Raw genomic sequence first — 56816 nt, 5'->3', positions numbered from 1 at the left:
GACGTATCGGTGGTGAGTTGGAATGACGACGATGAGGCTCCACGAGAGGTCGTCATGGCCGGGCTTGTCCCGGCCATCCACGATCTTTCACGCGGCACTAAGAACGTGGATGCCCGGGACAAGCCCGGGCATGACGTTGCGGAAGATTCGGCACTCACACACTTTGCTCGTGTACTTGGCGAGATCTGAACGATGAGAGCGATATTCGGCAAGCTGCATCGCTGGGCGGGACTGCTGACGGCCGGATTCCTGTTCTTCTCCGGCATCACCGGGGCGATCATCTCCTGGGACCATGAGATCGATGAGGTCCTGAACAGCCATCTGTTCGACGTCAGCAGCAAAGGCCCGGCGATTCCCTCGATCGATCTCGCCAAGACGATCGAGCAGCGCGATCCCCGCGCGCGCGTGGTCTACCTGTTCATGACGCCGGAGGAGGGCCACTCGCTGTGGTTCTTCGTCATGCCCAGGATCGATCCCGCGACCGGCAAGCGCTACGCGCTCGACTACAATCAGATCTTCCTCGATCCCAACACCGGAGCGGAGCTCGGCCGGCGCTATTGGGGCGCGGTGTGGCCGGTGACGCGAGAAAACTTCGTCTCGTTCCTCTACAAGCTGCACTACACCATGCACATCCCGGAATTTTGGGGCAGCGATCGCTGGGGCATGCGCCTGCTCGGCGTGATCGCCATCATCTGGACCATCGACTGCTTCGTCGGCTTCTACCTGACGCTGCCCTCGCGGCGGCGCGCCAAAACCGCCCGCGCGCCCCAAGTCACGCGCCAGCTCGAACGCGGCTTCTGGGCGCGCTGGGCGCCGGCGTGGACCATCAAGACGTCAGGCAGCGCCTACCGGATCAATTTCGACATCCATCGCGCTTTCAGCCTGTGGACCTGGGGCGTGCTGTTCATCATCGCCTTCACGGCGTTCTCGCTGAACCTCTATTTCGAGGTGTTCTCGCCGCTGATGAAGATGGTGTCGAATTACACGCCGACGCCTTATGAGCAGCGGCCATATCGCGATCTTGACGACCCCATCGAGCCCAAGGTCAGCTTCGCCGACATCGCCGCGCGCGCGGCGGCCGACGGCAAGGGGCGAGGGTGGACCGTCCCGGTCGGCTCGGTCAATTACGGCCCGGCCCATGGTGTCTATGCCGCGGCTTTCTTCCATCCGGGCGACGATCACGGCGCCGGCGGTGTCGGCCCGGCGCAGCTCTATTACGACAGCGAGGACGGCCGTCCGATCGGCGAACGGCTGCCCTGGGTCGGCACCACCGCCGACATCTTCGTGCAGGCGCAATTCCCATTGCATTCGGGCCGCATCGTGGGGCTGTTCGGCCGCATCCTGATCTCAATCATGGGGCTGGTCGTGGCGGCACTCTCGGTCACCGGAATCGTGATCTGGTGGCGCAAGCGCCGCGCCCGTGTCCGCGTCCGCGAGACGGCGGCGATGCGCCCGAGCCGGCAGCAACTGACGCCGGCGGAGTAGGGCTCCTGGCCGCTCGCGGATGAACCTTCCCGCACGGCACCGGCACAAAGACTGGAGATCAGACCCAGCCCTGTCGGAAACCACATGAGATCGCTCGCCTTGCTCTGCCTGCTCGTTTTCGCCGCGCCCGCACATGCGGCTGGCCCGGAGCAGCATTATCTCGACCTGCGCGACCGCTACATCGCAAAGTTCTCGAAAGCCACGGAGAACGACGAGACCGATAAGCAGCACGATGCGGCGCTCAAGGAGTTGACGGGGGTGTTGCGCGGTTTGGTGGGACCGGTCGCGATCAAGGGACTGCCGGCCGACGGCATGACCAATGCGGACACGCTCTTCAAGGGCGACTCCGGTTTCGGCCATCTCGACGGCCTCGGCTTCGCGTCCGAAGGCGACAAGATGCAAGCGGTGGCGACCACGACCGGCTTGCTCAAGCACTGGCTTCGCGAGCACCGCGAGGACGGCATGCCGCAGGAGATTGGCGCCGCGTTCAAGTCGGACCGCTTCTACTATCAGGCGATCCAGGACTCCGCCTTCGCCAAATATGCCGAGCTGCCGATCACGAAGCCCGCGGGAGCGAGCGCTGCGGTCGCTGTACTGGGCGTGCGCGGCAATGGCGATTTGAAGGGACCGCCGCATGAAATCGATGTCGTCGCAATCCAGGGCGACAAGGTCTTCTTTCTCGCCGCAAGCGACGCGGTCAAGACGGCTGAGATTCCGGCCTGCGAAAAGGTCTGGAAGCAAATGATGGCCAAACCCATCGACAAGAAAGACCCCCGCGGCGACATCACCCGCGAAGACAACGCGATGACCGCGTACACGGCCTGCTTCGCCAAGGAGGCACCAAGCCAGAGCTGGTATGCGACGGCGGTCAAGAAAGCGCAGAGCCAGCTGGAGTTGCTGCCGCTGCGCTAGAACGATCATCCAATTACCTTCGAGAGCTACAGCGTTGCGCGCGGCGCCATCGCTCGAAAATGCGCAATCGGAAATTGCAGCTCGTCCCGCAGATTCAACCGAGGCCCGAGCAGCGCGAAACGCTCCAAGCCGCATCGACGAGGTCATCGGCAACACCGTTCGCGGATTCGGCGACGACCGTGGAACTCGGTCCCGCCGAGGGGGTTGCATTGCGGTTGGAACCGAACGGGTAGAACACTTGAATCGCCGACAATTCCTGGAAGCCTCGGCATTGACGCCATTGGCAACGCTACTACCTGGCGCAGTGTCTGCGGCATCGGCGGCGGAGTTGCCGTTTGGCCCCTCTTATGTCCGCGAGCTTGCCCGCAATTTGGCGAGTAAGCCCTTTGCGCCACCAGAGGAAAAGGTCCCGGACGCGCTCAAGGATCTCACCTACGATCAGTACCGATCAATTCGCTTTCTGCCGGGGCGCGCGGCTTGGCGCAGCGAGAAGCTGCCCTTCGAAGTCCAGTTTTTTCACCGCGGGTTCTTTTATAAGAACAAGGTCGACATTTACGAGGTCTCCGGCGGACGAGCCGTACCGATCAGGTACCGGCGCGAGGATTTCGCATTCGGCGACAATATCGGCCAGGTACCGGACGTCGATCTCGGATTTGCCGGCTTTCGCATCCACGCCCCGATCAATCGGGCCGACTATTACGACGAGGTTTGCGCCTTTCTCGGCGCCAGCTACTTCCGTGCGGTTGCCAAAGGCGAGACCTACGGCCTGTCCGCGCGCGGTCTGTCGATCGATACCGGCGAGAGCAAGGGAGAGGAATTTCCCGTCTTCAAGGCCTTCTGGCTCGAGAAGCCCGCGCCGGGTGCCACATCCGTCGTGGTACATGCGCTGCTTGACAGCAAGAGCGCTACGGCAAGCTATCGCTTCACGATCAGGCCAGGCGCTCCGACGGTCTTCGACGTGGAAATGTCGCTCTATCCGCGGATCGAGCTGCAACATGCCGGCCTGGCGCCCATGACGAGCATGTTCTTTTTCGGTCCGAACGACCGGCACGATGTCGACGATTTCCGCCCTGCCGTGCACGATTCCGATGGGCTTGCCGTGTTCAACGGAAAGGGCGAGCAACTCTGGCGTCCGCTCAACAACCCACGCGATCTGCAGGCCAGCACATTCAATGACCTAAATCCGCGCGGCTTCGGTCTGATGCAGCGGGAGAGAAATTTCTTTGCCTACGAGGACATCGAATCGCGCTTTGAGCGTCGCCCGAGCCTCTGGGTCGAACCGATTGGAGATTGGGGAGAGGGCAGTGTGGTCCTGTTTGAGATCCCGACCAAGGAGGAAGTTCACGACAACATCGCCGCCTTCTGGCGCCCGAAAACGCCTCTCCAGGCCAAGAGCGAAAACAACTACACCTACCGCCTGCACTGGGGTCCGGACGCGCCGAAGCCCAATTCCCTGGCCCGATTCACCCGCACAGGCGTTGGCGCGCGGGGCGACGACAGCAAATTGTTCGTGCTCGAGCTCGTCGGCGACGGACTGAAGGCGGTCGATCCCAACAAGGTGAGGGGAGCCGTCAGCGCTGACAAATCCGAGATCAAGAACGTCGTCACGCAGCCAAACCCGGAAACCGGGGGCTGGCGCCTGAGTTTTCAATGCGCCGTGAAGGACGCGCCTATCGAGTTGAGGGCGGTCTTGATGCAAGGCGATCAAGCCATCTCTGAAGTCTGGGTTTACCGATGGGCGCCCTGACGCCGTCACCCGCGCTTTCGCCTGAGCTCGGCATTCGGTATCTTCCCGATGAAACGCCTCTCCCGATGCTGCCCTGCCGATTGGAAGCGACCAATCGTGCCTATCCGGCGCGACTACGGACCACCCCTGCCATTGCAGCGCGGCGCCTGTTCATTCTCGGCGGAACGGTCGCGATCACCGCTGCGGGCGCCTTTGAGATGTACGATGTTCTCAAGGTTGGGGGTGTCACGGTCCTCGAAGGCATGGTGTTTGGGCTGTTTCTCGTGCTGCTCGCCTGGATCGCGTTTTCGTTCGTCTCTTCAGTAGCCGGTTTTTTTGTGCTCCTGCGGGGCCGCCCGGATGTGCTGTCAATTAACACCCACGGTTCGCTGCCCGCGATCAACGGCCGAACGGCAATGCTGTTGCCGACCTACAACGAGGATCAGCACCATCTCATGGCGCGACTCCGCGCCATGTACGAGTCGGTCGGCGAAACCGGACAGGCCCCGTTGTTCGATTGGTTTCTGCTCAGTGACACCACAGATCCGGACATCTGGATTGCCGAGGAGCTTGCGTTTCTAGACCTGCAGCGCAACTGCGGTTCAGGCCATCTCTATTATCGTCACCGCTCCGACAACACCGCCCGAAAGTCCGCGCAACATCTCCGAATGGGTGAGGCGGTTCGGTGGCGCCTACGACTACATGATCATTCTCGACGCGGACAGTCTGATGAGCGGAGAGACCATCGTTCGGCTGGCGGGCGCGATGGAAGCGAACCCGCAAGCCGCGCTGATTCAAACGCTTCCGATCGTGGTCAATGCGCGAACCCTGATCAGTAGGCTCCAGCAGTTCTCGGGTCGATTGTACGGTCCGCTGATCGCGGCCGGGAACGCCTGGTGGCACGCCTCAGAGGGCAACTACTGGGGACACAATGCCATCATCAGGGTGCAAGCTTTTGCGCAAGAGGCCGGCTTGCCCGAATTGCGCGGGAGGAAGCCTTTCGGCGGGCACATCCTCAGCCATGATTTTGTGGAAGCCGCACTGATGCGGCGGGCGGGGTGGGGGATTTTCATGGCCCCCGATCTCGGTGGAAGTTTCGAGGAGGTGCCACCGTCGCTACTGGATTTCGCCGCGCGTGACCGCCGCTGGTGTCAGGGCAATCTCCAGCACCTTGCCGTTCTGCCGGCGCGAGGCCTGCACTGGGTCTCCAGGCTTCACCTGCTGACCGGGATCGGCTCCTATCTCACCGCGCCCCTGTGGCTGCTGTTTCTATTGCTCGGAATCCTGATCTCCTTGCAGGCCTATTTCGTCAAGCCGGAGTACTTTCCCAAGGGCTTCTCGTTGTTTCCAACGTGGCCCGCACAGGATCCCGTGCTCGCCGCCTGGGTCTTTGCCGCGACAATGGGGCTCCTCATCGTCCCCAAATTGCTGGCCTACCTCGTTTTGCTCACCAGGCGTGCGGAACGGCAGGCATTCGGCGGCGGATTTCGCGTGCTGCTGGCGGTGGTCGCCGAGAGCCTGCTTGCCGCCTTGATCGCCCCATCCATGATGATCTTTCAATCCACCGCCGTTGCGGAGATCCTGCTGGGGCGTGATGCGGGCTGGCAAGTGCAACGGCGAAGCGATGGCAGGATCACGCGCGATGAAGTCTATCGTAAATTCACGGTGCCGACCCTATGCGGTCTGGCTATGGCGGCAAGCGCCTATGCCGTGTCGCTTCCGCTGCTGCTCTGGATGTCTCCGGTGATCATCGGCCTGGTTTGCGCCATTCCGATCGGTCTCGTCACGTCGACGGCACCGCGAATGGCGCACCTGTTTGCGACCCCCGAGGACAATCGCGCGCCGGCGCTGCTGCAGAGGGCGAGAGGACTTGCCGGCCTGGATCGGATCCAGGCACGCGCGGCTCTGATCGAACTTAGACAGAACCCCGCGTTGCTGGGACCGCACATGCAGTCACTCGAAACGCCGGCTCGCAAATCGGGCCAGATCGACATAGATCTCGCGATCGGCCGGGCCAAGATCGAGCAGAGCGACGATTTCGAGGAAGTCGTCAGCAGCCTCAGCGCACGCGAGACCCTTGCCGTGCTGAAGCACCGACACGCCCTCGAGCAAGTCATGCGAATGCCGCGAGCTACCGCTTCCGCGGAAGTCTAGAGCAGAGCGTCGTAGGTCAGGGCGTTGACGACCCGGGTGGGCTCGGACGGAGGGCGAAATGTCTCCTGTAAGCGCGGTGGGTGGTGCCAGCCTACAGCGAACTGCCACCCAGATTCCAACCCCGGCCACCTTCGCCAAATATTTCATAACCCGTCGCCGTCACCGCGACCGTGTCCTCGAGCTTGATGAACCCGCGCTTCGGATGCTTCATCGTGGTCTCGATCGACACCACCATCCCTGTTTCGAGCGGCAGGCGGGCGTCGGTGTCGTCATAGGGGATTGGGCCTTTGGCGGTCAGGCGAGGGGCCTCGTGGCTGACGAGGCCCATACCGTGGGCCAAAAACTCCGTGCAGTCGTGCTGGCTGATCTTCGCGAGCTGCCGCTCGGCCGCGACGTAGATGTCACCGCCCATGGCGCCGGGCCGCACCGCAGCGAAGGCGGCGCGCTGGACCGCTTCGATCTCGGCCAGACAGTCCTTCAACTCGGCGTCGGGGTTGCCGAGCACGGCCATGCGCGCGAGGTCGCCGATATAGCCGTGATAATTGCCCCCGGAATCCAGCGACAGCACGTCCCCTTGCTCCCAGCGCTGCGCCGACGGCGCCCGGTTGTGGCTGTTGCCGCAGGCGAGCAGGCAGTATTCGAAGGTCAGCCCTCGATTGGCTTCGGCGATGCGCAAGGCGTCCGACAATTGCTGCTTGGTCGTGCCCGGGCCGTGTCCGGCGATCACCGCCAGCATCGAGGCGATCACCAGTTCGGACGCCGTCTTGAGTTTTGCCAGCTCCTCCGCCGACTTGACCGCACGCAGCCGCTCCAGCACCAGCAGCGCGTCCTTGAGCTCGGCGCCGGGCAGGGCGTCACTGAGCGCCCGGCCCGCATCCATCGGCAGGAACGCCATCTCGACCCCGACCCGCTTCAGGGGCACGCCGGCGTCGCGGATCAGGCTGACGGCCCGCGTGATCGCATCGACCGAGCCGTTGGACTCGGTCCGGACCTGCGCAATCCATGGCGGCGCGACGGCGCGCTGATGGGTCTCCAGCCGGTGCCCGACATAGACCGCGTGCTCCGGTGCGCCCTTGGGATAGACCAGGACCGGCAGATAACGGCTGACGCCCAGCGCATCCATGTAGTCGAAGAAGATCGCGCGCTCGGCACCGAGCATGTACTGCACATTGTGCTTGGAGGTCGCGACCAGGACGTCGAGGCCGGCGGCCTCCATCAGACGGTCGAGCTTGGCCGCATCGAATGGAATGGCGCGCGAGCGATCTGCGCGGGCGACGTTCTCCTGCATGACGAACCTCCAATGCTGCCGTGGGCATCAACCGCTGCGTCGGTTTGCCCGGGGCTTGTTTGGCGCCCAGTGTGAGCCGAAAGAGGGGTTCTGGGTAGCCACGGAGTTATCTGGCCTGATCTGCACGGCCATATCCACGATTCGCATAAGGTATATTATGGAATATCTTTATATACAATCAGATCAAATATTTAGCCAGAATTCCTCTCATGGGACCTTCGTTCCTCGCCCTTTTCCAGGCCGGCCGTCGCACGTCGTCCCGACTTTCGACGGCTACTGTGCATGGGGTTGTTTTTCGGTTTTTGAATCCAGCCCATGCCTCCGAAAGCCGATATTGCCGTGACGATGTCCGGCTGCAATAAGCGAGGCTTCGCGAGATCGCAGATGACCTTCTGACCGTCCGTCCGTATAGGTTTGCATCTCAGAACAACAACAAACTTTCCGAGGAAGCAGACCCATGAGCTTTTCCCGCCGCACGCTTCTCAAGGCCTCAGCCGCCACCGCGGTCCTGGGCGGCCTCAGTGCGCCCCATGTGGCCCGCGCCCAGAGCGCCGAGTTCACCTACAAATACGCCAACAACCTGCCGGACACCCATCCGCTGAACGTGCGCGCCAAGGAGATGGCGGCGGCGATCAAGGCCGAGACCAACGGCAAGTTCGACCTCCAGATCTTCCCGAACAACCAGCTCGGGTCCGACACCGACATGCTGAGCCAGATCCGGTCCGGCGGCGTCGAGTTCTTCACGCTGTCGGGACTGATCCTGTCGACCCTGGTACCGGCGGCGTCCATTAACGGCATCGGCTTCGCGTTCCCGGACTACGGCACGGTCTGGAAGGCCATGGACGGCGATCTCGGCGCCTTTGTCCGCGGCGAGATCAAGAAGGCCGGGCTCGAGGTCATGGACAAGATCTGGGACAACGGCTTCCGCCAGACCACGTCGTCGAGCAAGCCGATCACCGGTCCGGATGACCTCAAGGGCTTCAAGATCCGCGTGCCGGTGTCGCCGTTGTGGACCTCGATGTTCAAGGCGTTCGATGCGGCGCCCGCCTCGATCAATTTCGCCGAGGTCTATTCCGCGCTGCAGACCAGGATCGTCGAGGGCCAGGAGAACCCGCTGGCGATCATCTCGACCGCCAAGCTCTACGAAGTCCAGAAATACTGCTCGCTGACCAACCACATGTGGGACGGCTTCTGGTTCCTGGCCAATCGCAAGGCGTGGAGCGCGCTGCCGGAGGATATTCGCACGGTCGTCGCCAAGAACATCAATGCTGCAGCGCTCAAAGAACGTGAGGACACCGCCAAGCTCAATGCCAATCTGCAGCAGGAGCTCGCGGGCAAGGGTCTGACCTTCAACCAGCCCGCGGTCGCGCCATTCCGCGACAAGCTGCGGTCCGCCGGCTTCTATGCCGAGTGGAAAGGCAAATATGGCGACCAGGCCTGGGACCTGTTGGAAAAGGCCGTCGGCAAGCTGTCGTAACGCGTTGGAGCCGTCATGGCTCATATCGAGGTCGAAGTGAACGGAGTGGCGGGCGAGGCGACTGTTCAGTCCCCTCGCCGACCTTCGTTGCTGGCCTCGACGGAGCGCGCACTCGGCCTCCTCGTCGAAATCCCGGCGGCGATTTTGGTCGTCGCCGAGATCGCGATCCTGTTTGCCGGCGTGGTCGCGCGCTACGGCCTGCACCGGCCGCTGATCTGGTCGGACGAGCTCGCCTCGATCCTGTTCCTGTGGCTCGCCATGCTGGGCGCGGCGGTTGCATTCCGTCGCTCCGAGCACATGCGCATGACCGCGATCGTCGCCAGCACCAAGCCGGCCACGCGGGCCTGGCTCGATCTCGTCGCGACCTGCGCGGCGCTGGCCTTCCTGGCGCTGATCGTCTGGCCGTCCTGGGACTACGCCTACGAGGAAAGCTTCATCACCACGCCGGCGTTGCAGATCTCCAATATGTGGCGCGCCGCGGCGCTGCCGGCCGGCATCTGCCTGATGGCGGTGTTCGCACTGTTGCGGCTGCTGCGCGCAGCCGATTACCGCATGGTGCTGCTGGCCGTTGTGTCCGTTGCCGTCGTCGTCGGCTTGTTCTGGCTGGCGCAGCCTTATCTGCGGCCGCTCGGCAATCTCAACCTCGTCATCTTCTTCGTCGGCGTCGCCGGCTTCTGCGTCTTTGCCGGTGTTCCCATCGCGTTCGGCTTCGGGCTCGCGATCTTCGGCTATCTGGCACTGACCACGCGCACGCCGGTCATGGTGCTGGTCGGGCGGATGGACGAGGGCATGAGCCACCTCATCTTGCTCTCGGTGCCGCTGTTCGTATTTTTGGGGCTCCTGATCGAAATGACCGGCATGGCACGAGCCATGGTGGCGTTCCTGGCGAGCCTGCTCGGCCATGTCCGCGGCGGGCTGCATTACGTCCTGGTCGGCGCGATGTATTTGGTCTCCGGCATCTCCGGCGCCAAGGCGGCCGACATGGCGGCGGTCGCGCCCGTGCTGTTCCCGGAGATGAAGCAGCGCGGCGCCAAGCCCGGCGATCTCGTCGCGCTTCTTGCCGCCACCGGCGCGCAGACCGAAACCATTCCGCCAAGCCTCGTGCTGATCACGATCGGATCGGTCACGGGCGTCTCGATCGCCGCTTTGTTCACCGGCGGCCTGCTGCCCGGGGTCGTGCTCGCGATCACGCTGTGCATGCTGGTGTGGTGGCGCTACCGCCACGAGGACATGAGCCATGTCCGCCGCGCCACAGGCGGCGAGATCGGCAAGACCTTCGTCATCGCCCTGCCCGCGCTCGCGCTGCCCTTCGTGATCCGCTACGCCGTGGTCGAAGGCATCGCGACCGCCACCGAAGTCTCCACCATCGGCATCGTCTATGGCGCCCTGGTCGGCCTCCTCGTCTACCGCCGCTTCGACTGGCGGCGGCTGTTTCCGATGCTGGTCGAGACCGCGGCGCTGTCGGGCGCAATCCTGCTGATCATCGGCACGGCCACCGGCATGGCCTGGGGCCTGACGCAATCAGGGTTCTCGCGCTCGCTGGCGTCCGCCATGACCGGACTGCCGGGCGGCGCGGCGACCTTCATCGCCGTCTCGATCCTGGCCTTCACCATCCTCGGCAGCGTGCTGGAGGGCATCCCGGCGATCGTGCTGTTCGGGCCGCTGTTGTTTCCGATTGCGCGTGCGGTCGGCGTGCACGAGGTGCACTATGCCATGGTGATCATTCTCGCCATGGGTATCGGGCTATTCGCCCCGCCCTTCGGGGTCGGCTATTATGCCGCCTGCGCCATCGGACGCGTCGATCCGGCCGAAGGCATCAGGCCGATCTGGGGTTATCTGCTGGCGCTGCTGGTAGGATTGATCGTCGTCGCCGTGTTTCCGTGGATCTCCATCGGATTCCTGTAAGCCGGCGCGTGAGGGAGGTGTCGATGAGCGAGCGGCAGAACCAGTACAATATCGGTCTCGACAAGACGCCTGCCAACTACGTGCCGCTGAGCCCGTTGAGCTTCCTTGCGCGCAGCGCCGCAGTCTATCCCGATCACGCTAGCACGGTCTACGAGGGGCGCAGCTTCACCTGGCGCGAGACCCATGAGCGCTGCAAGCGCTTTGCTTCGTATCTTGCCGGCAAGGGCATCGGCGTCGGCGACACCGTCGCGGCGATGCTGCCGAACATTCCGGCGATGAACGAGGTGCATTTCGCCGTACCCATGACGGGTGCCGTGCTCAACGCGCTGAACATCCGGCTTGATGCGCCTTCGATCGCATTTCAGCTCGACCATGGCGGCGCAAGGATCATTCTGGTCGACCCGGAGTTTTCCGGCGTGATCACCGATGCGCTCGCGCAGATGAGTGGTCCAAAACCGTTCGTGATCGACGTCGACGACGCCGCATTCAAGGGCGGCAGGCGCATCGGCGAGATCGAGTACGAGGCCGCGCTCGCGCAAGGCGATCCCGATTTCACCACCATCCCGCCGAAGGACGAATGGGACGCGATCGCGCTGAGCTACACCTCGGGCACGACGGGAAATCCCAAGGGCGTCGTCACCCATCATCGCGGCGCCTATCTGAATGCCGTCAGCAACATCCTCGCGGGCCAGCTCGGCCAGCATCCGGTCTATCTCTGGACGCTGCCGATGTTCCACTGCAACGGCTGGTGCTTCCCTTGGACCATTGCGGCGGCCGCCGGCATCAATGTCTGCCTGCGCAAGGTCGAGCCGACCAAGATCTTCGAGCTGATCAAGCAGCACGGCGTCACCCACATGTGCGGCGCGCCGATCGTCTACAACACGCTGATCAACGCACCCGATGCGCCGAAGGGCGGTACCGCGCGCCGGGTCGTCGGGCTGATCGCCGGTGCCGCGCCGCCGGTCGCGGTGCTCGAGGGCGCCGAGAGCATCGGGATCAAGCTGACGCACGTCTACGGCCTGACCGAGGTCTACGGCCCCGCCTCCGTCTGCGCCGAGCAGCCCGGCTGGGATGATCTGCCCGCAGCCGAGCGCGCCAGCCTGAAGCGGCGGCAGGGCGTGCCCTACCCGCTCGAGGAAGGCGTCACCGTCATCGATCCCCAGACCATGAGGCAGGTGCCGCGCGACGGCGAGACCATCGGCGAGGTCATGTTCCGCGGCAACATCGTGATGAAGGGCTACCTCAAGAACGACAAGGCGACGAAGGAAGCCTTCGAAGGCGGCTGGTTTCACACCGGAGACCTCGGCGTGCTCGACGCGCACGGCTACGTCATCATCAAGGATCGCTCCAAGGACATCATCATCTCCGGCGGCGAGAACATTTCCTCTGTCGAGGTCGAGGACATCCTTTACAAGCACCCCGCCGTGCTGTTCGCCGCCGTGGTCGCAAAGCCCGATCCGAAATGGGGCGAAGTGCCCTGCGCCTTCGTCGAGCTGAAGGACGGCGCGAGCGCGAGCGAAGCCGACATCATCGCGTTCTGCCGCTCGCATATGAGCGGCTTCAAGACGCCGAAGGCCGTGGTGTTCGGGCCGATCCCGAAAACGTCGACGGGAAAGATCCAGAAATTCCTGCTGCGCAACGAAGCGGGATCGGCGAAGGCGATCTCGGCTTGAGCCGATTCCATGGGTCTGCCAGCGCATTGAGAGGCCCCTGCCGTCCTAATTGCTTGATAAAGCTGGACGGGCAAGGCAACGTCCAGCCGGAATCGCCGACATCAATCCGGCGACCCATCCCGCTCAGCCTTCGCTGGTGAAGGCAAAGCTCCCCATTTGAGGCTCTATGGCAGCCACGCCCGCCGACAAGTTGAAGAACTTTCGCATCCGCCGCGCGCCAAAAGGCGGTCGCAAGGCAGCGCCGGGCCCGGACATCGAAGGAAAAATCCTCGATGCGGCAGAGTTCGTCTTTGGGCATTTCGGCTTTCGCGGAGCGACGACGGCACTGATCGCTAAAAAAGCATCGATCGCGAAACCCCACATTTACTATTATTTCGAAGACAAGGAGGATCTGTATCGCGCGGTGCTGGAACGTGCGATGAACATGTGGGCCCGAGACATGGACAGTCTCGACATGACGTCCAACGCCGAGACCATCCTCGTGCGCTACATCAGCAGGAAGATCGATTTCTCGCGAGATCACCCGCATCTGTCGCGCATCTATGCCAACGAAATCATCAGCGGCGCTCAATTCATCGGCAGCTTCATCGAAAAAGTCTCGACCCCGTTGCTGCTCGACAAGGTCAAGACGCTCGACCAATGGACCGCGAACGGGGCGATTCGGCCAATCAGCGCTGTCGATCTTTTCTTCTGCATCTGGGCGATGACCCAGGCCTATGCCGATTATTCCAGCCAGATGGTCATCATGAAGGGCAAGAGACAGCTCGAAGAGGCCGACTACACCGCGGCCAAGGCGACGATCGTCCAGCTCGTTCTCGGCGGACTTGGTCTTTCGGGCTCTGCCGAAGCTGGCGCCTAGCCCCTTGTTCGGCCGCTCGTTTTTAGCCAGCGGCCCTGTTTCCCCCCTCTCCGCCATTACGCTCACGCGCGGGACATCCTAACCAGAACCGCACTGGATTTCCGGTTGCAGCGAGGCGTTTTGCGATGGTAGCCGGCGCCAGATCGAAAATTCGCGTTTGTAAAACTATTTTATCGATCGTAAAATGATTTTATCGATCGTTATAAAATGGCATGTCGCTTGCTTCGACCCGACCTACCGCAAAGTGCGAGCACCACCGCAGGGACGACGGCTTCCAACGCGCCGTTGCCCTGCGCCAGCAAATCCGAGGTAGAGGACATGTCATCCAACAGCGGCGGCGTTCCCACGCTGATCATCACCGGCGCCCATCCAAAGCTTTACAATCACGACCTTGCTCCAACCGCGCCTGAGGGCCGAACCTGGGGTGTCTTCAGCCTGTTTGCGATGTGGATGTCGGACGTCCATTCGGTGGGCGGCTACACGTTCGCGGCGAGCCTGTTCTTTCTCGGCCTGACCGGCTGGCAGGTGCTGATCTCCATGCTGGTGGGTATCACGGCGGTCTACTTCCTGATGAACCTGATCGGACGGCCCTCGCTACGCTACGGCATTCCGTTCCCGGTCGTGGCCCGCATCTCGTTCGGGGTGATGGGCGCCAATCTCGCCGCCATGGTGCGGGGCGTCGTCGGTATTGTCTGGTACGGCGTGCAGACCTACTTCGCCTCGAAGGCGGTGCAAGTCCTGATCGTCACTCTGATGCCGTCGGCCGCCGATCTCACGCACAACAGCATCGCCGGCCTGTCGACGCTCGCATGGTTCAGCTTCCTTTTCATGTGGCTGTTCCAGCTTCTCATCTTCCTGAGCGGGATGGAGCGCATCCGCCGCTTCATCGATTTCTGCGGACCCGTGGTCTACGTCGTCATGTTCGCGTTGGCGATCTGGATGTTATGGCAGGCCGGTTTCTCGAGCCTGGCTCTTCAACTCATCCCGCCGGCCGCCACGACCGCGGCAACGATTGGCGTGATGGCGAATGCCGCGATGCTGATCGTGGCCTACTTCTCGGCGCTCCTGCTCAATTTCGGCGACTTCGCCCGGTTCGGCAAGGATGAGCAAGCCATGAAAACGGGCAATCTGCTCGGGCTTCCCGTCAACTTCCTGGTCTTCTCGATCATCACAGTGATCGTGACGGCCGGTACGCTGAAGGTGTTCGGGGAGGCGATCATGGATCCAGTGCTGATCGTGGAGAAGATCGGCAATCCGTTCGTCGTCGTTATCGGATCGATCACGTTCATCGTCGCGACGATGGGCATCAACATCGTCGCGAACTTCGTTTCGCCGGCTTACGACATCTCCAACCTGAATCCTCAGCGCATCAATTTCAGGCTGGGAGGCCTTATCACGTCGATCCTGTCGGTCCTCGTCTGCCCCTGGCTGTTCGTGGCCAGCCCATCGGCTATCACGCTGTTCGTCAGCATCTTCGGCTCTGCGCTCGGGCCCATGTTCGGCATCATGATCGCCGACTACTATCTCGTGAAGAAGCAGATCGTCGTGCTGGAGGACCTCTATACGATGTCGCCAGCCGGTGAATTCCATTACGACGGCGGCTGGAACTACAAGGCACTGATTGCACTTGCGGTATCCGGCACTCTGTCGATCGGGCTCTCGCTGGCAGGCGCCTATGGACTGATCTTCAACGTCGGCGACTGGGGATGGCTGATCGGGGCCATCGCCGGCGGATTGATCTACCGAGCCCTCTCGAAGGAGCAGAGGCCGGTTTCCGTCATTGTCGGGGCGGGCGAATGACGTTCAAAGTTGCGGGTCCACCGCCATGTCGGCGGCGCCCCCGCAATACTCTTGGCATGCGCGTTCGGTCGAACGCGCATGCTATCCAGATACGACGTTGCGATGATCGGTGGCGATATCGTTACCTGCGGCGAGCCCCTTCGCTGGTCTGGACTGGATGCAGGTCTGCAACCGCTTCCTCCAGGATGGTAGCAACCTCCAACAGCGAGATCACCAAGCGCGGCGTCCGCCTCAGCCTGTCGTCGATCGCGGCGGCGAACAGGTCGTTCCGCTTCCGGCTACTGAGCAACCGCCATCGTCCAAAGGCGATCTTGTGGACGTTCCCGGAAACATATCCGACCGAGGCCCATAATTGCTCGGATTCCAGCAGGAGCTCGCCGGCCATCCGATCCATCACGGTGACGATCGCGAGCAGATCATCGGTCACGGTCGCCAGACCCACCGCGCGGCTGCCCGGATTATCGGCATGTGAACTCCACTCGCTTGCGGTCTTCGATAATGGCCTGGCCTGCAATCCGGCGAGCTTGTCCACCAGCGCAGCGAACCGCGAACGGGCCGCGCGGACGATATCTTCCAGGAAAGACAGATTGGTCTGCGCCGACCCCGACATGGCGTGCGGTTTGATCGTCTTAAAGTACATCAATGCTCCCGGAGGCAACCAACGTGAATTTGAACCGTCGCCTAGATCTAAGGTCATCCGATCCGAGGTGCTTGAACGTCCTGAGCCACGATTGATCGAAACCGGCCTGGAAGGAAATCAGGCAAGGGCATCAAAACCGAACGCAGAGTGGTTTGGTCGTGTTCGGCCGCGCATTGGAGACACATCATGACCGATGATGGCCTCTACGGCGACCGGCTTGCGAAGCTATTTCCAATGATCAGCGAGCCGAGCTCGAGCCTCGTCAAGTCGCTACAAAAGGGAACGTTCGCCGCGGTGCGGATGGCATATTCCGGACCGGTCGGCGATCCGACGCTGCCGTCGCCTCCGGACGAGGCTTTTCGCACTTTGCCTTCGGCTGCAGTATCAGAGAGCCGAGTCGTGGCTGGATGGTCGATCCGCACCTAAGGGCGCCTTGAAGGACGAGACGAGCATCTACGATCTGCGATGTGAAACGGTCGTTCACTTCCGCGATCCCTTTGACTTTCTCTACCTGTATCTGCCGCACGGCACGCTCAATGAATTGGCGAACCAGCTTGATCTTGGTCGCGTCGAATATGACGTTGGCGCGGGCGCGAATTTCCTGGATCCAGTCATGGCTCATCTGGGTGCTTGCCTTCTGCCGGCCCTCGAAAGACCGCATGAGGCCAACGAGCTTTTCGTGGGCCACGTCGCGATGGCGCTCAACACGCATTTTCTCAAGACGTATGCCGTCGGCCAACCTCGCAATCGCTCTCACCGCAGCGGATTGGCGCCATGGCAACTTCGGACGGCGAAGGCACTCCTTCGCGCAAATCTCGATGGCGAGATCGCGTTGGCCCGAATTGCCGCTGAGTGTGGCGTGTCAGCCGCCCACTTCGCCCGAGCTTTCAGAGTCAGCACAGGAACGCCGCCGCATCGATGGTTGATCAATCAGCGGATCGAGCAAAGCAAGAGCCTGCTGGCAAGCTCGCCGCTGTCGCTCACGGAAATCGCCGTCAAATGCGGCTTCGCGGATCAAAGCCATTTTACCAGAGTGTTCTCGGCAGCAACGGGTGCCACGCCAGGACGCTGGCGACTGATCCGCAAAGCTTAGTCCCCAATGACCACGTCCTGGAACGGAGCGGCCGTGTCGCCAGCGCGAGGTTTCGGCTCGGCTTCCGGTGAGCTCCCACCGGCAAGGCCGTGCCGCGTTACGCCTCGTGATCTTGCCTGGTGGCCAATGCCGCTGATACGGGAGAACCTTCCGCTCGCGTCGCGAGAGCGAGCGGAAGATATTCCAGCCCTCACATCTTCTTGTAGGCGTCAACCAGGGCCTGGCCGTCGGCTCCCGCCTTCTTGAGCCAGTCGGCAGTGAGCTGTTCGCCGATCTTCTGGAAGCCGGCCTTCAGGGCCGCGCTCGGCGGCTCGACCGTCATGCCCTTGGCCTTGAGCTGATCGATGTACCAGGTGCTCTTGTCCTGCCAGGCCTTCCAGCCGCGGGTTTCCGCGGTCGCGGCGGCCTTGAGGATGGCCTCCTGGGTCGGCTTGTCGAGCGCCTCGAACGCGGCCTTGTTGACGAAGGTGTAGTCCTTCGGGATCCAGGCTTGCACGTCATAGAAGTACTTCAGCGACTCCCATGCCTTCGCATCGTAGCCCGTGCCGCCTGACGACATGAAAGAGTTCACGACGCCGGTCGCAAGTGCCTGCGGCAGCTCGGCGGCCTGGATGGTGACCGACTGCGCGCCGACCAGCTCGCCGATGCGCGCGGTCCCAACGTTGTAAGCCCGCCATTTCAGGCCCTTCATGTCTTCGATCGTCGCAAGCGGCTTGTTGACATAGACGCCCTGCGGTGCCCACGGCACGACGAACAACAGCTTGAGCCCCTGCGCATCGAGCTTCTTCGTAATCAGGGGCTTCGACGCCTGGTACAGCTTCATGGCGTCCGGAAAGCTGGTCGCCAGAAACGGCACGACATCGACCCCGTACACCGGATCCTCGTTCTCGTGGATCGACAGCAAGACTTCGCCCATCTGCGCCTGCCCGGTCATCACCGCGCGCTTGATGTCGGGCGCCTTGAACAGCGAGGCGCCGGGATGGACCGTGATCTGGAGCTTGCCGGAGGTGGCAGCTTCGACGTCCTTGGCGAACGCGACGAGATTCTCGGAGTGCGGATTGTCGGCCGGATACGCTGCCGGCAGATTCCATTTGGTTTGAGCCAAAGCGGGTGTCGCAGCCAGCACGGCGCCGGCGATCAGGGATGCGCGGAATAAACGAGACATCATCGGGCTTCTCCTCACAGTCAATTTCAAAACGGTACGCTCAGTCTGGGAAAGCGAGCTTGGGCAAGAACATCACGATCTGCGGATATTCCGTGATGATGAACACGGCCGCGAGCAGCAGGACGAAGAATGGGAACGCCGCCCGCGCGACGGTCAAGGTATCACGCCCGCTCATATTCTGGAGCACGAACAGATTGAATCCGACCGGCGGCGTGATCTGCGCCATCTCTACGTGGATGATGAGATAGACACCGAACCAGACCAGGTCGAGACCGGCCTGCTTGACCATCGGTAGCACGATCACGGCGGTCAGGACGATCATCGAGATGCCGTCGATCAGGCATCCCAGGATGATGTACATGATGCTCAGATACAGCGCGAGCATACCCGGGGTGAGCTGCTGGCCCTGGACCCAGGTGGCGAGCGCCGCCGGAATGCCCGTATAAGCCATCGCTGCGGTCGTGTAGGCAGCGCCTGCCAGGATCAGCATGATCATGCAGGTCAGACGCGTCGCGCTCATGATGCTCTCGAGGAAGTTCTTGCGTGTGAGCGTGCGGCTCCACCACGCCAGCAGCAGCGCGCCCGAAACGCCCCAGGCGGCGCATTCCGTCGCGGTCGCAAACCCCAATACGAGCGACAGGAAGACGGCCAGGATCAGAAGCAGGCATGGGGCGAGCTTGGCGGATTCTTGCAGCTTCCGGCGAAACGACATCGGCGGGTCGCGCGGCGGAACCTTTTTTGGATTGAGCAGCGACCAGATGATGATGTAGCCGGAATAGAGCACCATCACGAGCACGCCCGGCAGGAAGCCGCCGAGGAACACCTGAAGCACGGAGACATTCGCCGTGACCGCATAGACCACCATTGGGATCGACGGCGGGATCAGCAGTCCGAGCGTGCCGGAGCCCGCGAGCGAGCCTAGACTCAAGCCCTTGTCGTAACCACGCTTGTCCAGTTCGGGCAGCGCGATCTTGCCGATGGTCGCACAGGTCGCCGCCGACGAACCCGACACCGCCGCGAAGATGCCACAGCCGATCACGTTGACATGAGTGAGGCGCCCCGGCAGCCACTGCACCCAGGGCGACAGGCCTCGAAACATTTCCTCGGATAATTTGGTGCGGAAGAGGATTTCGCCCATCCAGATGAACAGCGGTAGCGCAGCCAGCGTCCATGACGAACTTGCGCTCCACGTGGTCGTCGCAAGCACCGAGCCGAGCGGCAGGCTCGTGGTCAGCGCCATCGCTACGAAACCGACGAGGCCCAGCGAAACGGCAATCCAGATGCCGCTTCCCAGCAGCACGATCATGACACCGAGCAGAATGAACGACAGTTCGATCATGCCGAGATTGGCCATCGTCAACCTCCGCCGCCCTGTGAGATCCGCTCGATGAATTCGTCCGGGGTCTCATCCGGCGAGCCCTTCTCGTAGCTCGGCCGGTTGCCCCCGACGACACTGATCATTTCATCAATGAGCGCGATCGAGAGGATCACGAGTCCGCCGGAAAACCCGAGTTGCGGAATCCAGAGCGGAAGCGCGACGACGCCCTGCGCCACGTCGTTGAAGCGCCAGGAATCGTAGGTCATCTGCACGGCATGCCGGGTGAAATAGAGGATGAAAGCGGCGGCAATGCCGAGGGCGACGACCTCCGCAACCTGTTTGGAGCGCCCATGCAGACGCTCCAGCAGCAGGCCGACGCGGATCATCTCGCCGCGCTTGAAGGTGTGAGCGAGGCCGAGGAATGCCATCGCGGCCATGCACCAGGAGGCGAAATCATCGCCGGCGGGAATGTTGACCGCAAACTGGCGCCCGATCGACATGATCATCATGATTGCAAAGATCGCAACCATGAAGGCGCCGGCGGCGTATCCCGCACCGAGATAAAGGAGATCCAGCGCGCGTCGCACCGGTCTCCGGCTCGTGACATCGTCCCCTGCCAACGCGATCCCCATCCTCACACGAGGCGATTCAGACAGTCCCGGCGATCGTACGTCGCACGCCGGTCCTGCATGAATATCGCCTCTGCCCAGCGCCCTGTCTTTCAGACGTTAGATCAACATGATGGGGCTAGCGCAAGCAAGGAGTATGCCGGCTCTCGCCGGAATTTCCACCGCAGGTTCAGCGCGTCTCCAGCCGCAGCCCGTCATACGCGGGCACCACGCCCGCCGGCAGCGACTGCCGGATCACCTCATAATCGACGTCGGCCGTCATGTTGGTGATGACGGCGCGCTTCGGCTTGAAGCGCTCGATCCAAGACAACGCGTCGTTGATGCTGAAATGGCTGACATGGCTGGTGTAGCGCAGGCCATCGACGATCCAGAGATCCAGATTTTCCAGTGCGCCCCAGCTCTCGCGCGGGATGTCGTTGAGGTCGGGTGTGTAGGCGGCATCGCCGATGCGATAGCCCAGCGCGGGAATATTGCCGTGCTGAACCAGAAAGGCGGTCATCGTCACCGCGCCGCCCTTCCCCTGGATGGTCTGGCTTTCACCGGCTTCGATCGACTGCGCCGTCAGGATCGGCGGATAGTCGCTGCCAGCCGGCGAGACAAAGCAATAAGAGAACCGCGACATGATGTCGTTCGCGGTCGTCTGATTGAGATAGGTCGGAATCCGCCGGCGCATGTGCATCACGACCGAACGCAGATCGTCCATGCCGTGGGTCTGATCGGCGTGCTCGTGGGTCAGGAACACTGCATCGATGTGGTCGACATTGGTCGAGAGCAATTGCTCGCGCAGGTCCGGCGAAGTGTCGATCACGATACGCGTGGTGCCCTCGCCCGATGTCTGCTCGACCAGCAGCGAACAGCGGCGACGGCGGTTCTTGGGATTGTTGGGATCGCAGGCACCCCAGCCGAGTGCCGGGCGCGGCACGCCGGCGGAGGAGCCGCAGCCCAGGATCGTCAGCGTCAGCGTCAGCGTCATGCGGCTCCCAGTTCTAAGCTTTCACCCTGGAGAACAGGCGAAAGAAGTTTTCGCTTGTCTGGCGCGAGATCTCGTCAAACGACACGCCGCGTGTTTCGGCGAGCACTTTTGCGACCTCGACCACATAGGCCGGTTCGTTGCGCTTGCCCCGGAACTTGCCCGGCGCAAGGTAGGGCGAGTCTGTTTCAACCAAAATACGGTCGGACGGCAGTTCGGCCGCAAGCGCGCGCAGGGCCTCGGACTTCTTGAAGGTCAGGATGCCCGTGAAGCCGATATAGAGCCCGAGCGACACCGCCTTCAGCGCCAGCTCGCGCCCGCCGGTGTAACAATGCAACACCGCGCGAAACGATCCCTTTGCCGTCTCCTCTTCAAGGATGCGGCCGCAATCCTCGTCCGCCTCGCGGGTGTGGATCACCAGCGGCAGGCCGGTGGCGCGGGCGGCGGCGATGTGGGCACGAAAGCCCCTCGCCTGCGCCTCCGGCGAGCCGTTGTCGTAGAAATAGTCGAGCCCGGCTTCGCCGAGCGCAACGACCTTGGGGTGCTGCGTCAGCGCAATCAGCTCGTCCGGCGCGATGCCGTCTTCCTCATCGGCGTTGTGCGGATGGGTGCCTACGGAGCAATAGACGTCGTCATAGCGCTCAGCGATGGCCAAAAGCTGGTTCAGCTTTTTCACCCGAGTCGAAATGGTGACCATGCGGCCGATGCCGGCCGCTCGCGCCCGCGACACGATCCCGTCGAGATCCTCCGCAAAATCCGGAAAATCCAAATGGCAGTGGCTGTCGACCAGCATCGCGCGAACGCCTTACGCCGCCGGCTCGATGTAGCGCGGGAAGGCCGGCGTCGGCGCGGGCAGCGTCGTACCGGGCGCGATGCGCGTCGCGCCGCCGAGCGCGGCGAAGTTGCGCTCGCCTTCGGGGATACCGAGGCTGTCCAGCAGCATTCCCGAGGCCGTGGGCATCGCCGGCTGGGTCAGGATCGCGATCTGGCGCACGACTTCGGCAGTGACATAGAGCACCGTCCTCTGCCTGACAGGATCGGTCTTTGCGAGCGCCCACGGCGCTTCGCCCGCGAAATAGCGGTTGGCTTCCGCGACTACCGCCCAAACGGCATTGAGCCAGTGATGGATTTGCTGCGTCGCCATCGCTTCGCGGGACGCCGCGAGCATGCCATCAGCTTGTGACAGGATCGCCTTGTCGTTGTCGCTGAATTCGCCGGGCTCCGGGAGCACGCCGCCGAGCTGCTTGGCGATCATCGATAGCGAGCGCTGCGCGAGGTTGCCGAGATCGTTGGCGAGATCGGCATTGATGCGCGCGACGATGGCCTCGTGATTATAGTTGCCGTCCTGGCCGAACGGCACCTCACGCAGAAAGAAGTAGCGCATCTGGTCGACGCCGTACTGGTCGGCGAGGTTGAAGGGATCGACCACGTTGCCGACCGACTTCGACATCTTCTCGCCCCTGCTGAACAGGAAGCCGTGGGCATAGACCCGCTTCGGTAGCGGGATCCCGGCCGACAGCAGGAAAGCCGGCCAGTACACCGCATGGAAGCGGATGATGTCCTTGCCGATGATGTGCACGTCGGCAGGCCAATAACGCCAGTTCTTGTCGCTCTCGTCGGGGAAGCCGACGCCGGTGATGTAGTTGGTGAGAGCGTCGACCCAGACATACATCACGTGCTCTTCGTCACCGGGCACCTTGACGCCCCAATCGAACGTCGTGCGCGAGATCGAGAGATCGCGCAGGCCACCCCGTACGAAGCTCACCACCTCGTTCTTGCGCGAGTCGGGACCGATGAAATTGGGCTGCGTCTCATAGAGCTTGAGCAGCCTGTCCTGATAGGCCGACAGGCGGAAGAAGTAGCTCTTCTCCTCGACCCATTCGACCGGCGTGCCCTGCGGCCCGAGCCGCACGCCGTCGTCGTTCAGGCGCGTCTCGTCCTCGGCGTAATAGGCTTCGTCGCGCACGGAGTACCAGCCGGCATAAATGTCGGCATAGATATCCCCGTTCGCTTCCATGCGCCGCCAGATCTCCTGGCTGGAGCGATGATGCTGCTCCTCGGTGGTGCGGATGAAACGGTCGAACGACACGTTCAGGCGCTCGTCCATTTGCTTGAAACGGCCGGCATTGCGGGCCGCGAGCTCCGAGACGGGCATTTTTTCGCTGGCCGCGGTCTGAACCATCTTCTGGCCGTGCTCGTCGGTGCCGGTCAGGAAGAACACGTCCTTGCCGTCGAGTCGTGCGAACCGCGCCAACGTATCGGTCGCGATTGCCTCATAGGCGTGGCCGATGTGAGGACTGCCATTGGGATAGGCGATCGCGGTCGTGATGTAGAAGACGTTGTCGCGCGCGGGCACGGCCACTGGCGTGGTGGCCTGCGGCGCTGCGACGGACTTCGGTACGCGCGAGGCCTTGGGCTTCGATACATTGGGCTTCACAGCCTTCGGCGGCGTGGCGACAGGAGCTAGTGTGGTGGCCACGGCGGGCGCAGCCACCCTCGCCGTCTTGGCTATCTTCTTCGCCGAGGCCTTGTTTTTCGCAGAAGCCTTGTTTTTCGCCGAAGCCTTGGCTGGCTTTTTGGTCGCTTCCTTCACCGTCTTCTTGGCAACGACCTGCTTCTTCGCTGCCTTCTTTGCCGTCTTCGCGGCGCTCTTCTTCGCGATTTTTTTGGCAGCCGTCTTTTTAGTTTTCGTGGCTCTCTTGACCTCTTTGGCAGCTTTGCGCGCGAGCGCCTTCACGGCCTTCTTCGCGGCTTTCTTGACGGCTTTTGTGGCAGCCTTCTTCTTGCTGCTCTTGCCCTTGGCGGTTTTCTTAGCTCGCGCTGCCACGACGAATTCCTTTACCGGCTTCTCGAAATTTGGAAACGAACCTGCGTTAGTTTATTGTCTTGAGCATGATCCCATCGGAAAACCGCTGCACAGTTTTCCGGATCATGCTCTAGCGCGTTGCGTCCGCCAGCCAGCCGAACACCGAGAAAACCAAGGGCTTTCGCTCCAGATTGTAGGTTTCGGTGTCGCGCGCGGCGCGGACGATCTTTTCCCATACCTCAGCTAGGCGCGCAAGGCGCGGCAGATTCTGGTTGGCATTGGCCTCGTCGGCGTGCAGGCGTTCCGCGATCCAGCGATCGATGCCGTCGATGAAGGCAGCAAGCGCAACGCGGTCGCTGGTGCCGAGCGATTCGCCGAGCGTGTGCAATTCGCGCGGATCGACCTGCGGCAATCGCGCCAGCAGCGCGGCTGTGCGCTGCTGGAGCTTCAGGGCGTCACCGCCGAGCAGCGTCAGCGCCCGCGCGACGCTGCCCTCTGAGGCCTCCGCCGCCTCGCGCAACGCCGGATCGTTCGGGTCGAGATCGGCAGCGGTTGCGGCTGCAGCAATCACGTCGTCGGTTGCGAGCGCGCGCAGGCGCAGCTTGCGGCAGCGCGACTGAATTGTGGCGAGCACGCGCGCCGGCGCGTGGCTCACCAGCAGGAACAGCGATTGCTGCGGCGGCTCCTCGAGAATTTTCAGCAGCGCGTTGGCGGCATTTGGGTTGAGCTCGTCGACGGTGTCGACGATGCAGACGCGCCAGCCTTCGGCCGCCGCGGTCGAGCCGAAGAAACCGATCGTCTCGCGCGTCTCGTCCACGGTGATTACCGTGCGCATCACGCCGCGATCGTTGGCGGTGCGCTCCAGCGTCAGCAGGCCACCATGCGAGCTTGCCGCAACCTGCCGCGCCACGGCGTGATCAGGATTGATAGCTAGATCTTCGGCGCGCTGCACCGAAAGCGCCAGCGGCTGGCCGTGAGCGAGCACGAAGCGCGCCATCCGATACGCCAGCGTCGCCTTGCCGATGCCTTGCGGCCCGCCAATCAGCCATGCATGCGGGATGCGCCCGCTGCGATAGGCGGCGAGCAGCGCGGTCTCGGCCTCGCGATGGCCGAACAGAACGCTCGTCTCGCGCGGATGAGACATGGCAGTTTCGCGCTCGGTCTGACGCGGGCTCATATGGACACCACCGATGCCGGCGTTGGAAGCAGGCGATCGCGCAGCGCGGTCCAGATGCGTCCGGCAACCGTATCAGGATCGGAATTGGCATCGATCAGCACGCAGCGCGCGGGATCGTCCGCCGCGATCTTGCGATAGGCTTCGCGCAGGCCCTGATGGAAACCGAGCTTCTCGGCCTCGAACCGGTCTGGCGTGCCGCTTCCGCGGCGTGCGGCCGCGCGCTGCAAGCCGATCTCAACCGGCAGGTCGAGGATGATGGTGAGGTCCGGCTTGAGATCGCCGATCGTGACCCGCTCCATCGCGTTGATCAGCGCCGCCGGTACCCGGCCGAGGCTGCCCTGATAGGCCCGCGTCGAATCGGCGAAGCGGTCGCACAGCACCCAGGTGCCCTGGTTGAGCGCGGGCTGGATCACGGTGTGGACATGGTCGTCGCGCGCAGCCGCGAACAGCAGCGTCTCGGCCTCGGGTCCGAGCAGCTTGCCCATGCCTGACAGCACCAGATGGCGCATGATCTCGGCGCCCGGCGAGCCGCCCGGTTCGCGCGTGACGAGGATGCGCATCCTGGCTGCCTTGAGACGGTCGGCGAGCTTCTTGATCTGGGTCGACTTGCCCGTGCCCTCGCCGCCTTCAAAGGTGACGAAACGCCCGCGTCCGGACGGCCACTTTACCGCGCTTTCACTCATGATCAGAGCTTCTCGGCGCCCGCACGGAACATGCCGATCACAAGCTCGCTGGCGCCGTCGATCGCACGGCGCACGGTCGAGCCGGTGCCGATCGCGTCAGCAGCATAGACCGGCGTCTCCACCGCGATGTTGCCGCTGCGCCAGACCCTGACCAGCCCGACCTTCTGGCCGGCCTCGACCGGCGCGCGCACCGGGCCGCTATAGACGACGCGCGCGATCAGCTTGTCGCTGCCGTTCTTGTGCACCATCACTTTCACGGGCGTCTTGGCGACCAGTTTCACCGAACGGCTCTCGCCGCCGAACACCTTGGCGTAGCCGACGGACTGATCGGCCGCGATCAGGGTGCGAGTCTCGAAATTGCGGAAACCCCATTCCAGCATCTTCTTGGCTTCGGTCGCGCGATCGTCGGGATCTTCCAGCCCGTTGACGACGACGATCAGCCGCGTGCCGTTCTGCACGGCCGAGCCGACCATGCCGTAGCCGCCCTCCTTGGTGTAGCCGGTCTTGAGACCGTCGGCGCCTTCCATGGAGTTGAGCAGCGGATTGCGGTTGGGCTGGCGGATCTTGTTCCAGGTGTATTCCTTCTCGCCGAACAGTTTATAGAATTCGGGGAAATCGAGAATGATGTGCCGGGCGAGAATGCCAAGCTCGCGCACCGTCATCTTGTTGGCGGGGTCGGGCAAGCCGTTGGAATTGCCGAAGGTCGACTTCGTCAGGCCAAGCTCGCGGGCGCGCTTGGTCATGAAGTCGGCGGCGAAAATCCGCTCGTTGCCCGCCATGGCTTCGGCGAGCGCAATGCAGGCGTCGTTGCCGCTCTGGATGATTGCCCCGTGCAGGAGATCGTCGACCGTGACCTTGCTGTTGATCGCGGCGAACATGGTCGAGCCGCCGGAGGGTGCTCCGCCCCGGCGCCAGGCGTTCTCACTGATCCGGTATTCGTCGGTCAGCTTGATGTCGCCCTTCTTGATGGCGTTGAAGACGACCTCCGCGGTCATCAGCTTCATCATGCTGGAGGGCGCGCGCAGTTCGTCGGCGTTCTTCTCGAACAGCACGCTGCCGCTGGAGGCCTCGATCAGGATCGCGGTCGGGGCGTCGCCATCGAAGCCGGCATCATCTGTTTTCTTGGCGCCTTGGACGCTCTGGTTGGCGGCGTAGAGCGCCCCGCCCCAGCCAATGGCCGCCACCACAGCCGTGGCGATCAGCCCACGCGCCAGCGCTCCGGCGGTGAACCGGCTGCGCCCCAACGAGGAAAGATGAAATTCCATGGCCAAGCCCTGAGAGCGGCGTTCTAACAGTTGGAGCCAGTGCGAACAACACGCGGTGGCCGCTTGTCCCGAGATTGCACGATTCTCGTCCCGCCCCTATCGTGGCACCTCAGATTTTCTGACCAAACCCCTGAAACAAGGCGGAAAAGCGATGTCCTCCACCCGCGTGATCAAGGCCAATGGCATCGACCTGTTCATCCGCGAAGCCGGTCAGGGGCCGCTGGTGGTGCTGTGCCACGGCTGGCCGGAACTCTCCTACTCCTGGCGCCACCAGATCCCGGCGCTGGCGCAGGCCGGGTTTCGCGTCGTCGCCCCCGACATGCGCGGCTATGGCCAGAGCTCAGCGCCGCCCGAGCCGACGGCCTATTCGATCTTCGACACGGTCGGCGACATCGTCGGCCTCGTGCAGGCGCTTGGCGAGACCAAGGCGATGGTGGTCGGCCACGATTGGGGTGCTCCGGTGGCCTGGCACGCGGCGCTGTTCCGGCCCGACATCTTCACGGCGGTCGCCGGCCTGAGCGTGCCGCCGCCGTTCCGCGGCCGCGGCAAGCCGCTCGACCTCCTGCGCCAGGGCGGCATCAGCAATTTCTATTGGCAGTATTTCCAAGCACCCGGCGTTGCCGAAGCCGAGTTCGAGCATGACGTCGCGCGCACCATGCGCATCGTGCTCGGCGGGCGGGGCCTTGCCGATCCCTCCGCGGCGATGTTCGTGCAGGAGGGCAAGGGCTTTCTCGGCCACGGCAATCCGGAGGAGCCTCTGCCGGCCTGGCTCAGCGAGACTGACCTTGCCTATTTCACTGAAGCCTTCCGGAAGTCCGGCTTCCGCGGCGGGCTGAACTGGTATCGCAACCTCGACCGCAATTGGGAGCTGACGGCGCCCTGGCAGGATGCGCAGATCCACCAGCCCTCGCTCTTCATTGCCGGCTCGAAAGACGCCGTCATCACCGGCCTGATCGGAGCCAAGCGCGTCAACGAGCTCGAGCGCGTGCTGCCCAATCTGAAGCGAAAGCTGATCATCGAGGGCGCCGGCCATTGGGTCCAGCAGGAGCGGCCCGAGGAGGTGAATGCGGCGCTGGTGAAGTTCTTGAAGGAAAGCGCGGCCTAGTAGAGGCCTCGGCCGCTCAGGATGCCGCGGGCTTCGGCAGCGCCATCCGAGGCGTAGGCGCCGGACGGTGTGCTCTCGGTCGCATAGCGGCCGTCCCCGTCATAGGACACGGCGCGGGCGTTCTGGACCGCCCGGCCCCGGTTACGGCTCGAGGCCGACATTTCCGAGGTCGCACTGAGTGAAGCCATGTCGGCGGAGGTGTTGCCGAGATTGTAGGGCCGTCCCTCCGGCGTCGGAACTTCGCCGCGCATGGCACCGCGGTTCGACGACGGCAGCTCCGGCACGAACGGTCGCGCCGAGGCGACCCGGACCATCGAGGGCGAAGGCGCCGGGGTCCCGGTGCGCAAGGTGGCCATCAGCTGGCGGTCGTCGGAGCCTTCCAGCGGCGCCCGGCCGACATATTCGACACGGACCTTGGCGATGCCATTGCCTTTGAATTCAAGCAGTTCGGCGGCCTTGTTCGAGACGTCGATGAGCCGGTTGCCGTGATAGGGCCCGCGGTCATTGACGCGGACGATCAGCGACTTGCCGTTCGAGACGTTGGTCACCCGCGCATAGGACGGCATCGGCAGGGTCGGATGCGCCGCGGTCAGCGAGCCCATGTCGAACACTTCGCCATTGGCGGTCAGGCGGCCGTGGAAATCGTCGCCGTACCAGGACGCCATGCCCTCGGCACGGTAGTTGACGTCCTCTTCGGGCACATAGGTCCGGCCACCCACCACATAGGGCTTGCCGACGCGGTAGGCGCCGCCGCCCTTCGGGACCGGATCGCCCAAAGCCACGACCCGGGGGCTCGAGGACACGCCGTATTTCGGATCGACCCGGCTGGCGAATTTGTTGGAGGACGCGCAATTGGCAAGCGCAAGGCAGGTCGCGGCCGCCGCAGCAGCGCGCGCGGCCCGCAAAACCGAATCTGAACGTCGGATCCCCATTCGCCCCAAATACCATTCCGCCGGAGCCGTACCTAACCCGCTTTGGCTACGGGGCAGCGCTGTCCGGTCCTTTGCTCCGAGGCGGCCCACCACCGCGTCGGAAGTGGTAACGATAACGCAACCCGAACACGGCGGAAATGGGGAGCCCACAGCGTTCACGCCGGGATGGTAAACGGGGCGTATGCGTTCGCCCCGTTGAACTACGGGCCCGGGCGCCCTGCTCCGTGCCACGGCCGGACATTCTGTTGCGCCAAATCCTCACTCCACCCCCATTGTCGCGCGGCTCACTGGAATTCTTTTGACTGTGCAAGGCCGCCCGCGTTTTCTCGCGTGCAGGGCGGAATGGAATGAGACGATGATCGAGACGGTTTCGGCACTGATGGGTTTGGTAAGCGCGGGGATCTTCCTGGCCCATGCGTTTGAAGGTTACCGCACGAGGGCCTGAGGCACTCGCGCGGACGGCAAGCATCACCCTTTCAAGACGGCGCGTTCGGACATTTTTAAGCGATCCGATCGAGCATCGAAGACGAGAGCGGCAGGTGTCCCATGCGCAACCATGACCTCGTATCCCATGACCTCGTATCCGGCGGCTTCCTGGCATTGACCGCCGGTGGTTTGGTCCTGCTGTGCTCCAGCCTCATGGCATTGGCCTTCGCCTGAGCACCCGGCACTTCCCGAAAAATACGCTTAGCGCAGTCCAAGCAGCGAACGCCGATAGAGGCTGTCACGGGCTTCGCTCAGGCAGACGAAGCTGCCGTCAAAACCCTGGGCGTACCGCTTCTGGCCTTTGCCGTAGTAGACGCCTTTGCTGAAATCGAGCCAGACGACCCGGTCGTGCGGGCAATGACGCTGCGCCTGCGCCTCGTAGCGAAATGGCGTCAGCGGCGTGGCCGATACCTCAGCGCCGCTGCAACCGACCAGGATCGCAACAGCGAGCGCGATCGCGCCGGGCCATGTGCCGAAGCTGCTCCAATATACTCCGCCAGATACTCCGCAAGACACCACCCGCCTCCCGATCCCAGCCGTCGACGGCCGGCTTGCTTTCACTTGTCCGCTTCGAGTTGCTGCAACGCCTGGTGCAAGCATTCCTGAAGCTTGGCTGCCACCTGGTCCCGCGCGACGCCTTTGGCGGCGAGATCGCCTGACACCTTGTCGAGGATCTCGTCCATCGTCTGCTTCTCCAGATGGTCCGTCACCAACGCCGTCGCGTAGCTTGCCGCGGCATCGCCGCTGAGGCCGAGCTGGGTTGCGGCCCAGAGCCCGAGCAGCTTGTTGGACCGGGCCGTCGCCTTGAACATGAGCTCCTCGTCGTGGACGAATTTGGCCTCAAAGCCCTGCTCGCGCTTGTCGAACGTGGTCATGGTCAGCTCCATTGTCGTTTCGCTGATCGGGATCGGACTGGCTGGAAGCGAACGTCTCCGTGGTTCACGTCAGGGTCATGAAGCTTCCGGCGGAAGCCAAACGCCGTCAAGCCCGCTGGGCTGCGCCCACCGGGCGCGCGCAGGGCACCGATCAGCTCCACGCCAGCCAACCCCGCTAGGCAGAGATGTTTACTGTTCGTTAAGCAGACTCAGCGCCGCATGGTCCGGGGGACATCCAGAGCTGACGCATGAACAAAGAACTGCGGGAGTTTCGACGGCTTGAACGGGTCTGCCTGGAGCAGGCAGCCCTCTCCACCATGGACCTCGCGCGAGGCGGGTTGCTCAAGGTCGCTGACGATTGTCGCGTCGCAGCCGAAGCGATCGAGGCACAATCGCCTCGCAGACCTTTCGCAAGTGCCGTCCAGGCGCTGAAGCAAGCGTTGAGCGTGACGCGCGTCCCTCACCGGCACTGAGGCCAGCGCTCGCGGGCAAGGACAAGGACAAGGACATCTTTGACGGGGCGACCGCGTGCGGTCAGCCCTTCGCGTCCGTCTGCTCACGTGCCAACCGTTCGGCCCTCAGCCGCTCCTTGTTGGCATAGAACGCCTTCTGCGCCGCTTCGTGATCGCGCATGGCTTTTTCGGCTTCGATACGGCGTGTCGCATCGCGCGCCTGCCGCTGTTCGGGAGTCAAAGGCTTGCGCCGGTAGGAAATGTCTTCCGTCATGGCAAAATAACGCGGGGGTGAGGAAAGAGTTCCTCATGGTCACGCTGAGCGGCACTGCGGGCCGACCGCATAATGTGCGAAAACAACCCCATGCACAGTAGCCAAGTCCTTCTACGTAAAGCACTTTTTTATCGCGCTGACGGTGCGTTTGACCCGGCCGGGATCTCGATGTCGGCAATAACAGGCAAGTGGTCTGAATAGGCCCTCGCCCCTTCGTCGGTCCAGACCTTCCCGATCCGGCTGTCGGAGGTTGCATAAATCCGGTCGAGCCGCAGCAGGGGCAGATGCGACGGGAAAGTTCGCAGCCGCGTCCGGTTCGGGCAGACCTGCGCGAGCACGCGCCGCACCGATTTGATCCAGAACCAGTCGTTGAAATCCCCGAGGACGACGGTCCTTCCAGGTTTCACCAGGCTCACCAGCGCCTGAGCCTGCGCATGGCGCTCGTGGATGCTCAAGCCGAGATGCGTGGCGACCACGCGGACATCGCCAACCGGCGTCAGCAGTCCCGCGGCGATCGCCCTGCGCGGCTCGCGCTCACGATACGACACGTCGACGATCTCAGGCGGGCCCGAGAATGGGAAGCGGCTCAGGAGCGTCTGGCCGTAGTCGCCATCCGCCGTGACGATCGACTTGGCGTGAACCCGGTGATCGCCGACGACACTCGCCAGCTTCGCAAACGGATCGTCCGATCGCGATCGCGAATCCACCTCCTGAAGCGCGACGACATCGGGAGCCCATTTGCGAATGATGGAACAGATTCCCTCGAGATCGAACTTCGGATTGAGATTGAAGGTGCCATGCACATTCCACGTCATGAAGCGCATCGGCGCCATCAGCGCCTCCCGGCGAGCCACGTCGCGACGAATTGCGCGCCTGCGCAGATCGCGAGCCAGCCCAGGAACGCCAGTGCGAGCAGCAATATGTTGAGCCAGGACGCATTCCTGGCGAGATCGGCGATCTGAGCCCCCAAAACTGCCATGGCGAGAATGCCGGGCGTCATGCCGAGCAGCGTTCCGATCAGGAAGTCACGCAGCGGCAGCGTGCTCGCGCCAGCCACGACATTCACCACCGAGAACGGTGCGATCGGAATCATCCGGATGACGACGACAGCCAGAATACCCTTGCCGACGACACGTTCCTGGATCCGCGCGGTACGTCGCCCCAGCAAACGCTGCAGGCGTTCGCGCCCGAGTGCCCGTCCGATCGCAAACAGGACAAAGGCGCTGAGCAAGACGCCCGTGATAGCGGTGACGAAACCCAGCCATGGTCCGAGTGCGGCAGCAGTTGCCGCAATGAGCACGAGAACCGGAAAAACCACCAACCCGCCGATGACGAAAGCTGCAATCGCGAACGGCGGCCCCCAGACGGATTGCGAATAGGCAGACAGAAGCGTCGACATCCGGTCCGTGTCGGCGAAATCGCTCAACGACGTGTACGACCAGGCCATCGCCAGTCCAAGAAGCGCCACGGCGATCGAGACCATCCCGATGATCGTCTTCGTGCTCCACATGCGCGATGCCGCCCGCTCCAGATGCAGAGGCCGCTCAGGGTCCGCCACCGGCTGAACCATCGTGGCCAGAGTGCTGGTCAGCACCGAGGATTCCACGTCCCGCAGCGCCTTCGTCGCACATTCTCTTGAGACGTCGTCCAGGAGCGCAAGAAGACGATCGTCGTTTTGCGCGACGGCCTGTTCGTCGAGACCGCAGAAATGGCCGATCAGGCGACGGCGGAGCGACGCGATGAAATTCCGATGCTCGTCTGATGCGGCTTCAAAGATCAGGTCGCATTCGCTGTCGGCGCCCATCGATCGATTGTTCAGATTGGCCGAACCGATCCTCAAGATCCGATCGTCGACGATCATGAGCTTGCTGTGCACCATCACGGCCGCTTCCGTATCTCCCTTCCGCGACACCGGGTAGACGAAGCGGATGCGATCGGCGATTCCGGCCGAACTGAAGCAGTCGATGAAGGCGCCCCGGCCGTTCTGCATGGCTTGGGATTCCAGCCACGAGGAATGCAGTTTCGGCGTGACGATCAGAACCCGAAGCGACGGCACGCGCAGCATCTGCTCCGTCAATTCGCGCGCGATCTTGGTGGCACTGGTGAACTGGTTCTCGATGTATACGAAGCTCGTCGCGGACCGGATCGCTGCGATCAACGAGCGTTCGACCTCCCTGATGGTCGAACCCGCCGGACAGACCACCTCGGTCCTGGCGATGCCCACCGGCATATGCTCAGCCTCGACCGGCACATTCGCCGGCCAGCGCAAGCTTTTCAGCGGGCGCCGATCGTCAATCTGTTGGCCCGCCGCGCGCCAGCGTTGCTCCACGAGGTCGAACAGCCACGCCGCCGCATCCCCGTCGACCATGCATTGAACATCATGAAACGGCAGGTATGGCTTGCCCTGGGGATCACAGCGCGATGCGTGATCGGCGCGATGATCACTGGTGTCCCAGCGCCTGATCGTCAGATCGAGCCCGCCGACGAACGCCAGTGAACCGTCGACGCAGACGATCTTCTGGTGTTGGGCCGACCCAAACGGAAGCGTGGAATCCAGGTGAAACCGGACGCGGCCATCCGTATCGCCGGTAAATTTGGCCGCGGAATTCCATTCCCTCTCGGAAGCGTAGAACGAGACGAAGTCCCAGACGAGAATGTTGATCCGCAAGGTGGGGCGGCGCTGGACCAGCGCGCGCAGCAATGGGCCGAGCTGTTCCGGCAAGCCGTCATCCGCTCGCCCGAATTCTCCGACCAGCCTGGTCTCACTATGGATATCCCACCCGACGATATAGACGAGATCCTGCGCCTGCAGCAGTGCCTCGCGCAGCGCCGCGAAATAAGCGGCAGCATCGTTCAGAACCGCCACACGCAGCGCCTCGCACCGCCGCCAGACAGTGTCGCCGGGGATCAGGGTCGATGAGCTCTGAAGCAGGGAGACCTCGCCATTTGCGTTCGCGTTGAAACGCACTGAACGCGCAACGGGTTCCCCAACTCAGAACCAGGGTTCACTGTTCAGCGTGTGCGGATTCCGGCGCCACAGCCTCCCTCGCCGCTACTTGGTTCGGACCGCCCTTGCACCAGCGCCTTTCAAGGCGTCTGCGATCTTCTCGGGCGCATCGCCGTGAAAATCCACGGAGACCTCGATCCGGCCTTCCAGCTTCTGGTGCCCCTCCGGCTCAGGCGCGGCCTTGGCGTCAGGACCGGCCGGGCGTGTCCCCGTCGTGTTCGCATCCCCGACGGGCTGGACAAAAACGTCGGTTCGCGGCACGCCGCATTCCTGCACGACATGCTCAACCGCAAGCTCGGCGCCGCGCCGCGTGTCGAATTCTCCGATGATCGTGCTTTCCAAGGGCGCCCTCCGTGGCTGGACCAGAGTGCGAACAACTGGTCAGCGAGGGCCAGGTTCCTGAACGCGCGCGGGCGTTTAGAACCGAACGATCCCAAACATGAACAGCAGCGCGAGAGTGATCAACCCGGAGACCAGCAGCGAGCCGAGACATCCCAGCCGGTTCGAGAAAAAGAAGAACATGCCTCGCCCATCCCATAGCTTCGTGACGGGCTAAGTGCTCCCATTCGACAGCGTTCCTGGAGGCGTTTTTGGGCACGCGAACAAGAACCAATCCAAGAACTAATCATTGCGCGGGACGTTGAGTCCGCCATGTCAGACGCTTTTGATTATTTCCGAGCGCATGCGGTCCGGGCCCTTTGCAAGGCCCGGGCGATGCCGCGCGGACGCATGAAACATCTGCAAACCATCGTGGCCCGGATCTACCACCTGCTGACCAAGGAGGCTGCGTACCGGCCGAACCTGCAGCATATGGACGACTTCCGGGCAGCCCAGAAGCTCGAGAAGTCCATCGACTGAACTGCGATGACGGTGACGCTGCACGGCCTCGCCCGACGCGTTCAGCGTCGTTTGGAAGTGGTCCCCGACTGCGCCTTGCCAAGCCCCGGATTGATGGTCAGCGACGCGCCGGCCGCGCCGCCGGCTTCATAGGCCGTCATCGACACCATCCGGCTGGCGCTGCGCTGGGTCCGCATCTTCAGGCCGAGCTTGTCGAACTCCGCATCGACCACCGACGTCTTGAGAACCACGAGCCCGCGACCGGAGCTTTCGTTGACCTGATCGCGACTGGCCTTGATCGCCAGCAGCCTATCCGCGATTGAGGCGACCATGCCGAGCGCGAAGGAGGCATTGGCCAGGTGCCGCTCCTGGTGCCGGAACCTGCTGTAGTCGACCGAGGTCTTGAAGCGGCCAAGCTCAGTGCGCACGGCGCCGTCGATCAACTCAGCCAGATAATGCGCGACCTCGATATCCGCGCCGAGACCGAAGAACACATAGCGGTTTTCGCCGGCCGGGCTCTTCTCGCGCCAGACCCGACAATCGCAGAAACGAGCGATCGCGCCGATGCAGTCGTCCAGCGGAATGCGCTTCTTGCGAAAAGTCTCGTAGACCCTCCGCTCGCACGACGACGCGCGCAGTTCCACGTCCGAGAGCGACAAATCGTGGCGATCCAGCAGCTCGGCAACCTTGGCGGCGGCAGACAGCGCCTCGTCCTCGGTGCAGCCATTGGCGATCGTCTTGGCGCGCAACGCCTGAATGCGGAGTTTCAGCTTGTCGAGCGCGGCTGGATTGGAGGTCTGATGCACTGATTACCTGTCCGGGTAAACCCGACGTATAGAACCCGGTCGGATAGACCGGCGGAAGGGGTGTCTTGTCAACTGTATTGATCTTCGACGCTTTTTCGAACGGACCTCGCTCTCCTTCTACCGTGCGGTGCACGACCTCGCCGCACTTGATCGTAACATGCAGAGACGAGGCTTCACTCCAATCGACGCTCTCGCTCAAATTCTACCGCAACTGACAGATCACCGTTCGGAAGCAGACCACCACAAGCCGAACGAGGTTGCGCCTTGGCTTTGGCGGCTGCGTCGTGTTCACAGTATTTCGAGCTTGCAGTCAGCGGGCTTTGATCCCTGCGCTTGCTGAGGTTAGTCGTGGCAGACTGGTGCATTGAAAGACGCAGTGATCAAGGCCGTCGATGGGTTTTGTGCCGCGACACATTCCTGAAGGGACTAGCCTTCGCTGTTAAGGTTTAGCGGTCAGGTTAACTCCGGCGAACGTTTTGCTGAGAGCGTCCAATTCGATATGACCTCGAGCAGAGGAATATTCGAATGTCCACTAGGACCGCGTTTCAGACTGCAGATGCAGACGAGCCCCACAACTTTTTCGATATCGCCATTCCCCTCACCTTCAGCGCTGTAGCCGTCCTGGCCACAGCTGTTTCGCTGGAGGCGATTGGATTCATCGCTTGGCAGCCAGCCACCTTTTTGGTTGCCTATATCTTTGGCTGACGCGATTGGCTGGCATGAGCGAGTTCGAAGGCCTATCTGACCAGTTCATTCTGCGGATGCACGAGTTCATCCGCCAAGAGGTGCAAGCAGATAAGCTAGCCGGCACGCGTTTTGTCGGATTGCCAGCGAGGCTGCGCGCGGAGGCTCTTGCACGCGAAATCGAGCGGCGCGATTTGTTTAGCGCGGCAATTGACTGGCCTCAGCATCTTGAGCCTGGAGCGGACAAATACGCGCCGACCATTGGACACCGGAAGACGATCTAAAAGGCTCTCGCCTAGCGGCCTCGGTCTAACCAGTCCCCGGCCCCTCTGAGCCGGGGCCGTCTCTCCATGAGACTACCGCTAGGTTGACGCCTCGCGCAGCTAACTCCCGGTCCAAATCTTTCAGGCGCCGGAGCAGGTTCTCGACGATCTCCATGCAATCGGAAGGTCCCAACGATTGCACGCCGCGCGCCGCTAGCTCGCGCTCCAACATGGCGGCTATAATGATTTGAATGCTCACAAATTCTCCGCCGGCTTCGCCCCAGAGACGGTACGGCTCAACTTAAAAATGGGTTTCGCTAAAGCGAAAGGCCGCAGGGTGGTTCCAGCCCCCACTGCGGCCATCCCGGGCAAATTAGAAACTGGTACTTAAATCTCGCCGGTGTTCTCACAGTAGAACACCGTGTTCCGAATAAGGATTCCGTAAGACTACCGGAATTCCAAGCGGCCCGGATTGTCACCCGGATGAGGAAATGGCACCGGTTCCTTACCAGCCCCATGCTCCCGGCTGCGGATCAGAGCGCCGGGAGCGACGCTAGGCGGTACGTAGACTTCCCATATTCCGGGGGGGGGCGCTACTGCCACAGCCGGCGCGTGATGTTGAACAACGCCGCAAGCGGGACGCCCACCAAGACACCCAGCATGCCGTACGACGTGACCAGCAGCGCAGCACCAAGCGGCCCCGCGCTTGTCGCAAATCCATAGGCTGCGCCTAAGCCTCCCAGCGTCCCGGCAAAGACGACCATGTTGCGGTCGTTGCGCGCCTCGACGTTATAGATCGGGGGCTTTTTGCGGTGAAGAATGGGAGGACCGAACGGCACCTTCGAGCCGCAATTTGGACAAGCCGACGCACTCGTCGAAACCGGGTGGTCGCAGTCGTGGCAATCGATCAGCTTTTTGGTCCGTCCCATGCGCGCTTCTTCGACACAGAAAGACGGATTAGGACACCGTCGGACAATGAGGTGGCGGAAGGGGTGGGATACTGATCAGTCACAGATAAGCACGTCGTGACAATGCCTTACCAAGCCTCCGTCCTACCCGCTATCGCGCAGGGTACATTTGAGGGCAAAGCTACGGTTTTCGGCTGTGTCCGCCCGTCCAATTTTTCTCCAAGTGGCGGTCGGCGTTGTCGTGCTTCGGCACCGCGATTGCGGCAGGCGCCCTTATGAGCGGGCGGTCCGGTGAGCAGCTCAGTTCCTCTAACAGCCCGTTTGTTGCGAGCGGTCAATGGGATACAGAATGATCTTACCGGGCCCTCGCGCGCGGGATTAGCTCAGATCATCGCTCTCGTGAACGCCTTGAAGGACGGATGAGCGCACCTCGCCCCTGCCCTGATTTGACGATCTCGACCTAGATGCCCCTGTGTGCGATGCGTTCGCTGTAGGGCTGGCATCTTGGGATTAGGGGCGTCACGCCGCTGGCTTGACGCCACTCGCAGTGTAGTGGCCCACCCGCGCGGTTATGGGTTGGGAGATAGATGGTGCGCAAAATACTGTTGACTGCTCTGGTCGCGCTGGCGCTCGCGTCGACGGCCGTCGCGCAGGACTGGAAGGAAGGCCAAGCGGTGAACCTGACAGAACCGCGCACGGTAGCCTGCACCTCGGCGCCGTATTACCGCGAATGGCATCGCATCAATTGATGCAGGCCGTGCCATCGACGCCCTGAATTTCGCAATGACGTATTGCCGATTGATTGTTTGGGTCCCGATCCCGCTGCGCGTCATGTACGAGGACGACCTCAGCGGCGAGCGCAATCCCGGCGTCTGCGTTCGCCAGCAAAACTGGCGGAACTGCCTGTGGGTCGGTCGGGAATTTCTCAAGCCGTTCGACTACGAAGCGATGCGGAAATTTTTGACTACCCCGCCTCAGAGCGAACTGAAATAAGCAGTGCGGTCGAACAACGCACCGGCCGCGACGGCAAGGTGATTAGGCTCGGTCAAAATCTAAGGCTAAGCCACCCTGCCAAACCAAAGGCCGCGCCGCCGGCCGCTCCGAAAGCCGCGGCGGCAAAAGACGGTCGCAGCGAACCCGCATAAATCCGACCGCGCAATCGCTGAGGACCTTGGCCCGGCCACAAGACCGTCCGCCGCGCTCGATCAACTGTGTCAAATGGCACAGTTGAAAAGAGGACAGGACAGGACGGCAAGGCAAGGCCCGGAAGGCACCGGAGGCCAGAGCCAAGCCTCCAGCAAAGCCAAAGGCCGCGCCTCCACCCTCCGCAGACTTTTGGCTCCATACTCGATCTCGGCAAGAAGCTCCGGCTCCGCCGGATGCGTCAAGCAACGAACCTGCGCGCCGAACCGGCGAACCATGAGCTGATAGCCATCATGCTCGATTTCGTGGACCCACGATGGGCCGCCGGTGGTCGCGCCACCTTCGACGGCTGGCACGGTTCGATGAAGCCGGACGGACGGCGCACTGCGCCGGTTCCGGTTTAGTTCTGCGCTCGATCATCGGGTGGGGACAAGTGGCGACAGCCCTTGGTTGCGAGCGTTCCGCCGCTATACTTTCGAACGTTCATTTAATGGTTCGCCATGCCTCGCACGATACCCGAGAGTTTTACCAAGCTTCGGTCCAATCTGGAAATCAGCTTCCCCCAAGCGACGACGGTCTCGACGCGCCAGCAGGGCGTGCGCGCGACGATTTCAAGCGGGTTCAAAATCGTCGAGGATTTCCTTACCGGGTCTTATATTCGTTCAACGATGATTTCCCCGCTCAAAGAGGCGGACGTGGACATCTTCGTCGCCCTCGATCCTTCCTATTACCATCAATATAGCGGACAGAACGGCGGGCAGCGCGGCCTTCTCGATTATATGCGGCGCACGCTCCTTAAGACCTACACCTCCACCCCGGACATCTCGCGCAATGGGCAGGCGGTGACGATACGCTTCAGCGACTTTGTCGTCGATGTTGTGGTGGGCTTCAAGCGTCAGAACGGCGGCTACATCATCGCCAATGCCACCAACAATCAGTGGCTTGAGACCGACCCCAAGAAACACGTCGAGATAATCACGGCCGCCAACAAGGTACACGGTGGAAATCTTGTGCCGATCATCAAGATGCTGAAAAGTTGGAACAAGAGCCACAGCTACTTGCTGCGCTCCTTTCACATCGAGGTGCTAGCGCTGGAGGTCTTCAACAGCGTGACGATTTCTGACTTCCCCTCTGGCATTCGGTTCTTCTTTGACCGCGCCCAAGCCAAGGTGGCAGGGCGCAATCTCGACCCAGCCGGCTTTGGTGACGACATCGGCAAGTACATCAATACCCAAGAAAAGCTCCAAGAAATTCTGAACCGGCTTCGGACTGGCTTTAAGCTGGCGGCGGAAGCTGAGCAGTACGCTGCTCGAGGTGACTACATCAACGCCATCGCTCAATGGAGAAAAATCATGCCCGTCCATTTCCCCGCCCATGGCTAACACCCCGCAAAAGATCGATCCGGTTGGCGACCGATATTTTCGACCGCTTGTGGTCGCTGATGCTGCGACGGATGCCTTATTTTATATTTCCGCTGCGCTGTCGCTCCTTGTTCCGCTGATCGAGCAGCAAGCGCACCCGCAGCTCTATGCAATCGCGCAATGGGCATTTGTAATGTCTGTCATTGCCCTGTTTACCGGGTCGCTCGCAGTGCGTCTGTACTTTTCGCCGCGTGCTCAGGTGCGGCGCTATCAAGACTTCCTCGCACATGCGTTTGGCAAGCCGCTCGCGGCTCAGCAGACAAGTGGATACTACAACAACGCCGCAACGACGGCTTCCCGACGTATCGCTGCGCAGGTGCTCGAGAACAGTTTTTACAGTCATGACACCGTGTCGCAAATGGTGAAAGTCGAGCGCATCAAGATCGCGGCGTATGCTTTACTGTACGTGCTCGTTATCTTGAACAGGAGTACTGAACTCGCCACTATCACAGTCGTGGCGCAGATCGTTTTCAGCGAACAAGTCGCCTCACGTTGGCTCAGGCTCGAATGGCTCCGCCGAGAATGCGAACGAACCTATGATGACGTCTATCGTCAATTCCAAACCAAAGGTCAGATGGACGCCTTTTCAATCGAAGCGCTGGGCCGGTACGAAGTTGCAAAGGCAACGGCAGCAATCTCGCTTTCCTCACGGATATTCCAAAACAGCGCGCAGCGGGCCGATGCTGAGTGGGCGAAGATACGTGCCGCGCTCGGCCTATAATTTTTCGACTGAGGTTGGCTTCGACGACTATTTGGTCTTCTTTTTTGGCACGCATGACGATCCTGAGCGCGTTATCGTCCGAACCGCACATGCTCCGTCCCGTATGAGATACAGGTCAACGCGCGCTTATGAGCGTCAGCGTCCTCAGAGCACCCCTCGGCCGCCTGATCTTGCTAGCTCCTTGGCGAGTTCGGCAGCTAGGCCCATAAGCAGGCGCTGCTCTGCGACCGGTGAGCCGCCAGCGCAAATGGCTCCCGCAATTCTTTCACTGGTTTCGTCTATCCGCGCTTGGATGGCGGCTATCCGCTCTTCCTGTTCCATGGTGCGTACCTCAATTCGCGAGGTACATACGGCTTAATCCAGATCGAGTTTCTCCGATGCCGGTTCCTTCACGTCTTCACAATCCGCTTGGTGACGGTACTCTTCGGCCATTTCCAGCAGAGCGGCGCGCACCTTCGAGTTTGAAGTGAGGACGGCCTGCCTTTCGCAGAGCCTCTGAAGCCGCCTGGCGTCACTCATTGTGCCCGGCCTCAGTCGTCCCACGCGAGCTTCTGGCATCCGGTGCATTTGAAGATGCGGACTGTCTTGCCGGAGCGTGTGTCTAGGTAGCTCTGGACTCGCAACAAGCGGCCGTCGCAATGCTGGCAGTTCCCGAATCGACTTGGGCTAAGTGGCGGGCAATTGTTGGAACCAAGACGGAGCATCTGCAAATCGCTAGCTTGTCGACGTAGCTAAAGACGCTAGTCGCGAAAGGGTGTTCCTAAATTTAAAGAGGATACTCGCAGCCTTGAATTCTGAGGCGATCTTAGGTCATTTTCCTTGACCCGATGGTGATGAAGTAGAGAGGTTTACCGGCTGCGTCTGCGACCTCTAGGCTCCAGCTTTGACCCGGCCGGAATTTGCCATCAATGTCCCTGAACACGGCGCCTACGTAGCTTGTGGCCTCTCGCCAAGCCGCTTCGTCGTCTGCCAATTCCTCGCCGTGGTCGTCAGCACTAGGGGCTACGTTGTGGACGTGGAAAAAATAACGGGGCATCGTCAACAATGCGCGCCGCTACGCCGCGTTCCTGGGATGCCCATGATGACGCCGGAAGAGTACCTAGAACAAGCAGAGCGATACCGGATTGCCCTGGAGACAGTGAGGGACCCCTTCGCGCGCCAGCAACTCGAAAGCATGGAACGGAGCTATCGGACTTTGGCTGAGAGCGAGCGGGCGCTGCGAAAATCGGGCGTGATCGTGGACGCCCTCGACACGGTGGGCGACAGCGACAAAGCAAAATAGGCCAATGCGATGCCCGCCAGATCAAATCGGCGGGTTTTGTGATTTTTTATCAAATCGCTGAACCTTCAGACCCCTGCCAATACTCAAGTGTATCCGGGATTTTTGCTAATCCCGTCCCGGGGCTGGACGGATATCAAGCCGCCGGGACAAGGTATTGCGTGCCCGGCGGCCTAATTTTGGCTCGTCGCTTAGGTGAGCACTGCCAGCCGTGCGCCGGCGGACCTTCAAGCGACTTTTCCCCACTTACGACACGCAGTATCTCGGTCGCTGAGCTTCAGGAGCGTATGGCGTCAATCGCGTGGGCAATCAGGATTGCAACGCTGAGCGCGATTACGATTACTAGCAGCCAAGTGATCACGTTCGTCTCCTGGCTATGGAGTTGAACGCGCACACCATGCACAATCAAAAACAACCCGCCAAACAGCTTAATTCGGCGCTGCGCTGAGGATTCCCGGCAACCCTTGCGTCCGCAGTCGGCCCTATCGGCGGAAGGCCAGCAAGAGAAGGACACCCACACCACCCCGCGAGTAACAGCAGCAAAGTACTCACGGGCCCCCCGAGTCGTTAGGGATTTGCATGGGAACTTACATCGTCCGCGAGCAGGCCCAAGCTCCCTGAGGACGATCCTGAGGTCGAAAAGGCTATTATCCAGACGCGACGACCGGCCATATCGCGGTGGCCGGCAGAAGCACTGAATTAAGGTGAAGAACCGCAGCCATCCGGCCATGGAGCGAGAGCTTTAGGCAGGGTCGCCACACCGGAACCTAACGTCGGGCTGTCGAGTTCAGGGTGAGTGGAACATCGCGGCGTCGAGTACTCGATTGAAGAGAGCAGCACCCCAGGTGTCTGGCGGTGGCGAGTTCTGGTGGGCGAGCCCGCTATGCTGCGTATGGGAGAAGAGGATTCGAGGGAGCGCGCCATTATTCGGGTGAAAAACATAATAGACCGCGCCTTTGCAGTCCGTGACCGCCTGCGGTCCGCCGAAGATCGCGAAAGCTAGGGACGCTCGGAAATCAAACGGGGAGATGTCTCGCAGGCCCACCAGCGTAAATCGGCGGGTCCCAGGACGAAACCGGCTTCCTCATTGAAATTCTGTACCAGGATTACTGCCTGACGCGGTTGAATAGGTACGAGCCTCAGCCACTAGGCAAAGAAAAGCCCGCCGACCTTGTGAGCCGGCGGGAGTTTTGAGATAGCGAGAGGCGGACACCTATCGCTCTGGTCTGTTTATCACCGCGGCCGGGCGCGCGAATGGGGTCCTCAATTCATCCTTAACGCCGTGTGCCTAGATTGGCGCTGGGACGGGGCCGTCGGGGACATACGCGGCCTTGTGCTCGGGGTGAGAGCCCGTCAGCTAGCCCTAGCGGCACTCTCCCTCAGCTTGGTTCAGATTAATCACTAATGAGGTTTGTGATTTAAATCATATTTTCTTGTCCGACGGCCCGGTATGATCGGTTCACCGGGGCTGGCTCCATATTTCACTTAGATCGTTTTTACCCGGTCATTTTTATCCTAGCGCGGGCCGCAGCGATTGAGTTCGCTGCGGCGTTGCGCTGATCGTCCTGATTACCCGTAGGAGGACAGTATTATGCCAAAGCAAAATTGTTTGATCGTTGGTGCTTCCGGACGACAATTGGACCTGCTGCGAGGTGAAGCTTCCCGCATCGCAAAGGGAGCCAAAGCTGACTGGTGGAGTGATCATGCAGAGGTCGGAACGCGCTTTTGCTTTGAAGATGCAAAGGCGAAAGAGGCATTTGCCCTCACTTGCGATAGCTTCGGCATTCGGTGCCGAGAGGGCTGACGCACCAATCGCCGAATGAGAAGGCCCGCCAGCGTGCATGGGCGGCTATGACAACGTCTCCGCACCACGACGTGGCAGTAACGGCCTTACTACGCTAGGAGGGCCCAGCCCTGCGCCGTTCGCGCTTGGGGGTCACCTCGAGCTGCAATCCCATGGCCGTGAGCACAGCGAGAAAAGTTGTAAGGTTCGGGTGTTGTGTGTGGGTTCGGAAAGCACGATAGATACTCTGCCGCGCCAAGCCGGTCTCCCTTGCCATTTCCGCGATGTTGAAGTCGCCAAGTGCCTTCCCCAGTGCTTTGCAAATGCTGTCGGGTTCAGCTGAAGCGAGCGCCATGTTGAGCTCGTTAGCGAGGTTCGAAGGAACGACGGGTCGGTACCTTTTCGTCATTTCGATCTCCCAAGAAAAAGGCCGGCTCAAAGAGCCGGCCCTTGTCCTTGAATGACGTTGCTTAGTACCTTGGGATGACCGCGCCACCGAAGCGGTAATTCACGCGAATAGTCGCAAGATCAACGTCGCCACCGGAGTTGTAAGTCGCCGCCAGAGGCAAGCCAGTTGCCGTAGCGACGAAGGTCACGTCATGACGGTTGAGGAAGATATGATCGTACTCGACGCCGACCGACCAGTTGGGAGCAAAGCCGTACTCAATACCTGCACCCACAGTGCCGCCCCAGCGCGTGCCGGAGTTAACCGATGCCACTGCCGCGCCCGTAGCGTTCGAGATAAAGTCAAAGCGCTGATCGACAACGGCGGCGCCACCTTTGACGTAAAGCAAGGCGCTGTTCCAAGCGTATCCGATTTGTCCGGTGAACAGACCGAAGGCGTCGATCTTGGTCGAGAGTGAGTTAGCAGCGTTGCCCAAATTCTGAGTTGTGCCGTGAATGTCAGACCAATCACCCTGGGCCTCAAGGCCGAACACCCACTGTGCCGACTGCCAGCGATAGCCAACCTGACCGCCAGCCACCGCACCGCTCGGGTCATAGCAGCCAAGGAAGGTCACCGTGGTGACGTTGTTACGGCAGTCGCGAGCCCAACCGCCGCCACCGTTGGCACCGATGTAAAACCCGGTCCAGTCATAGGCCGTTGCGACCATTGGCGGAGCCTTGGTGTAGGGACGTGCGGCCATATCCGCCGCGCTGGCCGGAGCGGACAGCCCCAACGCGAGCATTCCGGCTGCTGCAAACAAAAGCTTGTTCATGTATGTCTCCCCAGAAAATCAACGTCGATGAATTGGGCGGGCGCCCCACCTGTATCCCAGATAATACTGCGTTCTCGCCTAAGGAGCTGTAGCGCGCTTGCCACACTCATCTCTGAACAGAGCCAGAGACTGTTGATTTACTGTTATATGATTGGGCGGAACCTTAAGCTCGGCAAAGTGCATTGCTGTTCCAGCCGGTGCGTGAGGTCCAAGGCCAATCTTTCAACTGCCACCGCTTAGGAGCTGGGTGAGAGCCCGCCAGCTAGTTAGCCTCGCGGCGCGTTCCTCAGCAAAGACGGTTTCTGAGTTTTGTGATTTTCCGGGGCTGGTTCCGCGGCGGCCTTGGTATGTGCGCACTCGACCGAGAAGCCGGAGGAGCTGGGACTTGGGACCCGCTGCGCTGCCGGTGGGGCTCGCGGCCAATGCGCAGGTCAGTGTTGGGCCTGTGGGGCTAGTTCCTGAGCGCGAGCGAGAAGTGCCCCCAGGATGCGGCATTCTTCCCGATCCCACGACGCAAAGAAAAGCCGCCGCTCGGCCTCTGTGTCCGACTTCACCGCTACGATAAAGCGCAAGTCCGACATCAGGGTCTGAACAGCTAAACAAGCGGCGGCAACATCCGTTAGCCTAGCGCCCGGCCGGAACGCCCGCTCGGTCAATTCCTCGCATGATTGAGCGGCCGCAACTGCATTGTCATAGACAACCGTCCAATCGGCAGTCGCCCCTCTCGAAAAGAGCCGATAGCGGCGGCGACACCGATCCGCATCAAAAGTGCCCCCAATTGGCGGCGGCAGAATGTTCTCGTCGACCAACTGACGAATGCGACGCTCGCCCACGCCCAAATCTAGTGCAAGCTCCCGTGTAGAAATTCGCAACGTTCCTCTCCTCGGAAACGGAAATGTCGATTTTCAAAATGCCAAATATCCTGAAGGGCGTCCGTCGCGGCGTACCCCACCGTGGTCACGCCCAGGAGGACCCAGAGAACCGCCTGAAGCGGGCCGATGGGGCAGAACGGAGTGGGCGGGCGCCTCATCCACGGCCCGCGCTAGCGCACCCTGATCCGGCTCACGCCCCGCCGGCCGGCGTAGGCTGGAAGATTTCGGCGACATGTCGCAGCGCCGCCGCTGCCATGCCGAACGGCTGGCCCCGCTCGCCCTCGTCAGAACGAACCTCGACCTCACAGCCCAGCACGGCGCGGATGTCGATGTCGGCACCTCGATGTTCAATGGCGACGCCATCAGCCGTCGCAGCCTCGATCAAGGCAACCTCATTCCGATGCACTGCCAAACGCTCTGCGGCGAGCCGTTCAAGGCGTCGGCCGCGCTCATCGGTCGCCAGCGCGTTCGCATCGTCTGCAACCATGGCGACCTCGCGCTTAATAGCTTCAGCGAACTGCGAAGGGAACAACCACATCATCACGCCCAAGACGTCCACGACCTCGCCTGCGGCGTATCCCCGTACATCGGCGGAGGCGGTGATTAAGTCCAACCTCTCTCTCCGGAGGGGCCAACGTATCTCGCCGCCGATCTCGATGGCTGGCCCAACGTCAGGGGCTGCACGTTGCGCTCTCTCTTCGAGCTGACGGAGAAGCCGGGCACTCACAGCAGAACTCGGATGCGGAGCGTCTTGTGCGCGCTTTTCGTTAGCTGCTAGCTCGCCGTCTTGGCGGCGCAGTCGTTCGACACCGCCGGCGTATGTTTCGCCCTTCTTAAGAAGGTTCTTCGGTTCAGGTGATGCAACAACTGTGATCACCATGCCACGTGCACGAACGTCTCGGAGCCAATCGTGGGTTCGCTGCTTCAGTAACCCACGGTTCCTCATAGTAGCAGCGCGGCGCTCGGCTTCTGCATGAAGTCTAGTAATTTCGGCATTGATGCGATCCAAACCGAGTTGGGCATCTTGGACTTGCACGTCGTTTGCTTCGAGACCAGCGCCGCCAGCTACGCGCGGCGTTAACAAATGCTTGATCCTGACCTGACTTCGATAGGCATCTGGCCGCAGCTCCTGCAAAGCGCCGGAAATCGGCGCCCATAGATTGCGGCTGTCATCGTAGCGCTGATCAACGCTGTGGAACCGCGCCTTGACGATGTCCGGCACCCCATGAGTGGCATCGCCGATCTGCATGTGCAGCACGCTCGCGACGGGGCCGCTGTCGATGAAATCGTTCATCTTCTCTTGATCCATTGTTGGGGAACGTTCTCGTTAGGATGACGGCGTCCTTGGCCCACGAATAGAGGCCTATCTTCTCGCGTCATGCAGAACCCGACGGATTGTCGTCATCGCCGGCACATGGTCATGGGCTTGTAGCAGTGCCCATAATCGAGCGGACAGACGACCTTGATGGCGCTCCGGACAGCGATCACAGGTTCGCTCTCGCAACCATGCTGTTCCAGCATAATGCGCTAGGGCACGGTGCAACTCGCTTGCCGCGTTCCGGTCACTTAGCGTGGGCCAGAATGCCAAGACTGTTTGGCAAATGAGCCTATTCCTCGCTTCGAGAGCTTGGATTGTTGATGTCAGCCGCCGTCCCGGTCCTCGCGCGACAAGGGCGGCATCAACTTGGGCGACTGGCACCCCACCGGCGAGATCGATGTTGCAAAGCGGCTTCACGACGCGGCCTCGATTAGATCAAACACCCCATCTGGCACAACGCGACGCAGCACCCGCTCGGCTTGCGCTTCGATCTCGGAAAGCGGCACATCGCGCCAGCAAAAAAGACAAATCGCGGAGGCCGCTGCTATCGCGGGCTCAACGGCGGCGCACGAAAGCAAAAACGCTCTGAAGGGTCGCTCATGTGCAAATGCGCTCGCGCAAACGAGGCATCGCAGCGCACCTGGGTCGCGATAGACTTCGGCCACAGCCTTGCGAAAGACGGTGGCGTGCGGATGTCCGTCGAGCGGCGCGCCAGCTTCGACCAATGCGGTGTCAAGCTCGCGGCCGGCGTGGCGTCGATATTTGCCAATCAATGCAGCTTCGCGACGGCGCACAGCGCGATTGGCGGCGGTCAATGGCGCGGTCACCGCTCGCCTCCCTGTCCCAGCGCCCACGGCATTGCCGGATACACGCTGCGACGAATGCCGTCTGGCAGGCGACCATTGCCGGCGTCAACAGCCGCAGCTTCCGTTGAAGTCGCACGAGGTCGGCGCACTGGACGCTTTGCCGTCGTCTTGGCGCGGGCTTCCGCGAGCAAGGCCAAGGCGGTCGCCTGGTCAGCAATTGCGCGCCATCCATCGCTCGGCGCGAAAGTCCGGCTCGCGGTGCCCGATGTCCAGATCGAGATGAAGCCTAGCGCGACCAGCTCGCGAGCGCCGGTCGACAGAGCGTTTGCAACCACGCCGCCTGTCTCGAAGAAAGCCGTGCCCAATGCAACCGGCTGACCGCCGGCATCGGAAAATTCTTCGAGCAGTATTCGCAGGACGGACCGCGCGCTTCCGCCGAGTGCGTTGTAGGCCGCCGACGACAACATTTCTGCCGATGGCGCTCGCGGGGTCATTGCCGCATCTCCGCTGCGTACGGTCGTGCGACCTGGCGCGCCTGCGCAATGATCGCCGCCCGAGTAAGCGGAGGCGGGTCGCTGCCGAAGACGCGGAGCAGCCAAGCGTCTACGCTGTCGTCATCATCGTCGCCATCGCCGTCGCCGAAACGACGCCCTGCTTCCTCATCAAGACTGTTGGTTGGAGATGGAGGTATTCCTACAGGATCACCTTCATCGCCGAGCCTCTTGTTCACATCTGAGAGTTCATCCTCTGAGACTTCGGACGCTGCCGCTTCGCCGCAACTACCTGTTTTAACGCCGCCATTTCCGTTCTGCTCCGGGTTCCGATGGCTCACGGGTGATCCATCGCGATGGCTCACGGCTGAGCCATCAGGCGGCTCATTGTCATCGCAACCGTTTGGCAGCACGCAGGGTGGCGTCGCAACCTCAGCGCGTTTGGTGTCACGTGCCTTGCTTCGCTTCGTCTGCCGCTCGATCCGGTTGATGCGGTTCCGCTCATTGCAGGCTGCGATTTCGGCGACGATGTCCTCCATCGGGAACGAAAAGACCAAATATCGGCCGGTCCGCTTCCACCTCACGAGGCCAAGGTCGTCAAAAGCCCGAAGTGCGCGCTTGGTCGTTGCCCGAGACACCCGCACATCCTCGCAAAGCGTATTGAGATACAAGCGGCAGATGCCGCGCTGGCCGTAGTAGTCGAGCAGGCGACCAGCCACAGCGGCGTAGCTCGCGGGATAGCCGTTCGGGTGGGTGACGATGATGCGGACGAAGTCGCGCTTCCACCCAGCGGCGCGGGACGGTGTCTGGTTATGGGCTGTGATGGCGTCGCGTAACGTGGGGTGTTTGCGCTCTTGCGCAGGGATACCGTTTTTCATATCTTTGGGGTCCTTCAGTTCTGTGGATCACGCCCTCCCGCCAGGACGGCCGATCAGCGCAATCCCAGCGGCCGCCCTTTCTGATCGAAGGGCGGCCGTCTGTGCGTCAGGGTGGTGCTCGTGGTCTTGCCGTGGCGGCCACAGCTTCGGCGCACGGGCGCGAAGGACACCAACAAGCGTCATCGTCCAGGCCGAGGAGAAATCCGCCGTGGTCCGCCTCAACGATGTCGACGAAGGGCAATCGATGCGTGCGCTCGCAATCGATGCGGCGCGGATCGTTGTCGTTGCAATGGATGATGGTGTGAGGCGCGCGGGTCATGGCGCACTCAGATAGTATCGTCGGCTGCGATGTAGCCTTTCGCCTTCACATAGCGGCGCGGGATGATCTTGATCCCACCTTGCTCAATCACTTCGATTTCACCGGCCTTGATGCCGCGCCAGATGGTGACGTCCGAAACGCCGATCAGTGCGGCGAATTCGGCCACGCGAAAACCCAAGCGTCGATTGACGGGGATGGTCCCGATGTCGGGCGCCTGGGCGGCGTCATTGTTGGGATGTGACACCGAGTGGCGCCCGCGCGGCTTAGACGGCGGTTTGCCGTCCAATTTGCGATACCGGCGGGGTTGCTTCGCGGGCGGAATAGCCTCGGCGAACAATTTCAATTTCGTCATCGGCGACCACCTGGGGTTTTCAAGGTGGCACAACATTCAGCAGGTATTTTTGGGAAAAAAAACAGCTTTTAATTCGGACAGGCAATTTTCGCCTGACGCTGCCGGCGCCTGATCTCGAATAGCTCCGGGAGCAGAACACGACGAGCCACCTGGGGATCTGCGACTAATGCTGTGCGCCGAAGGATCATCCGGATCGCTAAATCGGGCCTCATACTTCCGATGCTCAGCCTAATGACGATAGCCTCGGCCATGGGGACAAGCCACGCAATGTCTCCCGGCGCGTTGAACGAAGCTGCTAATTTTCGCAACCGGTCAACGGTCCTCTCGTCGGGCGTTGCCCCAGCTCTTCCATGGCACCACAACAGATAACATGCTCCGCCGCGATCACTGCCGGCGAGCCACCCTAGAGCCGCTGCCCACGCGATCTCATACCGCTTTGGATGCTGGCACAGCGGCACGCGCGAAGGACGGCCCGGTTTGCCGCGCGGTGTCGCTGGCTCCGCTGGCTTGGGAGGGCGCCCTCGCTTTGCTCCGGTGACCGGCTTGGTCACGGCCGCAGCGCGACGATCACGTCAGCAGCTTTTGCCGCCGGCTTTGCCTCGCAGTATTTCGCCCATGCATCCATCAGCCGCCTGCGTTTGTCGAGCAGATCGCCGCGCTGATAGGCCTGCTCTGTTTCGTCGCCGACGTCGTGTGCCAACGCCACTTCGGCAATCTCGCGTGGAAAGTTAGTTCGCTCTGCCGTCCACGTGCGGAAGGTTGATCTGAAGCCGTGTGCGGTCAGGTCGTCGCGCTCCATTCGGCCAAGCACTGACAACAGCGCCATGTCAGACAACGGCTTGCCGCGCTTGGCGCCCGGAAAGACGAAATCCCCGCGCTTGTCAGTCGACATGTCTTCGATGATGGCGAGAGCGCGACCAGAGAGCGGGACGCGGTGCAGCTTGCCGCCTTTCATGCGCTTGGCCGGGATTGCCCAAATGCGGGCGTCGAGGTCGAACTCCGCCCACTGCGCGCCGAGGACCTCGGAGGTCCGCGTCGCAGTCAAGATTGCAAGCTCCAATGCTAGAGCCGCAACGCCGTACCGGCCGCGCAGATCGCGCATGAAGGTGGGAATTTCGGGATACGGCAAGGCACTGTGATGCTTCACCGTCCGGACCTTGCTTCGCTTTGGCAAAAGGTGATCGAGATTGCCCTTCCAGCGCGCCGGGTTTTCGCCGCTGCGATAGCTGCGCACCTTCGCCCAATCCAAGATCGCTTCGATCCGACCGCGCACTCGATGTGCCGTCTCGTTCTTATTGATCCAGATCGGCTCTATGATCCGCACCACGAGGCCGACGTCGACTTCGGAGACCGGTAGCTTGCCGATAATGGGGCTTGCGTAGGTCGAGAGCGTCGCCTTCCATTGCGCGCCGTGCTTCGCGCTTTTCCAGCCGGTCTTGTGCGCTTCGATGTACTGGTCGCGCGCCTCATCGAAGCTGATCTTCTTCGCGTCAGTGGCTGCGGCTGCGGCCTTGGCGGCGCGCCGGGCGTCTCTGGGATTGATGCCGTCGAGAACGAGCTTGCGGGCGGCTTCCGCTCGCTCCCTGGCTTCGGCCAAGGAGATCGTATGCGCCGCGCCGAGCCCCATCTTCTCCGGCTTGCCGTTGAGGGCGAAGCGGTAAATCCAAGACTTGGTGCCGCCGTCGCCGACCTTGAGGTACAGGCCGGCTCCATCGCCAAAGAGGCCGGGCTTTGCGGCCGTCTCCACGAACCTCGCTGCTAACTTCCCGATCCGTCTGCCCGCCTTGCCCGCCATCGTCAGACCCTTTCCGCCCAATCGACCCCTCAATGTACCCTGAAGCTCCCGCAGGGTACACTGAAAGCTGATATTCAGGGAAGTACCTAGAAACGGAGCGACCTTTCGAGAAGTTGCAAAAACCCTATTTCGACAGGAGTTTCGGCGACTTTATGAGAGGCTTTTCAAGGGGATGAACGGGGTCCGCTGGCGGAAGGGGTGGGATTCGAACCCACGGTACCCTTGCGGGCACGCCGGTTTTCAAGACCGGTGCCTTAAACCACTCGGCCACCCTTCCAAACCCGGAATGGTTGTCGCTTAACGCAGTCGACGGCCCAAGGCAACGCGAAGTTGGCGCCGGCCCCGAAGCCCCTCCGCCGCACACGATCTGTCAGGCGAGCGTCAGCCTGTTCCCTTGGCCTGTACGCCTCAGCCATCCGGACACCGGCGACATCTCCCAGGCCGTCGCGAGTTGCGAGGCCCAGTTTGGATTGACCTCCGTTTCCGGACCTCGTTTGCTGCGCTCAAAAGCAAAACGGCGCCCCGTTGGGAGCGCCGCTTGAATTCTGCGTTGTTGCTCTAGCTCAATAGCCGCCGCAGGACGCACACCCCATCTGCACCGGGGCGTAATACGAATACCCCGGCTGGACCATCTCGACGCGCTGGCGCGTGGCGTATTGCGGCGGGATGCGCTCGTACTGGACGCTCGGCGGCGCCACCATCACGGTCTGCGGCACCATCACGGTGCGGTACTGCGCCGGCGCGCGGTGCGCCACGACGGCGCCGGGCGAAACCATCACGGTCTCGTCGACGGTGCGGTATTGCGGCTGCACATATTGCTGCTGGTAGCAGGTCGTGCACGGCGGAGGCGTGTAGCAATTGTAGCAGCCGGCGGAAGCCGCGCTCGTCATTGAAATCGCAGCGACAGCCGTGGAGAAAACGACAGCGAGAGTGCGAGACATTATTGTGGTGCCCCAATTGCCCGAAATGGATTTGCGAAGGTCGCATCAGTATACGCGGCAAAATCTTGCTTTGCCGAAGTTCGTCGGGGCATCCTTAATGCAAACGGCCGGCTTGCGCCGGCCGTTCAGAACTTGTTGACCATGCGCGGTGCGTGATGCTTGCGATCACGCCGGCACGAGACGCTGTTACTTCACGCGCCGCTTCACTTCGCGCACCGCGCCGCGCGCGGCGCTGGTGGTGAGTGCGGCGTAGGCCTGAAGCGCGGTCGAGACATTGCGCTTGCGACCGATCGCCTGCCAGGCGGCATCGCCCTTCGCGTCTTCGGCGGCGCGACGCTTGGCGAGCTCCTCGTCGGAGACCTCCAGCGTGATGCTGCGGTTCGGGATGTCGATGGCGATGCGATCGCCGGTCCGCACGAGACCGATGTTGCCGCCTTCGGCCGCTTCCGGCGACAGATGGCCGATCGACAGGCCCGACGAGCCGCCCGAGAAGCGTCCGTCGGTGACGAGCGCGCAGGCTTTGCCGAGGCCCATCGATTTCAGATAGCTGGTCGGATACAGCATCTCCTGCATGCCGGGGCCGCCGCGCGGGCCTTCATAAATGATGACCACGACCTCGCCGGCAACGACCTTGCCGCCCAGAATGCCTTCCACGGCCGCGTCCTGGCTCTCGAACACGCGGGCCGGGCCGGAGAATTTCAGGATCGAGGCGTCGACGCCGGCGGTCTTCACGATGCAGCCGTCCTGCGCGAGATTGCCGTAGAGCACGGCGAGACCGCCGTCCTTGCTGAAAGCGTGCTCGAGGTTGCGGACGACGCCCTTCTCGCGGTCGGTATCGAGCTCGTCGTAGCGGCGCTCCTGGCTGAACGCGATTTGGGTCGGGATGCCGCCGGGCGAGGCGCGGAAGAAGGTGCGGACGGACTCGCTCCTGGAGCGCTTGATGTCCCAGCGCTCCAGCGCGTCGCTCATGGTCGGCGCGTGCACGGTCGAGACCGAAGTGTCGATCAGGCCGGCGCGGTCGAGCTCGCCCAGGATGCCCATGATGCCGCCGGCACGATGCACGTCCTCGACATGCACGTCGGCAACCGAGGGCGCGACCTTGCAAAGGACAGGCACGCGGCGCGACAGGCGATCGATGTCCTGCATGGTGAACTTCACCTCGCCTTCATGGGCGGCGGCGAGCAGATGCAGCACGGTGTTGGTCGAACCGCCCATCGCGATGTCCAGCGTCATCGCGTTCTCGAACGCCTTGAAGTTCGCTACATTGCGCGGCAGCACGCTAGCGTCGTCCTGCTCGTAGTGGCGGCGCACGATATCGACGATGGTGTGGCCGGCCTCGACGAACAGGCGCTTGCGATCGGCGTGGGTCGCGACCACCGTGCCGTTGCCGGGGAGCGCAAGGCCAAGGGCTTCCGTGAGGCAGTTCATCGAATTGGCGGTGAACATGCCCGAGCACGAGCCGCAGGTCGGGCACGCCGAGCGCTCGATCACCTTGACGTCCTCGTCGCTGACCTTGGAGTCGGCGGCTGCGACCATGGCATCGATCAGATCGACCGCCTTGGTCTTGCCCTGCAGCGTGACCTTGCCGGCCTCCATCGGTCCGCCCGAGACGAACACGGCGGGGATGTTGAGCCGCAGCGCGGCCATCAGCATGCCGGGGGTGATCTTGTCGCAATTGGAGATGCAGACCATGCCGTCGGCGCAATGCGCATTGACCATGTACTCGACGCTGTCGGCGATCAGCTCGCGCGACGGCAGGCTGTAGAGCATGCCGTCATGGCCCATGGCGATGCCGTCGTCGACCGCGATGGTGTTGAACTCTTTCGCCACGCCGCCGGCCTGCTCGATCTCGCGGGCGACGAGCTGGCCGAGGTCCTTCAGATGGACGTGGCCGGGCACGAACTGGGTGAAGGAGTTGACCACCGCGATGATCGGCTTGCCGAAATCGCCGTCCTTCATGCCGGTCGCGCGCCAGAGGCCGCGGGCGCCCGCCATGTTGCGGCCGTGGGTGGTGGTGCGGGAGCGATAGGCTGGCATGGCGGTTTCCGTCCTCGGGTTTGGCTGGCCGGGCGCGGCAAAATTTCGAAGCCGCCTCAGGCCTTTCCGGCCGGATAGCGCACGGGGGGAACGCGCGCAACGGGAACTTGGGCCGCACAGGGCTCCCCTGCTCCCGGCGCGTGGGCACCGGCGGTCTCAGCCGTCATGCCCGGGCTTGTCCCGGGCATCCACGTTCTTGATACGGAAAAGGTCGTGGATGGCCGGGACAAGCCCGGCCATGACGGAATTATTGCAGCTCGGGATCGAGCCGGTCGCGCAGCCAGTCGCCGATCACCGAGACCGCCAGCGTGGTCACCACGATGGTGGTGGCCGGCGCCAGCATGATCCAGGGCGCCCGGGTCAGGTACTCGCGGCCGTAGCCGACCATGTTGCCGAGGCTGGTCATCGGCGGCTGCACGCCGAGGCCGAGAAAGGACAGGCCCGACTCCATCAGGATCACCTCGGGAAAGACCAGCGTGGTCGACACGATCAGGGTCGAGGCGATGTTGGGCAGGATATGCCGGAGGTAAATTCGCGCCGGCCTCGCGCCGAGCTGGCGGACCGCCGCCGCATAGCCTTGCGCATTGGCGGAAATGGCAAGGCCCCGCGCGATACGGGCGTAGCGCTCCCAGCCGAAAAATCCCATCAGGCCGATCAGGAGCGGCAGCGAGTTGCCAAAGAAGGCGAGCACCGCGAGCGCCATGATCAGGAAGGGCATGCTGGCCTGGAAGTCGGAGAGCATCAGCACGAGCTGCTCGACGGGCCCGCGGAAATGCGCGGCGAGGAAGCCGAGCGTGGTGCCGACAATGGCTGAAATGGCCGTCGCGCCGAAGGCGATCAGGAGCGAGATGCGGATCGAGACGAGCAGCCGCGACAGCACGTCGCGGCCGAGCTCGTCGGTGCCGAGCCAGTGTGCGACATTGCCGGGTGCAGCGAGACGATTGCGCAGGTCGAGCTGGGTATAGCCGTAAGGGGCGATCTTCTCGGCGAAGGCCGCGATCACCAGCATCGCGACGATCCAGCCGATCGCGATGGCGACCGAGACCGGGATCGCCGGGAGGCTCATGCGGCGGCGGACAGACGCGTCCTTCAGCGTGGTGTCCGTCATGCGTGCGCTCTCTTCATGCGTGCGCCCCCTTGGCGCGCAGCCGCGGGTCGAGGAAGCCGTAGAGGAAGTCGACGATCAGGTTGGAGGTGACCATCGTCATCGCCACCAGCAACAGAATGCACTGCACGACGGCGAGGTCGCGGTTGGCGACGGCGACGACAAGCAGGCGCCCTACCCCCGGCCACGAAAACACGCTCTCGACCACGACCGCGCCCGCGATCAGCGTGCCCACCATGAAGCCCAGAATGGTGACTGTCGGAATCGCCGCGTTGGGCAGCGCATGCGACGTCACGACTTTTCGCCACGGCACGCCCTTTGCCGAGGCGGTGCGGATATAGGGCTGGCCCAGCACCTCCAGCATGGCGCTCCGAGTGAAGCGCGCCAGCACCGCGGCGCCGCCAAGGCTGAGTGTCACGATCGGCAGGATGGCGTGACGCCAGCTGTCCTGCCCGCCCGAGGGCAGCCATCCGAGTTGCACGGCGAAGACCAGCACGAGCAGCAACGCCAGCACAAAACTCGGCACGGTGAAGCCGGCGACCGCCGTCATCATCACCGCGCGGTCGATTCCGGAGCCCCGGTGCAGCGCGGCGTAGATGCCGGCGGGAATGCCGAGCGCGACCTTGAATGCGAAGGCCGGCAGCGTCAGCGCCAGCGTTGCCGGAATGCGCTCCAGCACAAGCT

The 56816-nt window shown here is 62.3% G+C and carries 55 protein-coding genes, 1 tRNA gene and 1 pseudogene (2 of these 57 running past the window's edge); 23 read left to right on the top strand and 34 right to left on the bottom strand.

All coding sequences use genetic code 11. The annotated features are described in order from the left end of the window. The 5 genes and pseudogenes from ACVIN2_RS02465 to mdoH all read left to right on the top strand — a co-directional run. Window positions 1-16: the end of a TonB-dependent siderophore receptor gene (locus ACVIN2_RS02465; protein WP_456764368.1), read on the top strand. Its footprint begins 1973 nt before the window's first position; only the last 16 of its 1989 coding nucleotides appear in the window; its start codon lies off the left edge, out of view; its stop codon occupies window positions 14-16. Window positions 17-192: 176 nt separating this feature from the next. Beyond that, window positions 193-1485, top strand: a complete 1293-nt coding sequence (gene fsrB / locus ACVIN2_RS02460) for a siderophore utilization protein FsrB (protein WP_456764367.1) — start codon at window positions 193-195, stop codon at window positions 1483-1485. A gap of 84 nt (window positions 1486-1569) precedes the next feature. Next, window positions 1570-2397, top strand: coding sequence for a hypothetical protein (locus ACVIN2_RS02455; RefSeq protein ID WP_456764366.1), 828 nt, complete (start codon window positions 1570-1572; stop codon window positions 2395-2397). A 238-nt stretch (window positions 2398-2635) separates the two neighbouring features. After that, window positions 2636-4144 carry a glucan biosynthesis protein G gene (locus ACVIN2_RS02450; RefSeq protein ID WP_456769630.1) on the top strand — a complete coding sequence of 503 codons (1509 nt, stop codon included), beginning with the start codon at window positions 2636-2638 and terminating at the stop codon, window positions 4142-4144. Further along, window positions 4132-6277: pseudogene (gene mdoH, locus ACVIN2_RS02445) on the top strand (glucans biosynthesis glucosyltransferase MdoH). The gene ACVIN2_RS02450 and the pseudogene mdoH overlap by 13 nt, the downstream one beginning before the upstream one ends. Window positions 6278-6368: 91 nt before the next feature. Here the strand turns inward: mdoH and ACVIN2_RS02440 are convergent. Next, window positions 6369-7565 (bottom strand): M24 family metallopeptidase, encoded by a 1197-nt coding sequence (locus ACVIN2_RS02440; protein ID WP_456764365.1) that lies wholly within the window; start codon window positions 7563-7565, stop codon window positions 6369-6371. Window positions 7566-8022: 457 nt separating this feature from the next. Between ACVIN2_RS02440 and ACVIN2_RS02435 the strand changes: the two genes are divergently transcribed. The 5 genes from ACVIN2_RS02435 to ACVIN2_RS02415 all read left to right on the top strand — a co-directional run bounded on the left by ACVIN2_RS02435 (window position 8023) and on the right by ACVIN2_RS02415 (window position 15279). Next, window positions 8023-9042, top strand: a complete 1020-nt coding sequence (locus ACVIN2_RS02435) for a TRAP transporter substrate-binding protein (protein ID WP_456764364.1) — start codon at window positions 8023-8025, stop codon at window positions 9040-9042. A gap of 15 nt (window positions 9043-9057) precedes the next feature. Then, entirely contained in the window at window positions 9058-10947 is a 1890-nt protein-coding gene (locus ACVIN2_RS02430; protein ID WP_456764363.1) for a TRAP transporter large permease, read from the top strand. A 23-nt stretch (window positions 10948-10970) separates the two neighbouring features. After that, a complete protein-coding gene (locus tag ACVIN2_RS02425; RefSeq protein WP_456764362.1) occupies window positions 10971-12620 on the top strand; it encodes an acyl-CoA synthetase in 1650 nt (549 codons plus the stop codon). A 166-nt stretch (window positions 12621-12786) separates the two neighbouring features. Then, window positions 12787-13479, top strand: coding sequence for a TetR family transcriptional regulator C-terminal domain-containing protein (locus ACVIN2_RS02420; RefSeq protein WP_456764361.1), 693 nt, complete (start codon window positions 12787-12789; stop codon window positions 13477-13479). A 318-nt stretch (window positions 13480-13797) separates the two neighbouring features. Continuing rightward, the gene (locus ACVIN2_RS02415) at window positions 13798-15279 is read left to right on the top strand and encodes an NCS1 family nucleobase:cation symporter-1 (protein ID WP_456764360.1); all 1482 of its coding nucleotides are present in this window, start codon (window positions 13798-13800) and stop codon (window positions 15277-15279) included. Window positions 15280-15400: 121 nt separating this feature from the next. Here the strand turns inward: ACVIN2_RS02415 and ACVIN2_RS02410 are convergent, their stop codons facing one another. Further along, window positions 15401-15919 (bottom strand): hypothetical protein, encoded by a 519-nt coding sequence (locus ACVIN2_RS02410; protein ID WP_456764359.1) that lies wholly within the window; start codon window positions 15917-15919, stop codon window positions 15401-15403. A 186-nt stretch (window positions 15920-16105) separates the two neighbouring features. On the opposite strand from ACVIN2_RS02410, the gene ACVIN2_RS02405 reads away from it, so the two are divergent. Further along, window positions 16106-16345 (top strand): hypothetical protein, encoded by a 240-nt coding sequence (locus tag ACVIN2_RS02405; RefSeq protein ID WP_456764358.1) that lies wholly within the window; start codon window positions 16106-16108, stop codon window positions 16343-16345. Between the two features lie 7 nt (window positions 16346-16352). Continuing rightward, entirely contained in the window at window positions 16353-17012 is a 660-nt protein-coding gene (locus tag ACVIN2_RS02400; RefSeq protein WP_456764357.1) for a helix-turn-helix domain-containing protein, read from the top strand. A 190-nt stretch (window positions 17013-17202) separates the two neighbouring features. Here ACVIN2_RS02400 and ACVIN2_RS02395 read toward each other — a convergent pair whose 3' ends face one another. The 9 genes from ACVIN2_RS02395 to ACVIN2_RS02355 form a co-directional block, all read right to left on the bottom strand. Next, window positions 17203-18180 (bottom strand): TRAP transporter substrate-binding protein, encoded by a 978-nt coding sequence (locus ACVIN2_RS02395; protein ID WP_456764356.1) that lies wholly within the window; start codon window positions 18178-18180, stop codon window positions 17203-17205. 37 nt (window positions 18181-18217) lie between these two features. Next, a complete protein-coding gene (locus ACVIN2_RS02390) occupies window positions 18218-19531 on the bottom strand; it encodes a TRAP transporter large permease (RefSeq protein ID WP_456764355.1) in 1314 nt (437 codons plus the stop codon). Between the two features lie 2 nt (window positions 19532-19533). Then, window positions 19534-20127, bottom strand: coding sequence for a TRAP transporter small permease (locus ACVIN2_RS02385; protein ID WP_456764354.1), 594 nt, complete (start codon window positions 20125-20127; stop codon window positions 19534-19536). Window positions 20128-20293: 166 nt separating this feature from the next. Continuing rightward, the gene (locus ACVIN2_RS02380; RefSeq protein ID WP_275172553.1) at window positions 20294-21091 is read right to left on the bottom strand and encodes an MBL fold metallo-hydrolase; all 798 of its coding nucleotides are present in this window, start codon (window positions 21089-21091) and stop codon (window positions 20294-20296) included. Between the two features lie 19 nt (window positions 21092-21110). Continuing rightward, on the bottom strand, window positions 21111-21887 hold the full coding sequence (locus ACVIN2_RS02375) for a TatD family hydrolase (protein WP_027517965.1): 777 nt from the start codon (window positions 21885-21887) through the stop codon (window positions 21111-21113). A gap of 12 nt (window positions 21888-21899) precedes the next feature. Beyond that, window positions 21900-23921, bottom strand: coding sequence for a methionine--tRNA ligase (gene metG / locus ACVIN2_RS02370; protein ID WP_456764353.1), 2022 nt, complete (start codon window positions 23919-23921; stop codon window positions 21900-21902). A 109-nt stretch (window positions 23922-24030) separates the two neighbouring features. Then, window positions 24031-25077, bottom strand: a complete 1047-nt coding sequence (locus tag ACVIN2_RS02365; protein ID WP_456764352.1) for a DNA polymerase III subunit delta' — start codon at window positions 25075-25077, stop codon at window positions 24031-24033. Next, window positions 25074-25760, bottom strand: a complete 687-nt coding sequence (gene tmk, locus ACVIN2_RS02360; protein ID WP_456764351.1) for a dTMP kinase — start codon at window positions 25758-25760, stop codon at window positions 25074-25076. Before tmk ends, ACVIN2_RS02365 begins: the two co-directional genes overlap by 4 nt. 2 nt (window positions 25761-25762) lie before the next feature. Beyond that, entirely contained in the window at window positions 25763-27025 is a 1263-nt protein-coding gene (locus tag ACVIN2_RS02355; RefSeq protein ID WP_456764350.1) for a D-alanyl-D-alanine carboxypeptidase family protein, read from the bottom strand. Between the two features lie 151 nt (window positions 27026-27176). On the opposite strand from ACVIN2_RS02355, the gene ACVIN2_RS02350 reads away from it, so the two are divergent. Continuing rightward, window positions 27177-28130, top strand: a complete 954-nt coding sequence (locus ACVIN2_RS02350; RefSeq protein ID WP_456764349.1) for an alpha/beta fold hydrolase — start codon at window positions 27177-27179, stop codon at window positions 28128-28130. On the opposite strand, the gene ACVIN2_RS02345 is transcribed toward ACVIN2_RS02350, so the two are convergent. The 3 genes from ACVIN2_RS02345 to ACVIN2_RS02335 form a co-directional block, all read right to left on the bottom strand. Beyond that, a complete protein-coding gene (locus tag ACVIN2_RS02345; RefSeq protein ID WP_456764348.1) occupies window positions 28127-29062 on the bottom strand; it encodes a septal ring lytic transglycosylase RlpA family protein in 936 nt (311 codons plus the stop codon). The genes ACVIN2_RS02350 and ACVIN2_RS02345 overlap by 4 nt on opposite strands. Before the next feature lie 687 nt (window positions 29063-29749). Then, window positions 29750-30064, bottom strand: coding sequence for a hypothetical protein (locus ACVIN2_RS02340; protein WP_456764347.1), 315 nt, complete (start codon window positions 30062-30064; stop codon window positions 29750-29752). Between the two features lie 41 nt (window positions 30065-30105). Beyond that, window positions 30106-30423, bottom strand: coding sequence for a DUF1476 domain-containing protein (locus ACVIN2_RS02335; protein WP_456764346.1), 318 nt, complete (start codon window positions 30421-30423; stop codon window positions 30106-30108). A 248-nt stretch (window positions 30424-30671) separates the two neighbouring features. Between ACVIN2_RS02335 and ACVIN2_RS02330 the strand changes: the two genes are divergently transcribed. Then, window positions 30672-30896, top strand: a complete 225-nt coding sequence (locus tag ACVIN2_RS02330; protein WP_027566955.1) for a hypothetical protein — start codon at window positions 30672-30674, stop codon at window positions 30894-30896. 61 nt (window positions 30897-30957) lie between these two features. Here ACVIN2_RS02330 and ACVIN2_RS02325 read toward each other — a convergent pair whose 3' ends face one another. The 4 genes from ACVIN2_RS02325 to ACVIN2_RS02310 form a co-directional block, all read right to left on the bottom strand. Further along, window positions 30958-31149 carry a hypothetical protein gene (locus tag ACVIN2_RS02325; RefSeq protein WP_456764345.1) on the bottom strand — a complete coding sequence of 64 codons (192 nt, stop codon included), beginning with the start codon at window positions 31147-31149 and terminating at the stop codon, window positions 30958-30960. A 128-nt stretch (window positions 31150-31277) separates the two neighbouring features. Beyond that, window positions 31278-31982 carry an endonuclease/exonuclease/phosphatase family protein gene (locus tag ACVIN2_RS02320; protein WP_456764344.1) on the bottom strand — a complete coding sequence of 235 codons (705 nt, stop codon included), beginning with the start codon at window positions 31980-31982 and terminating at the stop codon, window positions 31278-31280. After that, a complete protein-coding gene (locus ACVIN2_RS02315) occupies window positions 31982-34015 on the bottom strand; it encodes a VTT domain-containing protein (protein ID WP_456764343.1) in 2034 nt (677 codons plus the stop codon). Before ACVIN2_RS02315 ends, ACVIN2_RS02320 begins: the two co-directional genes overlap by 1 nt. 186 nt (window positions 34016-34201) lie before the next feature. Continuing rightward, on the bottom strand, window positions 34202-34498 hold the full coding sequence (locus ACVIN2_RS02310; RefSeq protein WP_456764342.1) for a hypothetical protein: 297 nt from the start codon (window positions 34496-34498) through the stop codon (window positions 34202-34204). Between the two features lie 309 nt (window positions 34499-34807). Between ACVIN2_RS02310 and ACVIN2_RS02305 the strand changes: the two genes are divergently transcribed. Then, entirely contained in the window at window positions 34808-35014 is a 207-nt protein-coding gene (locus ACVIN2_RS02305) for a hypothetical protein (RefSeq protein WP_456764341.1), read from the top strand. 41 nt (window positions 35015-35055) lie between these two features. Here the strand turns inward: ACVIN2_RS02305 and ACVIN2_RS02300 are convergent, their stop codons facing one another. Next, a complete protein-coding gene (locus tag ACVIN2_RS02300; protein WP_456764340.1) occupies window positions 35056-35799 on the bottom strand; it encodes a DUF7168 domain-containing protein in 744 nt (247 codons plus the stop codon). A gap of 525 nt (window positions 35800-36324) precedes the next feature. On the opposite strand from ACVIN2_RS02300, the gene ACVIN2_RS02295 reads away from it, so the two are divergent. Together ACVIN2_RS02295 and ACVIN2_RS02290 are read left to right on the top strand one after the other, a co-directional pair. Continuing rightward, window positions 36325-36504 (top strand): hypothetical protein, encoded by a 180-nt coding sequence (locus ACVIN2_RS02295; protein ID WP_456764339.1) that lies wholly within the window; start codon window positions 36325-36327, stop codon window positions 36502-36504. Window positions 36505-36518: 14 nt separating this feature from the next. After that, window positions 36519-36767, top strand: coding sequence for a hypothetical protein (locus ACVIN2_RS02290; RefSeq protein WP_456764338.1), 249 nt, complete (start codon window positions 36519-36521; stop codon window positions 36765-36767). Window positions 36768-37339: 572 nt separating this feature from the next. Here the strand turns inward: ACVIN2_RS02290 and ACVIN2_RS02285 are convergent. After that, window positions 37340-37675 (bottom strand): hypothetical protein, encoded by a 336-nt coding sequence (locus ACVIN2_RS02285; RefSeq protein WP_456764337.1) that lies wholly within the window; start codon window positions 37673-37675, stop codon window positions 37340-37342. 566 nt (window positions 37676-38241) lie between these two features. Between ACVIN2_RS02285 and ACVIN2_RS02280 the strand changes: the two genes are divergently transcribed. From ACVIN2_RS02280 to ACVIN2_RS02260, 5 genes are all read left to right on the top strand, one after another. Beyond that, window positions 38242-38403, top strand: coding sequence for a hypothetical protein (locus ACVIN2_RS02280; protein ID WP_456764336.1), 162 nt, complete (start codon window positions 38242-38244; stop codon window positions 38401-38403). Between the two features lie 82 nt (window positions 38404-38485). Beyond that, window positions 38486-38647, top strand: a complete 162-nt coding sequence (locus ACVIN2_RS02275; RefSeq protein WP_456764335.1) for a hypothetical protein — start codon at window positions 38486-38488, stop codon at window positions 38645-38647. A gap of 386 nt (window positions 38648-39033) precedes the next feature. Next, complete coding sequence (locus ACVIN2_RS02270) at window positions 39034-39201, top strand: hypothetical protein (RefSeq protein WP_456764334.1); 168 nt, start codon at window positions 39034-39036, stop codon at window positions 39199-39201. Window positions 39202-39297: 96 nt separating this feature from the next. Next, window positions 39298-40179, top strand: a complete 882-nt coding sequence (locus ACVIN2_RS02265; protein WP_456764333.1) for an SMODS domain-containing nucleotidyltransferase — start codon at window positions 39298-39300, stop codon at window positions 40177-40179. Next, window positions 40172-40939, top strand: a complete 768-nt coding sequence (locus tag ACVIN2_RS02260; protein WP_456764332.1) for a hypothetical protein — start codon at window positions 40172-40174, stop codon at window positions 40937-40939. Before ACVIN2_RS02265 ends, ACVIN2_RS02260 begins: the two co-directional genes overlap by 8 nt. Window positions 40940-41744: 805 nt before the next feature. Here ACVIN2_RS02260 and ACVIN2_RS02255 read toward each other — a convergent pair. Then, complete coding sequence (locus tag ACVIN2_RS02255; RefSeq protein WP_456769629.1) at window positions 41745-41975, bottom strand: DUF6894 family protein; 231 nt, start codon at window positions 41973-41975, stop codon at window positions 41745-41747. Between the two features lie 42 nt (window positions 41976-42017). Here ACVIN2_RS02255 and ACVIN2_RS02250 point away from each other — a divergent pair, with 42 nt between their 5' ends. Next, the gene (locus ACVIN2_RS02250; protein WP_456764331.1) at window positions 42018-42221 is read left to right on the top strand and encodes a hypothetical protein; all 204 of its coding nucleotides are present in this window, start codon (window positions 42018-42020) and stop codon (window positions 42219-42221) included. A 1895-nt stretch (window positions 42222-44116) separates the two neighbouring features. Here ACVIN2_RS02250 and ACVIN2_RS02245 read toward each other — a convergent pair. From ACVIN2_RS02245 to ACVIN2_RS02185, 13 genes are all read right to left on the bottom strand, one after another. Further along, on the bottom strand, window positions 44117-44410 hold the full coding sequence (locus ACVIN2_RS02245; RefSeq protein ID WP_456764330.1) for a helix-turn-helix domain-containing transcriptional regulator: 294 nt from the start codon (window positions 44408-44410) through the stop codon (window positions 44117-44119). A 61-nt stretch (window positions 44411-44471) separates the two neighbouring features. Further along, window positions 44472-45218: an outer membrane protein gene (locus ACVIN2_RS02240; RefSeq protein ID WP_456764329.1), complete on the bottom strand. Its 747-nt coding sequence runs from the start codon at window positions 45216-45218 to the stop codon at window positions 44472-44474. A 1062-nt stretch (window positions 45219-46280) separates the two neighbouring features. Further along, window positions 46281-47384 carry a hypothetical protein gene (locus tag ACVIN2_RS02235; protein WP_456764328.1) on the bottom strand — a complete coding sequence of 368 codons (1104 nt, stop codon included), beginning with the start codon at window positions 47382-47384 and terminating at the stop codon, window positions 46281-46283. Between the two features lie 437 nt (window positions 47385-47821). Next, window positions 47822-48235 carry a hypothetical protein gene (locus tag ACVIN2_RS02230; protein ID WP_456764327.1) on the bottom strand — a complete coding sequence of 138 codons (414 nt, stop codon included), beginning with the start codon at window positions 48233-48235 and terminating at the stop codon, window positions 47822-47824. After that, window positions 48232-48708, bottom strand: a complete 477-nt coding sequence (locus ACVIN2_RS02225; RefSeq protein WP_456764326.1) for a hypothetical protein — start codon at window positions 48706-48708, stop codon at window positions 48232-48234. Before ACVIN2_RS02225 ends, ACVIN2_RS02230 begins: the two co-directional genes overlap by 4 nt. Next, window positions 48705-49583 (bottom strand): hypothetical protein, encoded by an 879-nt coding sequence (locus ACVIN2_RS02220; RefSeq protein ID WP_456764325.1) that lies wholly within the window; start codon window positions 49581-49583, stop codon window positions 48705-48707. The genes ACVIN2_RS02225 and ACVIN2_RS02220 overlap by 4 nt, the downstream gene beginning before the upstream one ends. 326 nt (window positions 49584-49909) lie before the next feature. Then, on the bottom strand, window positions 49910-50254 hold the full coding sequence (locus tag ACVIN2_RS02215; protein ID WP_456764324.1) for a hypothetical protein: 345 nt from the start codon (window positions 50252-50254) through the stop codon (window positions 49910-49912). 547 nt (window positions 50255-50801) lie between these two features. Beyond that, a complete protein-coding gene (locus tag ACVIN2_RS02210) occupies window positions 50802-52049 on the bottom strand; it encodes a tyrosine-type recombinase/integrase (protein WP_456764323.1) in 1248 nt (415 codons plus the stop codon). A 187-nt stretch (window positions 52050-52236) separates the two neighbouring features. After that, a tRNA-Ser gene (locus ACVIN2_RS02205) sits at window positions 52237-52326 on the bottom strand. 286 nt (window positions 52327-52612) lie between these two features. Beyond that, window positions 52613-52939, bottom strand: coding sequence for a hypothetical protein (locus ACVIN2_RS02200; RefSeq protein WP_035969507.1), 327 nt, complete (start codon window positions 52937-52939; stop codon window positions 52613-52615). 237 nt (window positions 52940-53176) lie between these two features. Next, window positions 53177-55027, bottom strand: coding sequence for a dihydroxy-acid dehydratase (gene ilvD, locus ACVIN2_RS02195; RefSeq protein ID WP_456764322.1), 1851 nt, complete (start codon window positions 55025-55027; stop codon window positions 53177-53179). 247 nt (window positions 55028-55274) lie between these two features. Continuing rightward, window positions 55275-56135, bottom strand: coding sequence for an ABC transporter permease (locus tag ACVIN2_RS02190; protein WP_456764321.1), 861 nt, complete (start codon window positions 56133-56135; stop codon window positions 55275-55277). 13 nt (window positions 56136-56148) lie between these two features. Continuing rightward, on the bottom strand, window positions 56149-56816 hold the 3' portion of the coding sequence (locus ACVIN2_RS02185) for an ABC transporter permease (RefSeq protein ID WP_456764320.1). Its footprint extends 262 nt past the window's final position; only the last 668 of its 930 coding nucleotides appear in the window; its start codon lies off the right edge, out of view — the gene reads right to left on this strand; its stop codon occupies window positions 56149-56151.

The sequence above is a fragment of the Bradyrhizobium sp. USDA 3650 genome, from assembly GCF_054057395.1.
This window is presented reverse-complemented; position numbering and strand designations above follow the sequence as displayed.

Coding starts and splice junctions, on each gene's coding strand:
- ACVIN2_RS02415 (WP_456764360.1), top strand. CDS start 13,798: ATGTCATCCAACAGCGGCGGCGTTCCCACGCTGATCATCACCGGCGCC.
- ilvD (WP_456764322.1), bottom strand. CDS start 55,027: ATGCCAGCCTATCGCTCCCGCACCACCACCCACGGCCGCAACATGGCG.
- ACVIN2_RS02265 (WP_456764333.1), top strand. CDS start 39,298: ATGCCTCGCACGATACCCGAGAGTTTTACCAAGCTTCGGTCCAATCTG.
- tmk (WP_456764351.1), bottom strand. CDS start 25,760: ATGAGTGAAAGCGCGGTAAAGTGGCCGTCCGGACGCGGGCGTTTCGTC.
- ACVIN2_RS02220 (WP_456764325.1), bottom strand. CDS start 49,583: ATGAAAAACGGTATCCCTGCGCAAGAGCGCAAACACCCCACGTTACGC.
- ACVIN2_RS02330 (WP_027566955.1), top strand. CDS start 30,672: ATGAACAAAGAACTGCGGGAGTTTCGACGGCTTGAACGGGTCTGCCTG.
- ACVIN2_RS02245 (WP_456764330.1), bottom strand. CDS start 44,410: ATGACGAAAAGGTACCGACCCGTCGTTCCTTCGAACCTCGCTAACGAG.
- ACVIN2_RS02355 (WP_456764350.1), bottom strand. CDS start 27,025: ATGGAATTTCATCTTTCCTCGTTGGGGCGCAGCCGGTTCACCGCCGGA.
- ACVIN2_RS02305 (WP_456764341.1), top strand. CDS start 34,808: ATGTCAGACGCTTTTGATTATTTCCGAGCGCATGCGGTCCGGGCCCTT.
- ACVIN2_RS02260 (WP_456764332.1), top strand. CDS start 40,172: ATGGCTAACACCCCGCAAAAGATCGATCCGGTTGGCGACCGATATTTT.
- ACVIN2_RS02410 (WP_456764359.1), bottom strand. CDS start 15,919: ATGTACTTTAAGACGATCAAACCGCACGCCATGTCGGGGTCGGCGCAG.
- ACVIN2_RS02350 (WP_456764349.1), top strand. CDS start 27,177: ATGTCCTCCACCCGCGTGATCAAGGCCAATGGCATCGACCTGTTCATC.
- ACVIN2_RS02425 (WP_456764362.1), top strand. CDS start 10,971: ATGAGCGAGCGGCAGAACCAGTACAATATCGGTCTCGACAAGACGCCT.
- ACVIN2_RS02390 (WP_456764355.1), bottom strand. CDS start 19,531: ATGGCCAATCTCGGCATGATCGAACTGTCGTTCATTCTGCTCGGTGTC.
- ACVIN2_RS02290 (WP_456764338.1), top strand. CDS start 36,519: ATGAGCGAGTTCGAAGGCCTATCTGACCAGTTCATTCTGCGGATGCAC.
- ACVIN2_RS02250 (WP_456764331.1), top strand. CDS start 42,018: ATGATGACGCCGGAAGAGTACCTAGAACAAGCAGAGCGATACCGGATT.
- ACVIN2_RS02190 (WP_456764321.1), bottom strand. CDS start 56,135: ATGACGGACACCACGCTGAAGGACGCGTCTGTCCGCCGCCGCATGAGC.
- ACVIN2_RS02280 (WP_456764336.1), top strand. CDS start 38,242: ATGGTGCGCAAAATACTGTTGACTGCTCTGGTCGCGCTGGCGCTCGCG.
- ACVIN2_RS02455 (WP_456764366.1), top strand. CDS start 1,570: ATGAGATCGCTCGCCTTGCTCTGCCTGCTCGTTTTCGCCGCGCCCGCA.
- ACVIN2_RS02215 (WP_456764324.1), bottom strand. CDS start 50,254: ATGACGAAATTGAAATTGTTCGCCGAGGCTATTCCGCCCGCGAAGCAA.
- ACVIN2_RS02430 (WP_456764363.1), top strand. CDS start 9,058: ATGGCTCATATCGAGGTCGAAGTGAACGGAGTGGCGGGCGAGGCGACT.
- ACVIN2_RS02235 (WP_456764328.1), bottom strand. CDS start 47,384: ATGAACGATTTCATCGACAGCGGCCCCGTCGCGAGCGTGCTGCACATG.
- ACVIN2_RS02385 (WP_456764354.1), bottom strand. CDS start 20,127: ATGGGGATCGCGTTGGCAGGGGACGATGTCACGAGCCGGAGACCGGTG.
- ACVIN2_RS02440 (WP_456764365.1), bottom strand. CDS start 7,565: ATGCAGGAGAACGTCGCCCGCGCAGATCGCTCGCGCGCCATTCCATTC.
- ACVIN2_RS02365 (WP_456764352.1), bottom strand. CDS start 25,077: ATGAGCCCGCGTCAGACCGAGCGCGAAACTGCCATGTCTCATCCGCGC.
- ACVIN2_RS02420 (WP_456764361.1), top strand. CDS start 12,787: ATGGCAGCCACGCCCGCCGACAAGTTGAAGAACTTTCGCATCCGCCGC.
- ACVIN2_RS02345 (WP_456764348.1), bottom strand. CDS start 29,062: ATGGGGATCCGACGTTCAGATTCGGTTTTGCGGGCCGCGCGCGCTGCT.
- ACVIN2_RS02225 (WP_456764326.1), bottom strand. CDS start 48,708: ATGACCCCGCGAGCGCCATCGGCAGAAATGTTGTCGTCGGCGGCCTAC.
- ACVIN2_RS02285 (WP_456764337.1), bottom strand. CDS start 37,675: ATGGGACGGACCAAAAAGCTGATCGATTGCCACGACTGCGACCACCCG.
- ACVIN2_RS02375 (WP_027517965.1), bottom strand. CDS start 21,887: ATGCTGGTCGACAGCCACTGCCATTTGGATTTTCCGGATTTTGCGGAG.
- ACVIN2_RS02210 (WP_456764323.1), bottom strand. CDS start 52,049: ATGGCGGGCAAGGCGGGCAGACGGATCGGGAAGTTAGCAGCGAGGTTC.
- ACVIN2_RS02275 (WP_456764335.1), top strand. CDS start 38,486: ATGTACGAGGACGACCTCAGCGGCGAGCGCAATCCCGGCGTCTGCGTT.
- fsrB (WP_456764367.1), top strand. CDS start 193: ATGAGAGCGATATTCGGCAAGCTGCATCGCTGGGCGGGACTGCTGACG.
- ACVIN2_RS02255 (WP_456769629.1), bottom strand. CDS start 41,975: ATGCCCCGTTATTTTTTCCACGTCCACAACGTAGCCCCTAGTGCTGAC.
- ACVIN2_RS02435 (WP_456764364.1), top strand. CDS start 8,023: ATGAGCTTTTCCCGCCGCACGCTTCTCAAGGCCTCAGCCGCCACCGCG.
- ACVIN2_RS02395 (WP_456764356.1), bottom strand. CDS start 18,180: ATGATGTCTCGTTTATTCCGCGCATCCCTGATCGCCGGCGCCGTGCTG.
- ACVIN2_RS02325 (WP_456764345.1), bottom strand. CDS start 31,149: ATGACGGAAGACATTTCCTACCGGCGCAAGCCTTTGACTCCCGAACAG.
- ACVIN2_RS02335 (WP_456764346.1), bottom strand. CDS start 30,423: ATGACCACGTTCGACAAGCGCGAGCAGGGCTTTGAGGCCAAATTCGTC.
- ACVIN2_RS02200 (WP_035969507.1), bottom strand. CDS start 52,939: ATGACGAGCGCGGCTTCCGCCGGCTGCTACAATTGCTACACGCCTCCG.
- ACVIN2_RS02270 (WP_456764334.1), top strand. CDS start 39,034: ATGCGTCAAGCAACGAACCTGCGCGCCGAACCGGCGAACCATGAGCTG.
- ACVIN2_RS02295 (WP_456764339.1), top strand. CDS start 36,325: ATGTCCACTAGGACCGCGTTTCAGACTGCAGATGCAGACGAGCCCCAC.
- ACVIN2_RS02320 (WP_456764344.1), bottom strand. CDS start 31,982: ATGGCGCCGATGCGCTTCATGACGTGGAATGTGCATGGCACCTTCAAT.
- ACVIN2_RS02240 (WP_456764329.1), bottom strand. CDS start 45,218: ATGAACAAGCTTTTGTTTGCAGCAGCCGGAATGCTCGCGTTGGGGCTG.
- ACVIN2_RS02405 (WP_456764358.1), top strand. CDS start 16,106: ATGACCGATGATGGCCTCTACGGCGACCGGCTTGCGAAGCTATTTCCA.